We start from the raw sequence: 56,333 nt of genomic DNA, 5'->3' as shown, positions 1-56,333 counted from the left end.
CCTAGGTCCGGGCTCCCCACGGGGGACGGGCGGACCGCTGGAGACGGGCGGGCTACTGGAGACCGGCGGACTCCTCCAGATACGCCAGCGCGCCCACCCCGTCCTTGGCGAAGAAGACCAGGTCGGTCAGGGGCACCGGGAGGAACCCCTCGTCCTCCATCCGCTGGAACTGCAGGCGCAGCCCGTCGTAGAAGCCCGCCGTGTTGAGCAGGACGACCGGCTTGGTGTGCTTGCCGTGCTTCTTCAGCTCCAGGATCTCGGTGGCCTCGTCCAGCGTGCCCGTGCCACCGACCATGATCACCACGGCGTCGGCCTTCTCCAGGAGGAGGGCCTTGCGCTCGGCCAGATCGCGGGCGATGACCATCTCGTCGGCGTTCTCGCGGGCCTTCGCGGCCAGGAAGTCGACCGAGACCCCCACGAGCCGCCCGCCCGCCTCCTGCACCCCGTCCGCGACGACCTTCATCAGGCCGCTCTCCGAACCGCCCCAGACCAGGGTGTGCCCGCCTCTGCCGAGCAGCTCGGCGAACTCGCGGGCGGGCACGGTGTAGCGGTCGTCGAGGTCGGCGGCGGAGAGGAAGACGCAGATGTTCATGGAGCCACCGTACGGCCCGCCTCCGGCACTCCCCCGTCCGCGTCACGCTCCCCGGAGGAGGGAAGATTCCGGAGCCGTACGCCGCTGAGAGAGGCATGACTTCCACCCGAGTCACCCGAGGACACCACATCACCGTCGAGCCGGGCACCGTGCACGTACGGGCGGTGCACGACGGGCAGGTCCTGGCCGACAGCCGCCGCCCCCTCGTCCTGCGCGAGACCGGCTGCCCGGACCGCTACTACCTGCCGCCCGAGGACGTCCGTACGGAGCTGCTCACCCCGTCGGAGACCACCACCCACTGTCCGTTCAAGGGCGACGCCTCCTACTGGTCGGTGCCCGGCGCCGCCGATCTCGTCTGGGCCTACCCGGACCCGAAGCCCGGAGTCGCCGCGATCCAGGACCACTTCTGCTTCTACGGGACAGCGGTCGTCCCCGACTGACCTGCGGCGGAACACCTTTCCGGAAGTTCTCCGCCGCCGGGCGATGAGTTTCCGGGCCCGCCCCGGTCTGCCCTCCCATGGACAGGATTCTCTCCGCCGACTCCACGCCGATCGCCTGCCACCGCCGGGGCGAGGGCCCGCCCCTCGTTCTGGTCGGCGGGGCGCTGGGCACGGCGGCGGCCGACGCGCCCCTGGCCGCCCTGCTGGCGGCGCGCTTCACCGTGGTCACCTACGACCGCCGGGGCCGGGGTGCCAGCAGTGCCGCCGGGGACGGGGACGGGGGCGGGGTGGCGGGCGTGCGCCGGGAGATCGAGGACCTGGCGGCCGTCGTCACCGCGGCGGGCCCCGGCGCCTCGGTCTTCGGGATGTCCTCCGGCGGGGCGCTGGCCCTGGAGGCGGCCGCCGCCGGGCTCCCCGTGGAGCTGCTCGCCGTCTACGAACCGCCCTACACTCCCGGCGCCTCCGGCCTCCTCCTCAAGGCCCGCGCCTCCGACCGGCTGCACCGGCTGCTGGCCGCCGGGGACCGGGCCGGGGCGGTGGAGCTGTTCCTGACCGCGAAGGGCGTGGACCCGGCGACGGTGGACCGGATGCGGCGCGCGCCCCTGTGGCCGGGGCTGGAGGCGATGGCGCCCACGCTGGCGTACGACGACGCGGTGCTGGGCGACGGGGCGGTCCCGGCCGAGCGGTTCGCCGCCGTGACCGCCCGCACGCTGGTGGTCTGCGGCGGCTTCAGCTCGGCCCGGTCCCGGGCCGCCACCCGGACCCTCGCCGAGGCCCTCCCCCGCGCCCGGCACCGTACGCTCACCGGCCAGACGCACGAGGTGGCCCCGCAGGTGCTCGCCCCGGTGCTGACGGAGTTCTTCGCCCGGGACGTCTACGTGCGCCGGGCGTCGTGAGCCGGGGGTCAGGCCCCTGAGGCCACCCGCTCGCGGCGGACCGTCGTGGCGATGGTGGCCGAGCCGACCACGCGGGTGCCGTCGTAGAGGACGACCGCCTGGCCGGGGGCCACGCCCCGGACCGGCTCGGTGAAGGTGACGTGCAGCTCGGAGCCGTCCACCAGCTCGGCCGTCACCTCGCACTCGCCGCCGTGGGCGCGGAGCTGGGCGGTGTACGTTCCCGGACCGGACGGGGGCGTTCCGCACCAGCGGGGCTTGATGGCGGTCAGCGCGGTCACGTCCAGCGCCTCGGCCGGGCCGACGGTGACCGTGTTGTTCACCGGGGAGATGTCGAGCACATAGCGCGGCTTGCCGTCGGGGGCGGGGTGGCCGATCTTCAGGCCCTTGCGCTGGCCGATGGTGAAGCCGAACGCGCCGTCGTGGGTGCCCAGCTTCGTACCGGACTCGTCCAGGATGTCGCCCTCGGCCGGGCCGCCGAGCCGGTTCGCCAGGAAGCCCTGGGTGTCGCCGTCGGCGATGAAGCAGATGTCATGGCTGTCGGGCTTCTTGGCGACGGCCAGGCCCCGGCGCTCGGCCTCGGCGCGGATCTCGTCCTTGGTGGTGAGGGTGTCGCCGAGCGGGAACATGGCGTGGGCGAGCTGCCGCTCGTCCAGGACGCCGAGCACATAGCTCTGGTCCTTGGCCATGTCGGAGGCGCGGTGCAGCTCGCGGCCGCCGTCCTCGGTGAGCTGGACCGTGGCGTAGTGGCCCGTGCAGACGGCGTCGAAGCCGAGGGCGAGCGCCTTGTCGAGCAGCGCGGCGAACTTGATCTTCTCGTTGCAGCGCAGGCAGGGGTTGGGCGTGCGCCCGGCCTCGTACTCCGCGACGAAGTCCTCCACCACATCCTCGCGGAAGCGTTCCGCCAGGTCCCAGACGTAGAACGGGATACCGATGACGTCGGCCGCGCGGCGGGCGTCCCGGGAGTCCTCGATGGTGCAACAGCCGCGCGCGCCGGTCCGGAAGGACTGGGGGTTGGCCGAGAGGGCGAGGTGGACACCGGTCACGTCGTGGCCCGCCTCGACGGCGCGGGCGGCGGCGACGGCGGAGTCCACGCCGCCCGACATCGCGGCGAGGACACGCAGGGGGCGCTGGGGAGTCTGAGTCATAGCCCCTCCAGGGTACGGGGCGCCGGGAACCGAATGCTCGCGGATATGCGTTGACGATCACATGGGGAACAACGGGAGCACCCGTGCGTCGCGGAAGAAGTCCGGCGGCGGCGTCAGCCGGCGTGCGCTGCTCATCGGCGGCGGTGCGGTGGTGGCGGCCGGGACCGCCGCCGTCCTCGCGCGCGAGGAGATGAAGCGGGCGTGGTGGCGGATACCGGGCGTGGAGAAGCCCCGCAAGCCCGGTGAGCTGGACTACGCGGGCGCCACCTGGGTCGCCGCCTCCGAGGCGAACTGGCGGCGGGCGGACCGGCCGGACGACTTCCGGATCGACCGCGTGATCATCCATGTCACCCAGGGCAGCTTCGACAGCGCGGTGCGCGTCTTCCAGGACCCCTCCCACCGGGCCGCGACGCACTACATCGTGGGCCAGGACGGCCGGGTGGTGCAGATGATCCGTGAGCTGGACGTGGCGTACCAGGCGGGCAACCGGTCGTTCAACGAGCGGGCGGTCGGCATCGAGCACGAGGGGTTCGTGGACCGGCCCAAGGACCTCACGAAGGAGATGTACGAGGCGTCGGCGCGGCTCACGGCGTCGGTCTGCGCGCGGTACGACATCCCCATCGACCGGGAGCACATCATCGGCCATGTGGAGGTGCCCGGCACCGACCACACGGACCCCGGTCCGCACTGGGACTGGGACCGGTATCTGAAGCTGGTGCGGCGGGCGGCGACGGCCCCGCCGGCGCCGGCACCCTCGGCTTCCGCGTCCGCGAAGGCGGAGTAGGCGTCGGCGTCGGCGTCGGCGTCGGCGTCGGCGAGAACGGAGCGGACCGCGCCCGGTTCGCGCCCGGCGGCGCCCCTCAGCTGAGGCCGGCCGTCCGTGCCCGCTCCACCGCCGGGCCGATCGCCTGGGCCAGCGCCTTCACGTCGTCCTCGGTGGAGGTGTGGCCGAGCGAGAAGCGCAGGGTGCCCCGGGCCAGGTCCGGATCGGTGCCGGTGGCCAGGAGTACGTGGCTGGGCTGGGCGATCCCGGCGGTGCAGGCGGAGCCGGTGGAGCACTCGATGCCCTGGGCGTCCAGCAGGAGCAGCAGGGAGTCACCCTCGCAGCCGGGGAAGCTGAAGTGCGCGTTGGCCGGGAGCCGCCCGGCCGGGTCCGGGTCACCGCCGAGGACGGCGTCGGGGACGGCGTGGCGCACGGCGGCCACCAGGTCGTCGCGGAGCGCGCCGACGCGCCGGGCGAAGTGCTCGCGCCCCTCGGCGGCCAGCCGCCCGGCCACCGCGAAGGAGGCGATGGCGGGCACATCGAGGGTCCCGGAGCGCACGTGCCGCTCCTGGCCGCCGCCGTGCAGCACGGGTACGGGGGTGTGGTCGCGGCCCAGCAGCAGCGCGCCGATGCCGAACGGGCCGCCGATCTTGTGGCCGCTGACCGTCATCGCGGCCAGTCCGGAGGCGGCGAAGCCGACCTCCAGCTGGCCGAAGGCCTGCACGGCGTCGGCGTGCATCGGGATCCCGAACTCGGCGGCCACCGAAGCCAGTTCCCGTACCGGCATGATCGTGCCGATCTCGTTGTTGGCCCACATCACGGTGATCATCGCGATGTCGTCGGGGTTGCGGAGGATCGCCGCGCGCAGGTCCTCGGGGTGGACCCGGCCGTGGCGGTCGACCGGGAGGTAGTCGACGGTGGCGCCCTCGTGCTCGGCGAGCCAGTCGACGGCGTCCAGGACGGCGTGGTGCTCGACGGGGCCCGCGAGGACCCGGGTGCGGCGGGGGTCGGCGTCGCGGCGGGACCAGTAGAGGCCCTTGACCGCGAGGTTGTCGGCCTCGGTGCCGCCGGAGGTGAAGACCACCTCGCTGGGGCGTGCGCCGAGGGCGTCGGCCAGGGTCTCTCTGGACTCCTCGACGGTACGGCGGGCTCTGCGGCCGGCCGCGTGCAGCGAGGACGCGTTGCCGGTGACGGAGAGCTGGGCGGTCATCGCCTCGATCGCTTCGGGAAGCATCGGCGTGGTCGCGGCGTGGTCGAGGTAGGCCATGGTGGGGCCGATTCTACGAGCCCGGGGCGGGGCGCATGGCGGGGCGTCTCACGGTGCGGCGGCCGCGCACGGGCGCACGGGGGTGCGGTGGACCCGCCCGGAGCCCGGTCCGGAGCCCGATCCGGAGCGGGGTGAGCGGTTCGGGGGCGCCCCTGTCAGCCCGCCAGGTCCCAGGCGACCGTGCCGTTGACGGTGACCAGGACGGCCAGGACCACGAGGTCCGCGACGCCCAGCGCGAGGCCGAGCCGGGCGCGGCCGGGGCAGCGGGTGCGGCGGGCCAGGGCCAGCAGCGCCATCACGATCGCGGCGGGGCCGAGCAGCAGGTTGAAGACCAGCAGCCCGACGAGGCCGAGGACGAAGGAGGCGACGGCGAGCCCGTCCGCCTCCCGTCCGGCGGCCCGGCGCGGAGCGGAGCAGGGGGCGGCGTCGGGGGTCCGCTCCGGCGCTGCGCCGGTGTCGGCAGGGCCCCTGTCGGGGGCGTCCTCGACGTCCCTGTCGGTGACATGGCCCGTACGGCGGGCGCGGTCGATGAGGGTGAGGGTCATGGTGCGAGCTCCTTCGGGTCGGTCCGGGCAGGACGGGCTCGGCGGGTGCGGGTGCGGATCGGCCGGTACGGCTGCGCGTGCGGGCACGGACACGGGTCAGCCGTCCGGCTCAGCGGGTCCGGCGTTCCCGTACGGCGAAGATCAGCAGCCAGCAGCCGATCACGCTCGCGGCGGCCAGGGAGACCGGAACCGGAAGCTGGGCGACCGCCCCGAGGACGATGCCCAGGAGCAACAGCGCGGCGACGAGGACGAGCACGGCGGAACCTCTCTCTGCGAAGTCCGCGCGGGGGGCGCGAAGACGAATGCCGTTCGGAGTACGAGTGTTCACTGACTGCCCAGCCTAAACCTCCGACCCCTTCCTCGACTCGGAGAACGGTTGTTTACTGAATGGCATGAGTCACACCGTCGGAATCCGCCAGACCCAGAAGCTCAGGACGCGCCAGGCCCTGCTCGACGCCGCGCTCGGACTGCTGGAGCACCAGAGCCTGAGCAGCCTGGGGCTCCGCGAGGTCACCCGGGCCGCCGGGGTCACGCCCACCGCCTTCTACCGGCACTTCGAGGACACCGCCGCCCTCGGGGTGGCCCTGGTGGAGGAGACGCTGGGCAGCCTGCACGGGCTGATCGCCGCGGTGCTCATGGAGACGGGCGACAGCGAGGAGCGGGTGGACCGCAGCGTGGAGGTGATAGCGCGTCATGTCGCGGCGCAGCCCGCCCACTTCCGGTTCATCGCCCGGGAGCAGCACGGCGGGGTGGGCCCGGTGCGCGAGGCCATCGCGGCGCAGCTGCTCCGGTTCGCGGAGGAGGTGGCGGCGGCGCTCGGCGAGGAGCCGGGGGCGGCGGGGTGGAGCGGGGAGGATCTGCTGATGCTCGGCGGGTTCTACGTGGACCACATGGTCATGACCGCCTCGGCCCTGCTGGAGGCCGGCCCGGAGCGCGAGCGGGAGGTGGTCCGGCGGACCAGGCGGCGGCTGCGGCTGGTGACGATCGGCCGCGCCCACTGGCTCGACGAGGCGCCCGCCCTGGACTGAGGCCCGACGAAGCGTCCGCCCCGGACCAGGGGCGGGACACCCGCGCCCCGGCCGGGGGGGGCGGGACACCCCCTTCCCGGGGCCGGGAGACGGCGCGGCACCGGGGACGGCGCGGCACCGGGGGCGGCCGCCCCGAGCCTCCCCGGGCCTCCGCGGCGGCGCGCGAACGCCCGGGACCGCCGACGGCCGGACCCGCCCGGCCGCCCACGGCGACGCGCCCGCCCGGGGCGCCCCCGGACGGGCGCGGAAGCCGCACTCGTACCCGTACGCCCTACTTCACGCGCGGCGCCTTCGCCAGCTGGCGGGACTGGGCGACGAGGCGGTCGGCGCTGTCCCAGACCTCCGCGTCCTCCTCCAGGAAGCCGCCCGCGAGGTTGCGGGTGGTGATGGCGACGCGGAGCGGGCCCGGGGCGGGGCGGCAGCGGACGTGGGTGGTCAGCTCGACGGTGGGGGTCCAGCCGGTGAGGCCCAGCTCGAACGAGGTCGGCGGCAGGGCGTCCACGGTGAGCAGCAGGGAGAGCGGGTCGGGGTCGCGGCCGTCCGCGAGGCCGAACCAGCCGCGCATCTCGCCCTTGCCGGACGGGGCGCCGACCGCCCAGCCGACGGTCGCCGGGTCGAGCTTGATGTCGAGGCGGTCGGTGATGGCCGAGCTGCCGGGGATCTTCGGCGCGCCGTCGCTCGGACCGAGGCAGTGCTCGCGGGCGGGCATGGCCGGCGGCAGGGCGGTGGTGCGTACGTCGTCGGGGAGGGTGTCCAGGTCGCCGTAGGTGGCGAGGACGCGGATGCGCTCGATCTCGCTGCCGTCCTCGGCGTACTGGAAGAGGGAGGCCTGTCCGGTGGAGAGGGTGCGGCCGGTGCGGACGGTCTGGGTCCGGATCACGGCGGGGCCGGGGACCGAGGCGGTGAGGTAGTGGGCGGAGACCGAGAACGGGTCGGGGTGCGGCAGCGCCTCGCCCAGCGCACGGCCGACGAGGGCCAGCAGATAGCCGCCGTTGACGGCGTGGATGATGGTCCAGCCCGCGGAGAGGGTCGCGTCGTAGACGCCCCCCTCGCGACGGGTGACCGCGGTGTCCCGGTCGAACTCGCTGTCGCCGATGGATGCCGGGGTTGCCGGGGCGGTCTGCGCCGCCGCCTCTGTCGCTGCCTGTGCCATGGCATGCACCGTACACGGATGGCGTTACTAAGCGGTAGCTTTTGATGGCCCCTTCCTCGGGGAGGCTCCCGCGCTTCTCCCCTACGTCGCCTCTCCCCTACGCCTCCTCCGCCCGTGCCGAGGACCGGTTGTAGGCACGCGGGGCCCGCCAGTGGAAGCGCAGGGCCAGCAGCCGCAGGGTGAAGGCCGCGATCACCGCCAGGCCGCTGGTCAGGGCGTTGAGGGTGTCGAAGCGGATGCAGAGGACGACCATGGTCGCGCCGACGATCGCGGGCACCGCGTACAGGTCGCGGTCCCAGCGCAGCAGCGACGGGACCTCGTTGGCCAGCACGTCCCGCAGCACACCGCCGCCCACCGCGGTCGCCAGCCCGAGCGCCGCCGAGGCGGTGAGCCCGAGGCCGTACTCGTACGCCTTGACCGTGCCGGTCACGCAGAACAGGCCGAGCCCCGCCGCGTCGAACACGTTGACGCCGACCTGGATGCGCTCCACGTGCGGGTGGAGGAAGAAGACGAGACCGGCGGCGAAGAGCGGGGTGATGAAGTACCCGAGGTCGGTGAAGGCGGCGGGCGGGATCGCGCCGATCATCACGTCGCGGAACAGCCCTCCGCCCAGCGCCGTCACCTCGGCGAGAACGGCGATGCCGAAGACATCGAAGTTCTTGCGTACGGCGAGCAGCGCGCCCGAGATCGCGAAGACGAAGATCCCGACGAGGTCGAGCGCATGCTGGACGGAGGGCGTGAACAGTTCGGTGAGCACCGGACAATTGTGCCGGTCCTACTCGGCGGCTCCGTCCTTCGCGGGCACGGCGACGGGTGCGTCGGCCTGGCCCGGCACCTGGGCGGCCCCCTCCGGTGCGTCGCCCTCGGAGACCTCGACCGCCTCGGCCGCGACCGCCTCCGTGGCGACGACCGCCTCGATGCCGGTGGCCAGGGTCTGCTTGACCGTCCCGGCCTCGATCTCGGCCGTGAAGTGGCAGGCGACCCGGTGGCCGTCGCCGGTGTCGAGCAGCGGCGGGCGCTCGGTGGCGCACTTGGTCTCCTGCACCCACGGGCAGCGGGTGTGGAAGCGGCAGCCGGCCGGCGGGTTGGCCGGGGAGGGCAGGTCGCCGTGGAGCAGGATGCGCTCGCGGCGGTCCTCCACCTCCGGGTCGGGCACCGGGACGGCCGACATCAGCGCCTTGGTGTACGGGTGCCGGGGCCCCGCGTACAGCGCGTCGCTCGGCGCCTCCTCGACCAGGCCCCCCAGGTACATCACCCCGATGACGTCCGAGATGTGCCGGACCACCGCGAGGTCGTGGGCGATCACCAGATAGGTGAGGCCCAGCGACTCCTGGAGCTCCTCCAGCAGGTTGATGACCTGCGCCTGGACCGAGACGTCGAGCGCCGAGACGGGCTCGTCGCAGATGATGACGTCCGGTTCCAGGACCAGCGCGCGGGCGATGCCGATGCGCTGGCGCTGGCCGCCGGAGAACTCGTGCGGGTAGCGGGAGAGCGCGTTGGCCGGCAGCCCGACCCTGGCGAGGATCTCCTTGATCTTCTCCCGGCGCTCGGTCTGGTCCTTGCCGATGTTGTGGGCGGCCATGCCCTCGGACAGGATCGACTCGATGTTCTGCCGGGGGTTGAGGCTGCCCAGCGGGTCCTGGAAGACCATCTGGAGGCGGCGGCGGAAGGTCCGCATCTCCTCGGCGGGCAGTTGCGCGAGGTCGGTGCCGTCGAAGACGACCGCGCCCTCGGTGATGTCGTTCAGCCGCAGCACCGCACGGCCGAGCGTCGTCTTGCCGCACCCGGACTCACCGACCAGGCCGTAGGTCTGGCCCGCCTCCACGCTGAGCGAGACACCGTCGACGGCGTAGACGTGGCCCACCGTACGGTCGAAGAAGAGGCCCTTCTTCACCGGGAAGTGGACTTTGACGCCGTCCAGTTCGAGCAGACTCATGCCGGGACCTCCGCGGTGGGCAGGACCGGGTTGACGCAGCGGACCTGGTGTCCGGCCGCGCGTGGTTCGGTCAGTTCGGGGGTGCCGGTGAGGCACTCCATCGTGTAGTGGTCGCACCGGGGTGCGAAGGCGCAGCCGTCGGCCCAGGCGATCTTGTCGTTGATGGAGCCGCGGATCGGGTTGAGCGGCTCGCCGCGGGGCGCGTCGAGCCGCGGGATGGAGCCGAGCAGCCCGTGCGCGTACGGGTGGGTGGGGTGGGCGAACAGCTCGCGGCGGTCCGCCGACTCCACGGCCCGGCCCGCGTAGAGGACGTTGACCTCGTCGCAGAGGCCGGCGACGACGCCCAGGTCGTGGGTGATCATCAGCAGGGCGGTGCCCTCCTGGTCGACCAGTTCCTTGAGCAGCTCCAGGATCTGGGCCTGGATGGTCACGTCGAGCGCCGTGGTCGGCTCGTCCGCGATCAGCAGGCGGGGCGCGCAGGCCACCGCCATGGCGATCAGCGCACGCTGGCGCATCCCGCCGGAGAGCTGGTGCGGGTACTCCTTGAGCCGCCGGTCCGGGTCGGGGATGCCGACCCGGTCGAGCAGGTGGGCCGCTTCCTTGCGGGCCTTCTCGCCCTTGAGGCCGCGGTGGCGCTGGAGGATCTCGGTGACCTGGATGCCGATGGGGACGACCGGGTTCAGCGAGGAGAGCGGGTCCTGGAAGATCATCGCGAGCTGGCTGCCGCGCATGTCGCGGAGCTTGCGCTCGCCGAGGGTCAGCAGGTTCCGTCCGTCGAACTCGGCCCGCCCCCCGATCCGTACGCCCTTGCGGGGCAGCAGCCCCATCAGGGCGAGCGAGGTGACGGACTTGCCGCACCCGGACTCGCCCACCAGGCCCACGACCTGGCCCTGGTCGACGTCGAAGGAGACGCCGTCCACGGCCGTGGCGTCCTTGCGGCCGCGCGCGGTGAAGGTGACGCTGAGTTCTTCAACTGAGAGCAGTGGCATGGGATGTCAGCCTCGCAGCTTCGGGTCGAGGGCTTCGCGCATGGCCTCGCCGAGCAGGGTGAAGCCGAGTGCGGTGATGATGATCCCGATGGCCGGATAGGCGGCCATCATCGGCTCGTTGTCGAAGAAGCGCTGTGCCTGGGAGAGCATCACGCCCCACTCGGGAACGGCCGGGTCGGGGTTGCCGAGCCCCAGGTAGGAGAGGGCCGCCGCCTCGATGATCGCGGTGGCGAGGCTCAGCGTGGCCTGGACGATCACCGGGCTGAGCGAGTTCGGCAGGATCTGGGTCAGCACGATCCGCTTGCGCCGGATGCCGACCGCCTTCGCGGCGAGCACGTAGTCCGCGCCGCCCTGCACGAGCATGGAACCGCGCAGCAGGCGGGCGAAGATGGGGATCTGGACGACACCGACGGCGATCATCACGGTGGTCAGCGACTGTCCGAGCACGGCGGCGATGGAGACGGCCAGCAGCAGGGACGGCAGCGACAGCATGATGTCGGTGATGCGCATGATGACGGTGTCGACGCGCTTGCCGATCTTGCCGCCGAGGGTGGCGGCGGCACCGGAGAGGACGCCGACCGTGGCGCCGACGATCAGGCCGATGAGCATGGAGACCACACCGACCAGGAGGGTCTGCCGGGCGCCGACGAGCCAGCGGGAGAACATGTCGCGGCCCAGGTGGTCCAGGCCGAACCAGTTCTCACCGCGCATGCCGACGAACTTGCCCTGGTTGGGGAAGACTTCGGCGCGCCAGTTCTGGGCGGTGGGGCCGTGCGGGGCGAGCATCGGCCCGACGACGGCGACGACCACGAACGCGGCGATGATGGCCGCGCCGATGATGGCCATCTTGCTGGAGCGCATCCGGCGGAACGCCTCGCGCCACAGGCTGCTGCCCGAGACGGACTCGGAGCTCTGGGTCAGCTCGGCGAGACGGTCGATCTTGTCTGCCTTGTTGGTCAGAATCGTCACGTCAGTGCACCCGCACTCTCGGGTCGATGATGCTGTACGCGAGGTCGACCAGCAGGTTGATCAGCACGTACACCATCGCGATGAAGAGAATGAACCCGACGAGGACCGGGTAGTCGCGGCCGTCGATCGCGGTACGGATGAACGAGCCGATGCCGCCGAAGTCGAAGACGGACTCGGTGAGCACCGCGCCGGAGAGCAGGCTGCCGGTCAGCAGGCCGACCGCGGTGATCACCGGCAGCAGCGCGTTGCGCAGCACGTGCCGGCCGCGCACGACGCGCTTGTCCAGGCCCTTGGACTCGGCGGTGCGGATGTAGTCCTCGCCGAGCACCTCCAGGACGCTGGCGCGGGTCATCCGGACGATGACGGCGAGCGGGATCGAGGCGAGCGCGAGGGCGGGCAGCACCAGATGCATGATCGCGTCCCAGCTCGCGTCGAACTCACCGGTCAGCAGCCCGTCCAGGACGGCGAATCCGGTGATGTCGGTGGCGTTGAGGCCGGTGGTGAGCCGCCCCTGGCTCGGGAACCAGCCCAGCTGGACGGAGAAGATCCCGCGCAGCAGCATGGCGAGGAAGAAGACCGGGATGCAGATGCCGAGCAGCGATCCGGAGACGGACGCGACGTCCAGCCAGCCGCCGCGCCGCTTCGCCGCCAGGTAGCCCATCGGGATGCCGACGGCCACGGCGATGAGGATCGCGGCGATGGACAGCTCCACGGTGGCCGGGAAGCGCAGGGCGAATTCGTCCCACACCGGCTGCCCGGTCTGGGTGGAGGTTCCGAGATCGAGCTCGAAGATGCGCTTCAGGAAGCGCCAGTACTGGACGTGCACCGGCTCGTCGAGCCCGAGTGCACGGTTGATCCTCGCCACTTCGGCTTCGGTGGCCCGCTCGCCCAGGATCGCCGATGCGGGTCCGCCGGGCAGTCGGTTCAGCCAGAGGAACAGCAGGACCGACAGGCCGAGCAGGGTGGGAATGAGCTGGAGAAGTCTTCTGACGACGAGTCGCAGCACCCCGCATGCCCCTTTCTCACGTGCGTTGATGCGGGTCCGCCCGGCCACCTGGTAGCTGTGGCCGGGCGGACCCGCTGGTGTGCGATTACTTGAAGGAGACCTCGGCGAAGTTCTCCTGCGTCAGCGGGGAGACCTTCGGCGGGTTGACGTTCTTGGCGAACGCGATCGCCGGCGGGGACGACGAGATCGGCACGCCCGGGACGTACTCCATGATCGCCTCGTTGGCCTTCTTGTACGCCTCGGTGCGGCCCGCGGCGTCGGCGACCTTGGAGGCCGCGTTCACGGCGTCGAAGATCTTCTCGTCCTTGAAGCCCCACTGCTTGTCGGGCTTGGCGAACCAGGTGCCGATGAAGTTGAAGCCGTCGTTGAAGTCACCGGTCCAGCCCAGCAGGTGCAGGGCGCAGGAGCCGGACTCGGTGGCGTCCAGGTAGTCCGGGGCCCACTTCATGGCCTTCGGCTTGACGGTGATGCCGGCCTTCTCCAGGTCGGCCTTCATCAGCTCGAAGAGGTCCTGCGGGGCGGGCATGTACGGGCGGGTGACCTCGGTCGGGTAGCAGAACTCGACGCTGAGCTTCTCCTCGCCGGCCTGCTTGAGGAGGTCCTTCGCCTTGGCGGTGTCGAAGGGGTACGTCTTCACCTTGTCGGAGAAGCCGGCGACCGTGTCGGGCATGAACTGGGTCGCCACCTTGCCGCCCTCGGGCAGCTGGGTCTTGACCAGGTTCTCGCGGTCGATGGCGTGCGTGATGGCCTGCCGGACCTCGGGCTTCTTCAGCGCCGGGTTGGCCGACTGGGTCATGCCGACGTAGAAGATGTTGAAGACGTCGCGGGTCGGGACCTCGAAGCCCTGCTTCTCCAGCGTCGTCACATCGGCGGGCGAGACCAGGTCGTAGCCGTCGATGTCACCGGCCTGGAGCGCCTGGCGGCGGGTCTCCTCGGTGGAGATGGTGCGGAAGACCAGGTTCTTCACCTTGGCCTTGTCGCCCCAGTAGTCGTCGAAGCGCTCCAGGGAGACTTCCTTGTTGCCCTTGTTCCACTTGACGATCTTGTACGGGCCGGTACCGGCGACCGTGCCGGCCTCCTGGCTGTACTTGGGGTACGTGATGGCGTCGCCCTTGGCCGTCGCCTCCTGCTTCTCGTACTCCTTGATCGCCTTCGGCGAGTGGATCGCGAGCGCCTGGAGGGAGAAGCCGCCCGGCAGGTTGGCCGAGGTCTCGTTGACCTCGATCACCGCGGTGTTCTCGTCCTTGGCGGTGCAGGACTTGTAGTTCGGCTTGGGCGCCTCGGCGTCCTCGTTCTTCGCGAACCCGCCCATGATGGTCTGCCAGTAGTAGGAGACCGCGCTGGACTGGTACGTGCCCTTCCAGTTGAACCAGTGGTCGTAGTTCGCGCAGACCGCGGCGGCGTTGAGCACCTCGCCGTCGTGGAACTTCACGCCCTGGCGCAGGTTGAACGTCCAGACCTTGCCCGACGGGTCGCTCGACCACTTCTCCGCGAGGCCGCCGACCAGCTCGCTGCCGCCGGACTCGTGCTCCAGCAGGGCCTCGAACGCCTGACGGGTGACGCGGAACGTCTCGCCGTCGGTCGCGAGGGCCGGGTCGAGGGAGCCGGGGTCACCGGAGCCGGCGAAGACGAAGGTGTCCTTGTCGCCCCCCTTGGAGCCGCCCTCGTCCCGCTCGCTGGAACAGCCCGTGGCGATCAGACCGACAGCGACCGCTGTCGTGATCGCCCGGACAGCCCGGGACTTGAATATGCGCATGGGTCCACCCCTGGTTCGCCATGTGGTGAGGTTGATGGCCGCACACTACAGACGGGGTATGCCGCAAGAGAACAGTCCGGATAGCGGTGAGACCTAGTCGAGACCCGGACAGTTGACAAAACATCCAGTTCCGGGACATCCCCGCGAGGGCAGTTAACAGGCCGGACATCTGGGGATGTTCGGCGGCGCGGGGCTGCCGGGCAGGTCAGGGGCTCCGCGGGGACCCGCGGTCCGGCGGGGCCTGCGGGCGACGCGGCGGGGCCCGGCCGAGCGGGTCAGCGGTGGTGCTGGGGCGGGTAGCCGTATCCCGGGGCGGGGGCCGGCGGCGGGCCCGCCGGGGCGTGCGGCTCGCGGTCGTAGAACGGCCGGGCGTTGGCCCGCAGCCACATCGCGACCGGGTCGTACTCGTCGGACAGGGCGACGGTCGAGACGGGCAGCCCGTCGGGGACCGCGCCGATCGACTGCCGCATCATCGTGCGCACCGCGTCGACGGAGGCGCGCCCGGAATCGTAGAGATCGAGCCCGATCGCGAGGTACGGGACACCCACCGCGGGGTGCACCCAGGCGCGGCGCAGCGAGCGGACGGCGGGGGTGCGGTGGGCGTTCTGGGTGAGCTGGGCGTAGAACTGCGGCAGCTCCACGGCGGGTTCGGTGAGCCGGAGCGGTCCGGCGGGGAGCCGGTCCAGACCGGTGGAGATCCGGCGCAGGTCGAGCCAGGGGATGCCGACACCGCCGCCGGGGGCGTGCGGATTGAGCCAGATGCCCCAGCGGTCGGGGAAGAGGGTGCGGGCGATGTCCCGGCCGGAGACCAGCTCGTGGGCGCGGGTCCAGCCGCTGGCGGACAGCTCCTGGGCCGAGGTGACACAGGGGGCGTACCCCAGGCCGTCGACCTCCATGGAGCCGTACTGCGCGTCCGGGGAGCCGGCCGTGCCGTGCCAGAGCAGCATCCAGATCCGGCCGTCGGCGAGGGCCGCGAGCAGTTCCTCGTAGGCGTCGTAACGCCCGGGACCGACCTGGCGCAGCATGTGCTCGACCTTGCCGGCCGCCGCGGTGCCTGACGCACTCACCCTGGTCCCGCCCCTCATCGTTCCGTCCGACTCGCGCCGACGCTCCCGGGCACACGGGAGCGACCCCGCCATCAAACCAGCTTATGCGCCAGTTCTGACACCGGCTTGACGCCACGGTCCGCGGGTGCCCGCCCCGGGAGCCCTGCGAACGCGGCCGGTGCCCGCCGGGCCGCCGCTCCGTACGCGCCCGCCGGCGGCCCGTGCCGCCGGTCCGTTCAGTGGCCCTCGCGGCGGTAGAAGGGCCGCACCTTCTCCCGCATCCAGTCGCCGACCAGGTCGTCGGCCACGTCCAGCAGGACCAGGTTCACCGGCCACGGCACCTCGACGCGGCCGAGCGCCCGCCCCAGGGCGTCCATCGGGGCGTTGCCCGTACCGTCCCAGGAGGCGCACTCGACGCCGACGAAGAGGACGGGGTCGCCGCCCTCGATGCTGGCGAGGGCGCGGCGGGCGGTGGAGACCACGCCGGTGGCCTCGAACTCGGCGGAGACGGCGGTGAGGAGGTCGACCGGGTCGTGCTGCCAGTCCGGCTCGAACAGCCGTACGCGGCCGCCGGTGGCGGGTCCGTCCAGGGCGGTGCGCCCGGCCCGGCAGAGGTCGGCGACGGCGGGCGGGGGGACCGGTATGCCGACCGCGCCGCCCGGGTTCACCGCGATGCCGACCTGCGGGGGCAGCCCCCGGGCGAAGTCACGGGCGGGGGCCACGGCGAAGGACATGTGGCCGCCGACGCAGCTGAGGAACTGGCCCTCGGAGCTGAAGACCGGGACGTACGCGGCGCCCTCGATGTCCATCATCGGCAGGTCCAGGTCGGCGCTGGCGGGCGAGCCCCCGTTGGGCAGCGGCACCCAGACCGAGCTGCGGCCGAGCACCTCGACGAGGCGGGCGCCCGCGTCGGGGACGCCGAGGGAGGCGGCCAGCACCTCTTCCAGCTCGTTGGCGGGCCATATGTGCTGGGGGTTCGCCTGGGCCGGTGCCGGAATGTCCACGTCCTCGGTGCCTCTCTCCGCTGTCGTCGCTCGGCGCTGTCGCCTGTCGTCGCTCGGCGCTGTCGTCGCCCGGCCAGAACCTTAACCGGCGCGCGCGGCCGGGACCTCGCCGTCGGTGAAGGAGATCCGGCTCAGCGCGCTCGCCGCCGCGCGGTCCAGCAGGACCGCCGAACCGCAGCCGGCGAAGAGCACGCCCTGTTCGGTCGCGTGGAGCAGCCGGGCCACCGCGTGCCGGTGGCGGGCGAAGGCGTATCCGGAGACGCCCCGGCCGCGCTGCCGCTGGCCCTGCCGGGCGGTGGCGGGGTCCACGTCGAGGAGGATCAGATGGAGGAGGCGGCCCCGGCGGGCGGCGTGCCGGGCGAGCCAGCTCCGTACCCAGGTCTGCGTACCGCAGTCGTGGACGACGACGGACTCGCCGGAGCGCAGGGCGGCCCGGAGCCCGAGGTAGTGGGCGGCGCGGACCAGGGGGCGGTAGAGGGCGTAGGGGAGTAAGGGGGGCAGGGCGGCGGCCCAGCGGTCGCGGGCGTCCTGGGAGTCGATCGCCCGGCCGGTGACGGCCTGCCGGATCAGGGTGGACTTGCCGCCGCCGGGGAGCCCGGAGACGACGACGATGTCCCCGGCGGCGAAATCGAGGCTGTACGGAGCGTGGCCGGTGCGCCCGCGCAGATCCCGTACCACCGGCGCGGGCGAGGTGATCACCTCGCCCGGGGAGGCACCGTGCGGTGCGGCCCCTTCCGGTACGGCTGCGCCGGGCTGTGCGGGCATCGCGCCGTGCGCGACCCCGGCCGGTACCGACCGCTGCAACGCCATCGCCCATCCCCCTGCTGTCGGGCCGCCCACGCCTGCTCCTGAAGTGTAAAGAAACGGCAAGGCTCCACAACCGTTCCCGGCGTTCACCGACCCGTTGTGGACCGGCCTCCCCACTCCGGCGCAATGCGTGCGATGATGACCGCGCCAACTGCATACCGGCCGTTCGAATCCGCGCGGGAGAGTTCCGGCCACAGTGTGAGCCGGGCGCCGAAGGAGCAAGATCCTCCCTTGAATCTCTCAGGCCCCGTACCGCGTGGATGAGGCAGATCTGAAAAGCGGGCCGCCCCGGCGGCTCCACCCAAGGTGCAAGCCGACCCCCGCGACCGGGGGCATACCCCCCTGCGGGGCTATCGGCGAACCTCTCAGGTTCCGATGACAGATGGGGAGGATCTCCGTCCCGACGTCGTCATGCCCTGGAGCCATGCCCATGAGCACTGCCCCCCGTCTCACCGCCCTCGACGCGACTCACCGCTCGCTCGGCGCCACCATGACCGACTTCGCGGGCTGGGACATGCCCCTGCGGTACGCGAGCGAGCGCGACGAGCACAACGCCGTACGGACCCGGGCCGGGCTCTTCGACCTCTCGCACATGGGCGAGATCACCGTCACCGGCCCCGAGGCCGCGGCCTTCCTGAGCTACGCGCTGGTGGGCAACATCGCCACCGTCGGCAACGGCCGGGCCCGCTACACGATGATCGTCCAGGAGGACGGCGGGATCGTCGACGACCTGATCGTCTACCGGCTGGGCGAGACCGAGTACATGGTGGTCGCCAACGCGGGCAACGCCCAGATCGTGCTGGACGCGCTGACCGGGCGCGTCGGCGGCTTCGACGCCGAGGTGCGCGACGACCGGGACGCGTACGCGCTGCTCGCGGTCCAGGGCCCCGAGTCCCCCGCCATCATGAAGGCCGTCACCGACGCGGACCTGGACGGGCTGAAGTACTACGCGGGCCTGCCGGGCACGGTCGCCGGGGTCCCGGCGCTCATCGCCCGTACCGGCTACACCGGCGAGGACGGCTTCGAGCTGTTCGTCGCGCCCGAGCACGCCGAGGCCCTGTGGCAGGCGCTGACGGAGGCCGGTGCCCCGCACGGCCTGATCCCCTGCGGCCTCTCCTGCCGGGACACGCTGCGCCTGGAGGCGGGCATGCCGCTGTACGGGCACGAGCTGACGACGGCGCTCACCCCGTTCGACGCGGGTCTGGGCCGGGTGGTGAAGTTCGAGAAGGAGGGCGACTTCGTCGGGCGCGAGGCGCTGACGGCCGCCGCCGAGCGCGCCGAGACCGCCCCGCCGCGCAAGCTGGTCGGCCTGGTCGCCGAGGGCCGCCGGGTCCCGCGCGCGGGCTTCTCGGTGGTGGCGGACGGCAAGGTGATCGGCGAGGTCACCTCCGGCGCCCCCTCCCCCACCCTGGGCAAGCCGATCGCCATGGCGTACGTGGACGCGGCCTTCGCCGCCCCGGGCACCGAGGGCGTGGGCGTGGACATCCGGGGCACGCACGAGCCGTACGAGGTCGTCGCGCTGCCGTTCTACAAGCGCCAGAAGTGATATCCCGGAGGGAACGGGGCATTCCGATCCCTCCGCACCGGCGCGCAGGCGTCACGGAAGTGACGTACCTCCGTCTCACACCGTAAGACCACCGTTCATCAGCACTCCCCCGCGTACAGGAGAATTCAGGTCATGAGCAACCCCCAGCAGCTGCGGTACAGCAAGGAGCACGAGTGGCTGTCGGCCGTCGAGGACGGCGTGGCCACGATCGGCATCACGGAGTACGCGGCCAACGCGCTCGGTGACGTCGTCTACGCCCAGCTCCCGGAGGTCGGTGACACGGTGACCGCGGGCGAGACCTGCGGTGAGCTGGAGTCGACCAAGTCCGTCAGCGACCTGTACTCGCCGGTGACCGGTGAGGTGACGGCGTTCAACCAGGACGTCGTGGACGACCCCTCGCTGGTGAACTCCGCTCCCTTCGAGGGCGGCTGGCTGTTCAAGGTGCGCGTCACGGAGGAGCCGGCCGACCTGCTCTCCGCCGACGAGTACACCGCGTTCTCCGGCAACTGAGACCTTAAGGGACCCCCTGATGTCGCTTCTGAACTCCTCCCTCCACGAGCTGGACCCGGACGTCGCCGCCGCCGTCGACGCCGAGCTCCACCGTCAGCAGTCCACCCTCGAAATGATCGCCTCGGAGAACTTCGCTCCGGTCGCGGTCATGGAGGCGCAGGGCTCCGTCCTCACCAACAAGTACGCCGAGGGCTACCCGGGCCGCCGCTACTACGGTGGCTGTGAGCACGTCGACGTGGTCGAGCAGATCGCGATCGACCGGATCAAGGCCCTGTTCGGCGCCGAGGCCGCCAACGTCCAGCCGCACTCCGGTGCGCAGGCGAACGCCGCCGCGATGTTCGCGCTGCTGAAGCCGGGCGACACGATCATGGGCCTGAACCTGGCCCACGGCGGTCACCTGACCCACGGCATGAAGATCAACTTCTCCGGCAAGCTCTACAACGTGGTCCCGTACCACGTCGACGAGAGCGGCCTGGTGGACATGGAGGAGGTCGAGCGGCTCGCCAAGGAGTCCCAGCCGAAGCTGATCGTCGCCGGCTGGTCCGCCTACCCGCGCCAGCTGGACTTCGCCGCCTTCCGCCGGATCGCGGACGAGGTCGGCGCGTACCTCATGGTCGACATGGCCCACTTCGCGGGCCTGGTCGCGGCCGGGCTGCACCCCAACCCGGTGCCGCACGCCCACGTCGTCACCACCACCACGCACAAGACCCTCGGCGGTCCGCGCGGCGGCGTGATCCTCTCCACGCAGGAGCTGGCCAAGAAGATCAACTCGGCGGTCTTCCCGGGTCAGCAGGGCGGCCCGCTGGAGCACGTGATCGCGGCCAAGGCGGTCTCGTTCAAGATCGCGGCGGGCGAGGAGTTCAAGGAGCGCCAGCAGCGCACCCTGGACGGCGCCCGCATCCTGGCCGAGCGCCTGGTCCAGCCGGACGTCACCGAGGTGGGCGTCTCCGTCCTCTCCGGCGGCACCGACGTGCACCTGGTCCTGGTCGACCTGCGCAACTCCGAGCTGGACGGCCAGCAGGCCGAGGACCGGCTCCACGAGCTGGGCATCACGGTCAACCGGAACGCCATCCCGAACGACCCGCGCCCCCCGATGGTCACCTCGGGCCTGCGGATCGGCACCCCCGCGCTCGCCACCCGCGGCTTCGGCGCCGAGGACTTCGCGGAGGTCGCGGAGATCATCGCCGCCGCCCTCAAGCCGTCGTACGACGCGGACGACCTCAAGGCCCGCGTGGTGGCGCTGGCCGAGAAGTTCCCGCTGTACCCCGGCCTGAAGTAGCACCTGGCCTGCGGTTCCGCGCACCGAGACGGGGCACCGCGCACACTGAGGAGAGTGAGCGCGGTGCCCCGTTCCACGCCCCCGGTTCGAAGTTTTCACCCCGCTTGCCCCGCTTGTCCCCGCACCGCCCAGGCAGACAACGGCGTCTTCCAACCCCCCAAGGAGTCCTCCCGTGGCCATCTCGGTCTTCGACCTCTTCTCGGTCGGCATCGGCCCGTCCAGCTCCCACACGGTGGGCCCGATGCGGGCCGCCCGGATGTTCGCGCGCCGCCTGAAGAACGAGGGACTGCTCGCGCACACGACCTCGATACGCGCCGAGCTGTACGGCTCGCTCGGCGCGACCGGCCACGGCCACGGCACGCCGAAGGCGGTCCTGCTCGGCCTGGAGGGCGAGTCCCCGCAGACGGTCGACGTCGAGTCCGCCGACGCCCGGGTCGACGAGATCCGTTCCTCGGGCCGGATCAACCTGCTCGGCATGCACGAGATCGCCTTCGACTTCGACGAGGACCTGATCCTGCACCGCCGCAAGGCGCTCCCGTACCACGCCAACGGGATGACGATCTTCGCGTACGACACCGAGGGCGCCCCGGTCCTGGAGAAGACGTACTACTCGGTCGGCGGCGGCTTCGTGGTGGACGAGGACGCGGTGGCGGGCGAGAACCCGATCGTCCCGGACGACACGGCCCTGCGCCACCCGTTCCGCACGGGCGACGAGCTGCTCCGCCTGGCCCGCGAGACCGGCCTCTCCATCTCGCAGATGATGCTGGAGAACGAGCTGGCCTGGCGCACCGAGGCGGAGATCCGCGCGGGCCTGCTGGACATCTGGCGGGTCATGCAGGCCTGCGTCTCGCGCGGCATGACCCGCGAGGGGATCCTCCCCGGCGGCCTCAAGGTCCGCCGCCGCGCCGCCAACTCGGCCCGCCAGCTGCGCGCCGAGGGCGACCCGCAGGCCCACGCGATGGAGTGGATCACGCTCTACGCGATGGCGGTCAACGAGGAGAACGCGGCGGGCGGCCGCGTGGTCACCGCCCCCACCAACGGCGCGGCGGGCATCATCCCGGCCGTCCTGCACTACTACATGAACTTCGCCTCCCACGGCTGCACCGAGGCGGAGAAGGAGGACAGCGTCGTCCGCTTCCTCCTCGCCGCCGGCGCGATCGGCCTCCTCTTCAAGGAGAACGCCTCCATCTCCGGCGCCGAGGTCGGCTGCCAGGGCGAGGTCGGCTCGGCCTGCTCCATGGCCGCCGGCGCCCTCGCCGAGGTCCTGGGCGGCTCCCCCGAGCAGGTGGAGAACGCCGCCGAGATCGGCATGGAGCACAACCTCGGCCTGACCTGCGACCCGGTCGGCGGCCTCGTCCAGATCCCGTGCATCGAGCGCAACGGCATGGCGGCGGTGAAGGCCGTGACGGCGGCGAAGATGGCGCTGCGGGGCGACGGCAGCCACAAGGTCTCGCTGGACAAGGTCATCAAGACGATGAAGGAGACGGGCGCGGACATGTCCGTCAAATACAAGGAGACGGCCCGGGGCGGGCTGGCGGTGAACATCATCGAGTGCTAGGCGGAAGGGCCCTGACCAGCGCGTTCGTATCGTTCAGCGCCGGCGGGGCCCTCCCGCCCGGGCGTTCGCCCGAGGCACGCCGCACCGCGCCCGCCGGTTCCGCCCGTCAGGCGGGGGCGGGCACCGGGGCGGGCCGCAGGTGTCCGCTCCGTTCCAGACCGAGGACCGATGCGGCGCACAGCAGTCCGGTCACGGCCAGGCAGGCCCAGGGAAGCCACCCGACACCGGTGTCGAACACCTTGCCCACCAGCAGGTTTCCGCAGGAGATCACCAGGCCCGACACGGTGTTGTAGGCGCCGTAGTAGGTGGCCACCAGCCCGTCGCCGGACAGGCGTACCACGGTGTCCATCTCGAACGGATACAGCAGGGCCCCGCCCCACGCGAGCAGCGCCGCGCACCCGGCGAGCGCCACGGCGCCCGCCACCCGGCCCGTCGGTCCGGCCGTGGGGGCCGGGACCAGGGGGACGAAGGCCATGCCCATGAGGGCCAGACCGCCGGCGATGGCCCGCGGCCCCGACAGGGTCCGCTTCGCCCAGGCCGTCAGCCGCAGCTGTCCCGACAGCGCGGCCAGGGCCGAGACCGAGAACACCAGGGCCGTGACCGCGCCGGCCTGTTCACCGAACACCTCCCGGGCCCTGAGCGGCAGGGCGAGGTACACCTGGAAGGCCAGCACGTAGGAACCGGACATGGCCAGGGCGAAGAGCAGGAACGGCCGGTCGGCCGCGATGGACCGCCAGTCCGCCAGCACCGACCGCGGTGCTGCCCCCTCCGGCCGTTCGGCCGGTGGCCGCGCCGGCAGCGCCCGGCCCTGGAGCACCGCCAGGACCCCGAAGATCGCCGCCGAGACGAAGCAGACCAGCGTGAAGTCGAAGGCCAGCAGGGCGAGTCCGGCGAGCGGCCCCACGAGGATGCCCGCCTGGTAGAACACGTTGAAGACGGCGAACGCCTCCACCCGCTGCTCCTCCCCCGCGTCGGCGGCGAGGTAGGCGCGTACGGCGGGGTTGAACAGAGCACCCGCCAGCCCGGTCAGCGCGGAGGCCACCACCAGGCTCGGCAGGGTCTGTCCCACGGCCAGCAGGACGAACGCCACGGTCCGCAGCGCGCAGCCGGCCAGGATCATCGGCTTGCACCCGTAGCGGTCGGCCAGCGTCCCGCCGATGAGGAACATGCCCTGCTGGGACAGGTTCCGTACCCCCAGGACCAGGCCGACCGCCCACGCGGCCAGGCCGAGCCCGTCGGCGAGATGATCCGCCAGGTAGGGCATGAGCATGTAGAAGGCGAGGTTGATGGCGAACTGGTTGACCATCAGCAGCCGTGCGGGGGTGTCGAACGTGGCCCATCGGGCGTACAGCCGCTTCACCGGGCCACCACCGCGTCAGGTGACCGCCGCAGCGGGTCGACGACCTCCGTGCACCGCGTCCAACTGGTCGCCAGGCACTCGCCGTACGACGCGACCGTACGGGGTTCCTGCGGGGGCCGGTCCCCCAGCAGACCGTGCTGCTCGCACCAGGCGTCGTCGTAGACCGTGCCCAGGTACCGGTAGGGCCCGTCGGGGAACACGGCGACGATGCGCGTGCCCGGGGACATCGTGCGCGCCGCCCAGCCCGCGACCAGCGCCACGGCGCCCACGCTCCACCCGCCCGACGCATGGTGCCGGCGGGCGAGCTGACGGCACGCCCACACCGCCTCGGCGGGGGCGACCCAGTGCACCTCGTCGAAGGCCGCGTAGTCCACGTTCGCCGGATGGATGCTCGACCCCAGTCCGCGCATCAGCCGGGTGCCGGGCGGCTGGCCGAAGATCGCCGAGCCGACCGAGTCCACACCGATCACCCGCAGGCCGGGGGACGACTCGCGGAGCCCGGCCGCGATCCCGGCGGAGTGCCCCCCGGTCCCCACGGCCGCGACGAGCACGTCGACCCGGCCCACCTGGGCGGTCAACTCACCGGCCAGCGGCCGGTAGGCCGCCACGTTGTCCGGATTGGCGTACTGGTCGGGGCAGTACGCCCCCGGCCGGGCGGCCAGCAGCTCCGCGACCCGCTCCCGCCGGGCCTCCTGCCATCCACCGCGCGGGTGCGGGGCGTCGACCCGGTCGACCTGCGCGCCGAGGGAGCCCAGCAGGCGCACGACGGCGGGCTCCATCCCCGGGTCGGTCACGACCGTCACGGGGTGACCGTAGGTGAGTCCCGCCAGAGCCAGACCGAGCCCGAGCGTTCCGCTGGAGGACTCCACGATCGGAGCACCGCGGCGGAGCTCCCCGCGACCGCGTGCCCGGCGGATCATGTGCAGGGCGGGACGGTCCTTGATCCCGCCGGGGTTGCGGCCCTCCAGCTTGGCGAAGAACCCCTTGCCGGGCTGCGCGAACGGCTGGTCGATCCAGAGCAGAGGGGTGTTGCCGACGAGTTGGGCGGGACGCCGTGCCACGAGCGGGGGCGGGGCGAACGCGACCGGGGCCAGGGCCCCGGAGTCGTCGAGCAGGGAGACGTGGTGCATGAGGTGGCTCCTCCGCGCCGCTGAGGCGCGGCGCAGGCAGATGGCGGTGTGCGGGCGGTGGCGGGCACGCCTGCGGCGCGCCCGCCCTCCGGGGCGGGCGCGGGCGTGCGGGGGCACCGCTCCTACAGCCGCCAGACGCAGAGCAGGGAGGAGTCGAAGGGACGGGCCGGTACGGAAGGACGCGGTCCGGCCCCGCACGGCGTCCGCGACGGGCCCGTGACGGGTTCCGCCACCCGGACCCCGTCGGCCGACGGGCCGGTCGGAGCGTCGTCCGCCGCCCGTGGGCGGTCGACGGAGTGGTCCATGTGACCGTGGTGGTCGTGCTCGTGGAACGGGACGACCCGTTCGGCCGGGGAGTGCGGAGCGTGCCCGCCGGAAGCCGCCGCTGCCGGCCACACCTCGTGCGGAACGGCCCCCGGTGAGGCGTGTGCCGCTCCGGCGAGGTGAGCGGTGACGAGGATGGCCAGCAACGGCAGCAGCACGGACCGGAACGGCCGGAACCGCTGGAGCCGACACCGCCACCTCAAGACCATTCACGAAGAGTATCCGGACCGCTACACCTGGCGATGTCACCGTCCGGTGGATCACCCGTACGAGGGCCCGGCCTCCCGGGGCAGACCGGCATGGCCGCCCGGCCCCGCCCGCTGCCCCGGCGCCTCTGGTGCGGGGGGCTCCGGACGGTCGGCAGGAGGGTGCCGTACTCCACCGTCGGACGAGGGACACATGCGCGACCGCGACAGGGCGAGGACGACCGGAGCCGACAAGGACCGGGCGGCGGGCCGGCAGGCGGCCGCCGGGCCGCCGGTGGTCCGGGCGCGCCGAGGTGGGGGCGCGGCGCGTCCGGGATCATGATGAGCCCCTGGCTGGAGATCGGCCTGCCCTGATCCGGGACGCGGTGGTGCTCCGACGGTCCGGTCCGCTCGGGGTGCCGGACCGTTTCGGGCCCGGACGCGGTGAGGCGCCGACCGCCGCCGGGGCTACGGGCCCTGCGTCAGGCGGTGCAGTCTCAGCGCCAGTTGGATCTCCAGCGTGCGCGGCGGCTCGTTCCAGTCCGGGCCCAGGAGGCGGCCGATGCGCTCCAGCCGCTGCACCACCGTGTTCACGTGGACGTGGAGCAGCGTCTTGGTGCGGGTGAGGCTCGCGCCCTGGGCGAAGTACGCGTCCAGGGTGGTGACCAGGTCCGTGGAGCGTGCCGCGTCGTAGTCCAGGACCGGGCCGAGCGTCCGGCGTACGTATCCGCCGAGATCGGCCTGGTCGCCCAGGAGTACGCCGATGAAGCCCAGGTCCGCCGTGGCCCCGCCGCTCCCGGTGTGGCCGAGCGCGCGCAGGGCGGAGAGGCAGCGGGCCGCCTCGTCGTGGGCGCCGGGGAGCTCGGCCGGGCCGGTGGCGGGTCCCGCCGCGCCGACGGTGACCGGGCAGCCGGCCGCCTGGCCCAGTTCGGCGGCGAGCGCCCGGGCGTCGGACCCCGGGGTGTCGGAGGGGACGACCAGGACGACGTGGTCGTGGTGGAGACCGGCCAGGCCGTCGCGGGCCTGGGCGCTGCGGGCGGCGGCGGCCAGCAGGCGGTGGCGCGGGGCGACCTCGCCGTGGGCCGCGAACACGCTGTGCCGGCGGCCCAGGTCGACGCCGAGGCGGCGGGCCCGGGCGGTGAGGGTGCCCGGGTCGCCGGTGCGCGAGAGCAGGTCGCCCAGCAGCTCTCCCCGGACCCGGTCCTCCGTCTCGGCCACCGAGCGGCGCAGCAGCATCAGGAGCGCGGTGACCACGCTGGCCCGCTCGAAGAGCAGCCGGTCGGCGTCCGCGAGGTCCGCCCGGCCGGTGAGCGCGATGGAGCCGAGGAGTTCGGGCCCGGCGAGGACCGCGCAGACCCAGGTGCCGTCGAGGGGAACGGCCCGGCCCCGGGCCCGGGAGGCGGCGACGGCCGGGGTGGGCGGCGGCTGGGGTCCGGTGCGGGCGCGGGCGAGTTCGGCGCCGTCCGCGTCGTGGATGAGGATGCCGCCGTCCAGGATGTCCGCGAGGGCGGCGGCCACGTCGTCGGCCCCGCCGCCGCGCAGGACGAGGTCGGTGAGCTGGTCGTGGGCCTCCTCGGCCCGGCGCATCGCCTCGCTGTGGGTGCGGATGGTCTCGGAGGCGGCGTTGAGGTCGACGAGCGCGGCCCGGGTCTCCTCCAGCAGCCGGGCCCCGTCGATGGCGATGGCCGCGTGGTCGGCCAGTGAGGAGAGCAGCGCCACCTCCCCGGCGGTGAACTCTCGGGGCGCCCGGTCGGCGGCGTACAGGACGCCGATGATGCGGCTGCCGAGCCGCAGCGGTACGCCGAGGATCGCGCGCAGCCCCTCGTCCAGGACGGCGCTGTCGATGGTGGTGGTGTGGTGGAAGCGGGTGTCGGCCGCGTAGTCGCCGGTGGCGTACGGGCGGGCGGTCTGGGCGACGAGCCCGCCGAGCCCCTCGCCCATGCCGAGCCGGACCCGCTGGAAGGCCTCGGCCACCGATCCGTCGGTGACCCGCATGTAGGTGTCGCCCGCCGCGTCGTCGTTGAGGGAGAGGTAGGTGACGTCGGTGCCGAGCAGGAGTTTGGCCCGGTGGACGATGGCCCGCAGCACGGCGTCCAGGTCGCGGAGGGCGGCGAGGTCGCTGGCGGTGTCGAAGAGGGCGGTGAGCTGGGCCTCGCGGACCCGGTGCTGGCCGAGGGTGCGCCGGATGCGCAGCGCCACGGCGGTGGCCTCGGTGATCTCGGCCAGTTCGGCGGCGGGGGCGCCCGCCTCCCGGGCGGTGGCGGCGGGCCGCTCGAACTCCTCGGCCGCCGCGCCGTGGGCCAGCAGGTCGAGCAGCCCGCGCAGGGCGGTGGCGGAATGCCGGGGTCCGGGGGCTGTCACGCCGGTGAGCATACGGTGGTCGCCTCCCGGGAGTCGGCGGACGGAACGGACGGAGCGGACGGGACGGCCGCTCCCCCGCGCCGCCGGAGCGGTACGGGGGAGGGCGCGGGATCAACGGCCGAGCGGGACCGAGTCCTTGCGGGTGGCGGCGGCCGGCGCGACCGGGACCGAACCGTCCAGGCCGTCCTTGGCCAGGTCGCGGCCCCGGGTCTCCTTCGCGATCCACACGGTCACCGCGGTGACCACGGAGGCGAAGCAGAGGTAGAGGGAGATCGGGACGGAGGAACCGTAGTCCTTGAGCAGTTCGACCGCGATGATCGGGGCCAGCGCGCCGCCGATGATCGAGGCGAGCTGGGAGCCCATGGAGGCGCCGGAGTAGCGGACCTTCGTGTCGAACATCTCGGAGATGAACGCCGCCTGCGGCCCGTACATCGCGCCGTGCAGCAGCAGCCCGACGGTGACGGCGAGGACGATCACCGGGAACGACCTGGTGTCCAGCAGGGCGAAGAAGCCGAACGCCCAGAGCGCCATGCCGATCGCGCCGATCTGGGTGACGGGCCGGCGCCCGAGCCGGTCGGAGAGGGCGCCCCAGAGCGGGATGGTGACGAAGTGGATGGCCGAGCCGATCAGTACGGCGTTGAGGGCGGCGCTCTTGGACAGCTCCAGGTGCACGGTCACGTAGACGAGGAGGAACGCGGTGAGGATGTAGTACGAGATGTTCTCCCCGAACCGGGTGCCGATGGCGAGGAGCACCTCGCGCCAGCTCCTGCGGAACACCTCGACGACCGGGGGCTTCTCCTTGATGCCCGCCGCGGCCTCCTCCTGGGTCCGCTTCTGCGCCTCCAGGAAGACCGGGGACTCCTCGACGGAGATCCGGATCCACAGGCCGAGCATCACGAGGACGCCGGAGAGCAGGAACGGGATGCGCCAGCCCCAGGCGAGGAAGGCCTCGTCGGACTGGACCGCGGCGAGCAGCGCGAGGACACCGGTGGCGAGGAGGTTGCCGCCGGGGGCGCCGGCCTGCGGCCAGGAGGCCCAGAAGCCGCGCCGCTGGTCGCCGCCGTGCTCGGAGACGAGGAGGACGGCCCCGCCCCACTCGCCGCCGAGCGCGAAGCCCTGGACCAGGCGGAGGACGGTCAGCAGGATCGGGGCCCAGACGCCGATGCTGGCGTGGGTGGGCAGCAGCCCCATGGCGAAGGTGGCGCCGCCCATCATGAGCAGGCTGATCACCAGGAGCTTCTTGCGGCCGATCTTGTCGCCGTAGTGGCCGAAGACGACCCCGCCGAGCGGCCGGGCGGCGAAGCCGACCGCGTAGGTCAGGAAGGCCAGGAGGGTGCCGACGAGCGGGTCGCTGCTGGGGAAGAACAGCGTGTTGAAGACGAGCGCGGCGGCCGAGCCGTAGAGGAAGAAGTCGTACCACTCGATGGTGGTGCCGACGAGGCTGGCCGCGACGATCCGGCCGATGCGGCTGGTGCCGGGCGGGGCGGAGGGCTGGGCGGAGGCTGGGGAACCCATGGTGAGTCACCGTGTTTCGTTGGCGGGCGGATCAGGGACGGGGGTGCGGGTGGTGCGGGCCGTGCTCGGTGTGCTCCCGGCTCCGGTGGGGGCCGGAGACGGGTGGGGGTCAGCGGGCGCCCCAGCCTCCGTCGACGGGGAGGGAGGCTCCGGTGATGTACGAGGTGTGGGGGCCGCAGAGCCAAAGGCAGACGGCGGCGACCTCCTCGGGCTCGATCAGCCGCTTGATCGCGGACCGGTCCAGCAGCACGTCGGCCACGACCTCCTCCGGCGCGATGCCGTGGGCGGCGGCCTGGGCGGCGATCTGCCCCTCGACCAGCGGAGTGCGTACGTAACCGGGGTCGACGCAGTTGCTGGTCACCCCGTGCGGGGCGCCCTCCAGGGCGGCGACCTTGCTCAGCCCCTCCAGGCCGTGCTTGGCGGCGACGTAGGCGGACTTGAAGGGGCTGGCCCGCAGGCCGTGCATGCTGGAGACGTTGACCAGCCGGCCCCACCCCCCGGCGTACATGTGCGGGAGGCAGTGCCGCATCAGGAGGAACGGGGCGGTCAGCATCACCTGCTGGATCAGCGCGAACCGGTCCGGCGGGAAGTCCTCGATGGGCGCCACGTGCTGCAGCCCCGCGTTGTTGACCAGGATGTCCACCGCCCTCGGCAGCGCCCCGATCGCCTCGGCGTCCGCGAGGTCCACGACATGGGCCACCCCGCCGGTCGCGGCGGCGACGGCCTTGGCGGCGTCGGCGTCCCGGTCCGCGATGTGCACGAGGGCCCCGGCCCCGGCGAGCGCTTCGGCGGTGGCCCGCCCGATGCCGCTGCCGCCACCAGTGACCAGGGCGGTGCGCCCGCTGAGGTCCACGGCGCGGGCGGCCCGCGCCGTAGGACCGGGCGCTGCGTGAAATTGGCTCGTCATGGCCGGAAACGGTAGAGACACCCGGCCGGACATCCCATGGCACCGGTCGCCATAGTGGCGGCGGCCGGTGTGGGGGCCGCCACCACTGCCTAACCGGTCAGCGGGCAGTACGTGAGCAGCTTCGCCGGGTCCGCCCCGGCGGGCAGCTCCAGCGTGCGGCTGGACGGCGGCCGTACGCCGTGGTCCAGCCAGCGTTCCAGGGCGGCGGAGGCCGAGCGGTGGCACGGCACCAGGGGGCGGACCCGGCCGGGGAAGGCGTCGGCCAGCGAGTCCACGTGCGTGCCCGCCTCGACGCGGTAGTACCGGTGGAGATGGCCCCGGCCCTCCCGCCGCACCAGCTGCGCGTAGACGTCCGAGCTGCGGGAGATCGGCAGGAGCACGTCGTAGGTGCCGTGGAAGGTGATGAGCGGCTTGCCGATCCGGCCGGTGAGGGCGATCTTGGCGACGGCCCTGCGGACCTGCTCCGGCCGCTCGGCGTAGACGTAGTCGGCGTCGCAGGCCGGGGTCCCCGGGGCGCAGAACGGCGTCCCGGCCTCGGTCGCCCCGTCGAACTCCGGGTCCAGCTCCTCCCGGTAGATCCGCTGGGTGAGGTCCCAGTAGTACTGGTGGTGGAAGGGCCAGAGGAACTCCGAACCGGCCGGGTATCCCGCCGCCGTCATCGCCCGGTGGGCTTCCCCGGCGCCCGCGCCCCCGGCCGCGTACGCCGGGTAGTGCCGGAGGGCGGGCGGCAGGAAGGTGAGGAGGTTCGGCCCCTCGGTGCGCCAGAGGGTGCCTTCCCAGTCGATGCCGCCGTCGTACAGCTCGGGGTGGTTCTCCAGCTGCCAGCGCACCAGATAGCCGCCGTTGGACATGCCCATGGCCAGGGTGCGGGCGGGCGCGCGCTGGTAGCGGCGGGCGACCACCTGGCGGGCGGCGCGGGTGAGCTGGGTGACCCGGTGGTTGCCCTCGGCCAGCGCGTCGCCGGGGGTCTCGCCGTCGCGGTGGAAGGCGGCGCCGGTCGCGCCCTTGTCGGTGGCGGCGAACGCGTAGCCGTTGGCGACCGCCCAGTCTCCGAAGGCCCGGTCGTTGGCGTACTGCTCGCGGACGCCGGGAGCGCCGGAGACGACCAGGCCGCCGTTCCAGCGGTCGGGGAGGCGGATGACGAACTGGGAGTCGTGGTTCCAGCCGTGGTTGGTGTTGGTGGTGGAGGAGTCGGGGAAGTAGCCGTCGATCTGGATGCCGGGGACGCCTCGCGGGGTGGCCAGCCCCTCCGGGGTGAGCCCGGCCCAGTCGGCGGGGTCGGTGTGGCCGGAGGCGACGGTCCCGGCGGTGGTCAGCTCACGCAGACAGGAGGCTTGCTGGTGTTCGGCGCCCGGGACTCTCAGCGTGCCGGCGCGGGTGCAGTGGCCGGGGCGGGCGGTGTCCTGGGGCGGGGGCGCGGCGGTGGCCGGGGCGGCCGTCCAGGCGGTCAGCGCGGCCGCGGCGAGGGCGGCGGGGCGGAGCCACCGGCGGGGGCGGGGGTGGTGCGGTGGGTGAACTGGCATGAGTCAGACCTCCGTTGGGTGATCGGTTACGGGCAGGAGCCGGTGGCGATGGTGTAGTGGCCCGGCGGGGTCTCCTTGAGGGTGCGGGTCACGAAGGTGTTGTAGAGGCCGAGGTTCTGGCCGGAGCCCTTCGCGTAGGCGTAGCCGCCGGTGGTGGTGGCCCGGCCCGCGCGGACGTGCTCGTAGTTGCTGGCGGTCCAGCAGGCGGCGGGCTCGGTGGGCGGGTCCACCGGCGGCTCGGTGGGCGGCTCGGTCACCGTGCCGTCCAGGCCGAAGAACCGGGTGATCCAGTAGCTGGAGCAGATCGACGCGATGAAGTGCTGGGTGCCGGTGGCGCCGCACTGCTGGGGGCCGGTGCCCGGGGCGACCGGGGTGCCGTGGCCGATGCCGGGCACCCGGTTCACCTCGACCGCCGTCCGCCCGTCGGCCGTGACGTACTCGCTCCTGCGGGTGTTGTCCGGCGCGAGCGCGGAGGTGCGGTCCGGGGTCTGGCCGAGGCCGTGGACGGCCGTCCACTGGTCGCGCAGTTCGTCGGCGTTGCGGGGGACGACGGTGGGGTCGTTGTCGCCGTGCCAGATCGCGACCCGGGGCCAGGGTCCGGCGTACCCGGGGTGGGCGTCGCGGACGGCCTGCGCCCAGGCGGCGGGGGTGCGGTCGGCGCCGGGGCTCATGCAGCCGAACGCGGAGATGACGTCGACCCCGCAGCCGTACGGGATCCCGGCGACGACCGCCCCCGCCGTGAACACCTCCGGGTAGGCGGCGAGCATCACCGAGGTCATCGCCCCGCCCGCCGAGAGCCCGGTGACCTGGACGCGGGCCGGGTCGGTGCCGTACGCGGAGGTGGCGTGGGCGACCATCTGCCGGATCGAGGCGGCCTCGCCCCGGCCGCGCCGGTTGTCGCCGGTCTGGAACCAGTTGAAGCACTTGTTGGCGTTGTTGGCGGTGGTGGTCTCGGCGTAGACGACCAGGAAGCCGTGCCGGTCGGCGAAGGTGTCGAGCCCGGAGTTGTCGGCGTAGAGCTGCGCGTTCTGGGTGCAGCCGTGCAGGGCGACGACGACGGGGGCGTTCGCGGGGAGCGCCGCGGGGCGGTGGACGTACATGGTCAGGGCGCCGGGGTTGGCGCCGAAGTCCGTGACCCGTTCGAGGGCCGCGGCCGCCCGGGGGACCGCCGCCCGGGCCTCGGTGGCCGGGGCGACGGGCGCGGCTCCCGTGGCGAGGGTGACGGCGGCGGCGAGCGCGGCGGCGAGGCGGCCCAGCGGGCGCCCGCCGCGCGGCCGTCCGGTCCGTGCTGCTGGTGCCGGTGGTGCGGGGTGCGATGGCGTGACGTACGGCAACGTGACCTCCCGTGGTCCGGCGGCGGCACCGCAGGACAGTGCCGCCGAGGTCCGTCACCGTAGGAAGCGCGCGGCGGGCCGGGTAATGGCGGTGCGCCCCACAACCCGGCCCGGAAGGCGGCGCCGCCACCCGTTGTGGGAGCGCGCGCCCGCTGCTACGGACGTGCGATGTCCGACGCCGGACGTACGGGTTCCGGGGCCGGGCGTACGGGCTCCGGGGGCAGCCCTACGGATTCCGGCGCCGAGCATGCGGGCTCCGGGGGCAGCCCTACGGGTTCCGGGGCCGAGCATGCGGGCTCCGGCCGCAGCCGTACGGTCAGCTCCGCGCCCGTGGCCGCCCGGACCTCGTCGACGGTCACCCCGGGCGCGACCTCCCGCAGCACGAAGCCGTCGGGGGTGACGTCCAGGACCGCGAGGTCCGTGACGATCCGGTGGACGACGCCCCGGCCGGTGAGGGGGAGGGTGCACTCCCCCACCAGTTTCGGTGAGCCGTCGCGCGCGGTGTGTTCGGTCACCACGATGACGTGCCGGGCGCCGTGGACGAGATCCATGGCCCCGCCCATCCCCTTGACCACCTTGCCCGGGATGACCCAGTTCGCCAGGTCCCCGGTGGCGGAGACCTGCATAGCCCCCAGGACCGCCACGTCGATGTGGCCGCCCCGGATCATCGCGAAGGAGAGCGCGGAGTCGACGCAGGAGGCGCCGGGGAGCAGGCTCACGGTCTCCTTGCCCGCGTTGATGAGATCGGGCAGGACCTCGCTCTCCTCGGGGTAGGGGCCCACGCCCAGCAGGCCGTTCTCCGAGTGGATCACCACCTCCACGCCCCCGGGCAGGAAGCTGGGGATCAGGGTCGGCAGGCCGATGCCGAGGTTGACGTAACTGCCGTCGGCCAGTTCGCGGGCGGCCCGGGCCGCCAACTGCTCACGGGTCAGCGCCATCTCAGGCCTCCACGCGTACGGTCCGGCGCTCGACGCGCTTCTCGGCCCAGGGGTCGCCCGGTTCGACGGGGACGACCCGCTGGACGAAGATCCCGGGGAGGTGGATGTCGTCGGGGGCGAGTTCGCCGGGCTCGACCAGCTCCTCCACCTCCGCGACCGTGACGCGTCCGGCCATCGCGGCCAGGGGGTTGAAGTTGCGGGCGGAGGAGTGGAAGCGGAGGTTGCCGTGCCGGTCCCCCACGGCCGCCCGGACCAGGGCGAAGTCGGTGGTGATGCCCTCCTCCAGGAGGTGTTCCCGGCCGTCGAAGACCCGCCGCTCCCGGGGCGGCGAGGCGACGGCGACCGAGCCGTCGGCCCCGTACCGCCAGGGCAGTCCGCCCTCCTCGATCCAGGTGCCCGCCCCGGCCGGGGTGTAGAACGCCGGGATGCCCGAGCCACCGGCCCGCAGCCGCTCGGCCAGGGTGCCCTGGGGGACCAGCTCCACCTCCAGCTCCCCGTGCAGGTACTGCCGGGCGAACTCCTTGTTCTCCCCCACGTACGAGCTGGTCATCCGGGCGATCAGCCCCGCCCGCAGCAGCAGCCCGAGGCCCCAGTCGTCCACCCCGCAGTTGTTGGACACCACCCGCAGCCCGCCCGCGCCCCGCTCCAGCAGGGCGTGCACCAGCACGCCGGGGATGCCGCAGAGCCCGAAGCCGCCGACCGCCAGGGACGCCCCCGGCCCCACGTCCGCGACCGCTTCCGCCGGGTCGGCGACCACCTTGTCCCTACTCATCCATCGGCCCTCCCGCCGCATCGACTGCGCACGAGACTAGGAACGGGCGACGGGGTACGGCGATAGCGTCCGGCCACACAGCGCCGCCGGTCCGGGTGGTGGCCGCAGCGGGGTCCGGCCCGTGGTCCACGCCCCGTACGGCCGCCGGCTCCTACCGCCCCGCGCGCGCCCGTTCCTTCGCCAGCCAGGGGCCGAACTCGCTCTCCAGCACCAGCCGTCCCAGCTTCCGGTACTCCTGGAGCACCGCCGTGACGAGCTGGTCCATGGTCAGCGGGGACCGGGACTCGGCGGCGAGGTAGGCGGCGGTCACCGCGCAGGCCCGGATCGAGCCGCCCGCCAGCTCGAAGCGGCCCGCGCAGAACTCCAGGTCGAGCGCGGGGTCGCGGGGGATCGCGGTGCCCAGGCAGCGGTCCCAGAGGGCCAGGCGCTGTTCGGCGTCGGGCATGGGGAACTCCGCGATCACGTCCAGGCGGCGGGTGAACGCCTCGTCCAGGTTGGCCCGGAGGTTGGTGGTGAGCACGGCGATCCCGTCGAAGGACTCCATGCGCTGGAGGAGGTACGCGGACTCCATGTTGGCGTGCTTGTCATGGGCGTCCTTGACCTGCGACCGCTTGCCGAAGATCGCGTCGGCCTCGTCGAAGAGCAGGATACCGTTGACGTCGGAGGCCTCGACGAAGATCCGCTCCAGGTTCTTCTCGGTCTCCCCGATGTACTTGTCCACCACCGTGGAGAGGTCGACGACGTACAGCTCCATGCCCAGGTCCCGGGCGACGACCTCGGCCGACATGGTCTTGCCGGTGCCGGACCCGCCCGCGAACATCGCGATGACCCCGCGCCCCCGGCCCCCGCCCGGCCGCATCCCCCACTGCCCGAGCACCTGTTCGCGGTGGCGGGCGCGGAGGGCGAGTTCGGTGAGCTGGGTGCGGGTGGCCGGGGGCAGCACCAGGTCGTCCCAGCCGACGGCGGGTTCGATGCGGCGGGCGAGCCGCTCCAGACCGGCACCGTTCTGGGCCCGGACCGCCGCGCGCAGGTCGTCCGGGTGGACCGGCCGCCGCTCCGCCAGCGCCAGCCGGGAGGCGACGGTGGCGGCCTTGCGCAGCTGGTCGGAGTCGAGCCGGTAGGAGGCGGTGGCCTCGATCAGGCGGTCGTCGGCGGTCGCCTCCGTTTCCGGCAGCCCGACGGTCCGGGCCGCTTCCGCGAGCGCCTGCCGCCACCGGCGGGCCGCGCCGGTCGGGCCCGGGGGCGGCACGGCGACCGGGACGGGGCTGTCCCGGGTCCAGAGCGGGTCCCAGTTCCTCTTCCCGTACGCGATCAGGGGCGTGCCGCTCACCGCCGTACAGAGGGAGGCCAGCAGGCGGGCGCCCTCCGGGCGTTCGGGGTCCAGCGCTTCGAGCGGGCCGAGCACGACACCGCCGTGGGCGAGGCGCGCCTCGGTGGCCAGCGCCCCCGCCAGTTCGGCCGTGCGTTCCCCGGCCGCCGCGAGGGCCGCGATGTCGACGACGAGCGGGCGGCGGCCGACGGCCCCGAGCGCCTCGACGGCCAGCCCTGCGGGGTCGCCGCCCCGGTCGAGCAGATGCACCAGACCGCTGCCGGTGGCGAGGGCGGCGGCGATACGGCGGGCTTCGGGGCGGTCGCCCACGGAGTCGGCGGGGGCGGGCACCTGGACCAGGCCGCGCAGCCTGCTGTCCGGTTCGTCGTCGCCGAGAAGATGGGCGGTGACCCGGTCGGGGACCCTCAACGCGCGGGAGAGCAGCGGCCGTTCGAGGTCCGTGATCTCCAGCAGGCCGCCCGCGACGAGCGGGGCGGAGGGCTGGAAGCGGAAGCGGCCGGAGCCTGCGGCGGGCAGCCCGCAGAGCTCCAGCGCCAGGCCGATGGCGGGCCTGCGGCGGGTCAGGTCGTCGTTGAGGTAGCCGTAGAGGCGCTCGAAGCGGGGGTCGATGTCCGGTGCTACGGCGACCAGCAGGAGTTCGACGTCGAGCGGGAGGAGACCGAAGCTCCGGGCCAGCCGGTCGAGCCGGGAGCCGGGGTGCGGGGCAGGGGTCGACGAGTCAGCCGACTGCCCTGTGGTGCGGGGCAGTTGATCGGCTCCGTACGCCGTCTCCTCCCGGCCGTACGGCGGTACCGGCGCGAACGCGTCCCGTGACTCCAGGACGCGTTCCACCGCCTCGGGCGTGAGGTACTGCCCCCGGTACGGGTCGTCCGGCTCCGGGTCGGTGGCGCGGCGGGCCGCCACCGCGTGGCGGACCCGCTGCTCGACACGGGCCAGCCGCTCCCACAGCACTTCCACGTCCCCGGCCTCCGGGACGGGTGGTGCGCTCTCGGTCACCGTCATCGTGCCGCACTCCCCCGCTTCCGCCGCCCCGGCGGCAGTTGCCTCTCCCGCTCGGCGGCGAAGCCGTCCGCCGGCAGGTCGCCGTCCGCACCCTCGTACCGGAGCCGGCGGCCCGGGTCGTCGCCCGCCGTGCCGTCCACGGCGGGCGCGGCCTTCATCACCAGGCCCTCGGTGACCGGCGGTCCGGCGGGGGCGCGTTCCCCGGCGAGCGGGGCGAGGACGCGCAGGTCGATCGCGGCCTTCAGCTCGCCGCCGAGCGCGGACCAGACGTCGGAGGCGGACGGGCCGTCGGTGCGCGGGCCCGCCGCCTCCAGTTCGACGGTGAGGCCGAGTTCGGCGAGGCTGCCGGTCAGCATGCCCGCGGGCAGCACGTCGTGGCGCATCAGACAGCGCAGCACCTCGGAGAGCAGGCGGTGTTCGTCCTGGGGCCGGTTGGTCCAGGCGGTGACCAGATAGGTCAGTTCGAACCAGCGGGGCGGGGTGCGCCAGCCGATGACCATCCCGTGTTCGTCGTGCTCCTCGGCCGTGCCGGTCCGCCGCCGGCCCGCGTTCTCCCGGATGCCGTGCAGGAAGATGCTGATCGTGGGCGCGTTGCGGCGGGCCGACCACTCCTTGGTGGGAGCGTCGAAGACCAGGTCGACCCCGCTCTCCTGGAGTCCGGCGTCGACCAGCAGCAGCCTGAGCCCTTCGTCGACTTCGTGGATCATCGGCGGATCACCTCGTCCGGCGGGGTGATGGTGCCGAGCACCACGAGGAAGTCGGTGGTGACCGGGGAGAAGCCGGGGCCCTTCGCCGTGATCGTGCGCGGGCCGGTCCGGTCCTTGGGCAGGATCAGCAGCTGGGCGATGAACGTGCCGTCCGGATCGGGGAAGGTCGGCGCGGCGGGCGCCGTGAGGCCCGGGTTCCAGCTGAACCGTACGGGCGCCCCGGGCGGGAAGTCCTTGCCGCGCACCGAGGTGACGAAGCCGGGCTTGCCGACGGCGGGCACCGAGACGATCCGGGGCTGGAGGATGCGCAGCGGGATGCGGGAGACGTTGTCGCCCCGGTCCGCGTCCGTGCCGGTGGTGGTGAGGGTGGCCGTGATGCTGGTGCGCAGGGCGCGGTCCGGGGAGAGGACGACGCGTACGACGGTGGAGGCGCCGGGCGCCAGGTCGCCCAGCGCGCACTGCCCGGCCGCGCAGCCTGCGGGGAGCGGGCCCGCCGGGATGTTCCCGGGGAGGCCGAGGCGGAGCCGGAGGCCGGTGGCGGAGGCGTTCGCGCCGTTGCGCACGGTGTACGTCACGACGACCTTGCCGCCGACGTAGCCGGGGCTGGGCTGGGCCCGCACCACGACGCCGGGACCGGCCGGGGGCGCGGGCGGCAGCGGGGCCGGGGGCCGCGGGGCGGGCGGGCGCGGTGCCGGCGGCGGGGGCGGGGCGGGCGCGGTGGTGGTGGGCGTGGGGGCCGGGGTGGTCGGGGTGGGCGTGGGAGGTGTCGGGGTCGGCGGGGTGGGCGTCGGGGTCGGCGGGGGGACGTCCTGGACCGGTACGAGGGTGCCGGTGGCGTTGTCCGTCGGGTTCGGGTCGAGCACGGCGCCGGTCACGGACCAGCCGACCGGCTGGTCGCCCCGGGTCACACCGGTCAGCCGGGCGGTGACCTCCACGCTCGCGCCGGGCGGGACGGTGCCCAGGTCGCACTGGGGCGACCCGGCCCCGCAGCCGCCGGATGCGGTGGTGAGCTCCTCCAGCCGTACGCCGGGCGGGGCGTCGGCCGTGAACGTGGTGCGGGGCGAGGGCGAGGGGCCCCGGTTGACCACCGTGACGGTCACCTCGACCGAGGAGCCGACCTCCACGGCGGGCCCGGTGGGCGGGGCGGTGACGGCGAGGTCGACGGACTGCTGGTAGCTGGGCTCCTTCTGGCGTCCGGCGTGGTCGTTCTCCAGGGGGGTCAGCTGACCGGAGGCGAGGTCGAGGACGGAGAGCTGCTCCATCGAGTTGACCGGCTGCTCCCGGCGGGAGGTGAGCACGAGCTGGCTGCCGTCCGGGGACCAGGCCACGTCACGGGGCTGGAAGGGGCCGGTGGCCGTGGTGTCGGGGATCTCCTGGTCGCAGCCGTCGGGGTCGTCCCGCTGGGAGGAGGGGAGCACGACCCGGCAGCCGCCGCCGCTCAGCGGCTTGATCAGGACGCCCGCCCGCTCGTTGATCCGGCCGCCGCCGTCCTTGCGGTTGAAGGCCACCCGCGTACCGTCCGGGGAGAACGCCGGGCTGTCGTCGATGACTTCGCAGTCGCCGTAGCAGTTGGTGGAGCTGAGGTCGCGCTGCTGGTCGAGCCGGTCCACCGGGACGGTCCAGATGTGCTTGTTGCCGCCGTTGCCGTTGATCACCTGGGTGCGGGTGAAGGCGAGGTTGAGGCCGTCGGAGGACCAGGTCGGCTGGGCGTCGCCGCCCTGCTGCTGCCCCTCGGGCGGGCGGATCTCGTCGAGGATCGCGCCGGTGGCCACGTCGGCGACGAGGATGCGGCCGGGGCCGGCCGCCCCGCCGACGCCGCCGGGCGAGGTCCGGGTGAACGCCAGTTTCGTCCCGTCGGGCGAGAAGGTGGGGTCGGTGTCCCAGTCGCGCTCACCGCGTCCGGCGAGCGGCAGGGCGGCGGCGTCGGTGCCGTCGGCGTCGACCATCCAGATGCGCTGGATGCGCGCGTCGGCGGGGCCCTCGAAGCGGGTCACGACGATACGGCGGCCGTCGGGCGTGTAGTTCTGCCGCTCGGTCCACGGGTCGAAGCCGTCCGCCGGGTCGAACAGCGGGTCGTTCGCCGGGTCGGTGTTGGTGCGGGCGGCCGGGTCCTCGCGGAGGATGGTGAGGCCGAGGTCGCGGGGGTCGGAGCCGTCCTGCCGTACGTCCTGGAGCGTCACGGTGGTGGCCGCGTCGGCGGTGATCCGGGTGACGACGACGGAGCCGGAGTCCGGCGGACCCAGCCAGGTGGGCGGGCCGACCTCGCGGTCCTCGGTGAGGAGTTGCTCCGGGGGCTCGTCGGTGAAGGCGGTCACCCGGTAGACGTGGTCGAAGTCGTCGCAGCCGCAGACGTGGAAGGGGCTGAGGAAGAGGAGCCGGTCGCCGTCGGGGAGCCAGGAGACCCCGTGGCTGCCCCACTCGGCGTGGCCGCCCGCCAGCAGCGGCCGGTCGGTGCCGATGCCCTCGGTGACGCGGAGCCGGTTGCCCTTCTCCGGGTCGGGGTCGGTGATGTGGGTGTACGCGACCCGGGCGCGGTGGGTGGCGTCGTCGACCGGGTTCCAGGACGGGTCCTTGGCGTCGCCGGGCGGGCCGTCGCTGATCCGGGTCTGCGGGCCGCCCTCGAAGGCCCGCTCGTATATCTGCCAGCCGCGTGCGATGTCCCCGTCGCAGGCGTACGCGATGCGGCTGCCGTCCGGCGAGAAGGTCGGGGACTCCTCGTTGTCGGGGGTCGTGGTGAGCCGCCGCAGGTCCGAGCCGTCGATGCCGACCGCCCACAGGTCGCGCTGGGTGGAGCCGCCGGGGCCGCCGGGTTCGGCGGAGTCGAAGACCACCGTCCGCCCGTCCGGGGAGAGTTCGGGGTTGCCCGCGTCCCGGTCGGTGGTGAGCCTGCGTACGGTGCCGTCCGCGTCCCGCACGTACACCTGGGGGCGGACGCTGTCGCGGAGGCTGGTGAAGACGAGGACGTCACCGCGGGCGGAGGGGTCCTGGTCGTAGTGGGCGGGGCCGTCGCCGAAGAGCGGCGTGGTGGCCTCCGGGTCCGTGACCCGGCCCAGGCTGCGGTGCTCCGTACCGGCGAAGGCGATCCGCCCGGCCTGCGCCGGGTCGTCGGAGGCCTCGGCGGCGACCGCCTGGCGCGCCCCCTGCGGAGCGGCGGCCGAGCCGACCACCAGCAGCGGCGCCAGCAGCACCACCGCGCCCGCCAGTCGGCCCCACCGGGAATGCTTCCACCGGGGTTGCTTCGCCGGGCCAGCAGTGCCGGTCACGGCCCACCTCACAGTCTGTCGATGACGCTCCACGCTCCACACTTCCTGTGGAGCATCGCGCCCCGGCGGGCAGCAGAACAGGCCCCGAGTACCCGGAGCGGGGGAAGGGACCGCTGCCCTTTGCGGCGCTCCCCTGCCCCCGACTCCGGTTCCGGGGTGCTCAGATCAGGCCGTGCCGCATCGCGTACCCCACCGCGTGGGCGCGGTTGCGCAGGTCGAGCCGGGTCGCGACCTCGTGCAGCACGTTCTTGACGGTGCGTTCGGAGTACGAGGTCTTCCGCGCGATCTCCGCCGTGTCGTAGCCCTCCGACACCAGCCGGATCATCTCCGCCTCGCGGGCGGTGAGGGTGGAGAGGGTGAGTCCGCGCGGGTCCAGGACGGTCCGCTGGAGGCTGCTGACATGGTCCAGGAGCTTGCCGAGCAGATCGCCGGGGAGGACGCCCTCGCCGTTGGCCATCGCCTTGACCAGGTGGATCAGCCGGTCCTGGTCGGCCTCGCCGCGCCGCAGCACGGCGGCGACCCCGCACTCGATCATGGTCTGGAGCGCGCCCGACTCGAAGAAGCCGACGACGAGTCCGGTGCGGGTGGAGGTGTTGCGCTGGAGGCGGTGGAGGAGCTGGACGGTCTGGTCGTCCACCATGTCCACCACCACCAGGGAGACCTGGGCCCGGTCGGCCTCGGCCTCCGGTATCAGCTCGATCTCCGGGCGCGTGCGGAGCTGGTGGATCATCCCGGTCTGGAGGATCAGGTCCTCCGCGTAGACCGCGACGGTGACCCGGCCGCCGGTGCCGGTTCCGACGCCGGCCGCCGTTCCCGTACCGGTGGCCGTTCCCGTGCGTGCTCCCATGCCGGTGCGTGCCCCCATGCCCGTGCCGGTTCCTGTGCCGGTGGCGGGGGCGGTCGGCGCGCCCGTACCGGTGCCGGTGTCCGCGCCGGTGGTGTACCGGGCGGCCCGCTGGGCCGCGTCGGGCCTGCGGTGCTGCCCGCGTTCGGTGTTCCTGCTCTTCGTCTCTGCCGTTGTCATCGTTCCGCGCCGTCTTCTTCCTCAGGTACTTCCGCCCGATATGCCTGGTCCACTCCCGCGGTCGCCCGTCTTCGGCAGGGGGCACGGGCCCGGGGCGGGGCCTGCGGGCCCCCGGACCGGTGTGCGCTCGGGGCACCGGCCCTGCCCGCCCGTTGCCCTCGCGACCCTGCTGCGCGGCCGGCCGGGCGGCCTACGGTCGCAGGGTGACCACATCTGCCGAACTCGAAATGCCCACGGTGACGGTGTCGCCCGGCGGTACCGCGACGACGACGCTGACCGTGCGCAACGACGGTGACATCGTCGAGGCCTACACGCTCGAAGTCGTCGGCGACTGCGCCGCGTGGAGCACCGTCGAGCCGGCCCGCGTCTCGCTCTACCCGGGCACCTCCGAGACGGTGACCCTCACCTTCGCCCCGCCCCGCTCGCACGAGGTCCGGGCGGGCGGGACCCCGCTCGCCGTGCGCGTCCTGCCCGCGGAGCACCCGGAGTCGGTGGTGGTCCCGGAGGGCACGGTCACCGTGGAGCCCTTCCACGAGCTGCGCACCGAGCTGGAGCCGCTCCGCCGCCGGGGCTGGCTGGGCGCCCGCTTCCGTACCGCCGTGCAGAACAACGGGAACACCCCGGTCGACGTGGCCCTGACGGGCCGGCAGGACGGAGAGGAGCTGCGGCTCGGCTTCACGCCTGCTCAGAAGCGGCTGGAGCCGGGCGAGTCGGCCGAGATGAAGCTGAAGGTCCGCGCGGCCGAGCTGATCTGGTTCGGTGAGCCGGCCACCTGGCCGTTCGAGGTGCGGGCCGCCGAGGCCGACGCGCCCGTCGAGGCCGCCGAGCCCGCCGTGGTGGGAGCCGCGGGGGCCCCGGGCCCCCCGGGGGCCGCCGGGGCCGAGGAGCCCGCCCGGCCGGAGCCCGTACGGCAGGAGCCGGGCACTCCCGACCTGCTGCGGCCCGAGCCGGTCCCCGGCGAGTTCCTCCAGCTGCCGGTCCTGCCCAAGTGGCTGCTGATCGTGCTGGCCGCACTGCTCGCGCTGCTGCTGGCCTGGTTCGCCCTGGTCCGGCCCGCGGTGAAGAGCACCGCGAAGCAGGCCGCGACCGAAGCCGCGCAGGAGGAGGCCGCCCGCGGCGAACAGCAGCAGGGTTCGGCCACGCCGGGCGGCCCGGACGACCCGGCGGGAGGCCAGGGGCAGGGCACCGGTCCGGACGGCCAGGGCACGCCCGGGGGCAGCGGCGGTTCCGGTACGGGACCGGGGACAGGGACCGGTCCGGGCGGTACGGGCACCGGGGGCGCCCAGCAGAGCTCCGCGACGATCGACGTGGAGAGCCAGGCCGGCGGCCCCGAGGTGGCTCAGACGTACCAGGTTCCGCCGGGCAAGGTGTTCGGGATCACGGACCTCGTGGTGGCGAACTTCCAGGGCGACGAGGGGGTGCTGACCATCTCCTTCGGAGAGCGGAAGATCACCACCATCGCGCTGGAGACCTTCCGCAACCAGGACTATCACTGGGTCACCCCCATCCAGATTCCGGAGAACGCCACGGTCACCGCCGCCGTCACCTGCACCAAGCCCGGCACTCCGGCGACCGGAACGCAGGCTTCGGGCTGTCATCAGGTGGTTAACGTCAGCGGTGTACTCAGCGATCTCGCACGGTAGAACACAGCGGGAAAACAGCGCCGGGCCTCGCGCCGCCACCTTCGGTGGCGGCAACGCCTTTCAGTGACGACAAGAGCAGAAACCGGCCGCCGGGGGAAACCCGGCGTGCCGGGCGGTGGCGGATTCATCCTCCCGAATACGTCAAAGGTCTACACCAGTTCGGTCATCTGGGACGCCCGGCATCCCGAGAAGAATATCCGGTTCCGGCCGAGCGGTTCACGAACGAGCCTGCTCAGAGGGGTTCCTGACGGTTCGAGGAGAGACGGCGGGCGCCCGATCGGAACCTTCGGACGCCCGCTTCCCTCCCCGGAAATCGGCCGGACGACCGCACCTTCTGGGCGCATTCTGGCCGAATACCGCCAGGCCTCGGAGATTGCCGGGCCACCCCCGTACGCAATTGGGCCACTCCGCGTTCATCTACGAAAAGAGATGCCGAACACCCTCCCCCGGCGAACCGGAATCATTCCCTCCGAGGAATCCCCCGGCCATATCCGCCGGCACCGGCCCGACCGGAACTGTTCCGTGATCCGCAGTTCGCCTCCCGTTCGTCCCGGCCCGGTCGGAATATGCCCCTCCCGATGGTGGCGGGCGCGCATCCGGCCAGTGGCGCGGGCGGCCCGCCGAGGGCAGCTTTCGCCGCCGCGAAGGTGCCCGGGAAGGCAGCGCCCTTGCCCCGCGCCCAGGACTTCCGGACCTACTCCCCCTCACCGCCGCCGGGCAAGACTGGCCGGTGAACGAGTGACCACCCCGAAGGAGCGAGCATGCCGTCGTACCTCACCCCCGGTGTATACGTGGAGGAGGTGCAGTCCGGAGCACGCCCCATCGAGGGAGTCGGCACCGCGGTCGCAGCCTTCGTCGGCTTCGCCGAGACGGGCCCCTTCCACCAGCCGACGCTGGTGACCAACTGGGACCAGTACGTTCAGGCGTTCGGCACCTTCACCGCCGACACCTACCTCACCCACGCCGTCTACGGCTTCTTCGCCAACGGCGGCGGCGCGGCCTACATCGTGCGCATCGGCGGCCCCTCCCAGGGCTCCTCCGGCTCCACGGGCCAGGGCGCCGCCGCCCCGGCCCCGGCGGCCGTCGCGCTCGGCGGCTTCCTGGTCTCCGCCAAGTCCGGTACGGGCGACGGCCTCTCGGTCGAGATCGCCGACGCCGAGGGCGAGAACCCCCCGGAGGACCGCTTCAGGCTGCTGGTCCGTCAGGCGGGCAAGGTCGTGGAGACGTACGACGTCTCCACCCGCAAGAACGTCAAGGGCTACCTGGTCACCCAGGCCCGCGACTCCAAGCTGATCCAGGTCGCCGAGCAGCCCGGCACGGCCCAGAGCCGCCCCGAGAAGCAGACGGTCGCCCTCGCCCCGGCCGCACCCGCCCCGGGTTCCGGCGTGGCGCGGCTCGACGCCTCGGAGTACGTCGGTGACGCCGCCGCCCGCACCGGGTTCGCCGGTCTGGAGGCGATCGACGAGATCACCATGGTCGCCGTCCCGGACCTGATGAGCGCCTTCCAGCGCGGCGAGATCGACGCCGAGGGCGTCAAGACCGTGCAGCTGGCCGTCATCTCGCACTGCGAGCAGATGGGCGACCGGGTCGCCGTCCTGGACACCCCGCCCGGCCTCAACGCCCAGCAGGTCCGCACCTGGCGCAACGACGAGGCCGGCTACGACTCGCGCTACGCCACCCTCTACTACCCCTGGGTCAAGGTCTTCGACCCGGCGAGCGGGCGCAACTCCCTGGTCCCGCCGAGCGGTCACGTGGCCGGTGTGTGGGCGCGCAGCGACGGTGAGCGCGGAGTCCACAAGGCCCCCGCCAACGAGGTCATCCGCGGTGCGGTGGATCTGGAGATCCGGCTCAGCAAGGGCGAGCAGGACCTGCTGAACCCGATCGGCGTCAACTGCGTCCGGGCCTTCCCGGGCCGGGGCATCCGCATCTGGGGCGCCCGCACCCTCTCCTCCGACCCGGCCTGGCGCTATCTGAACGTGCGCCGGCTCTTCAACTACCTGGAGGAGTCCATCCTCCTGGGCACCCAGTGGGTGGTGTTCGAGCCGAACGACGACCGTCTCTGGTCGAGCATCCGGCGCAACGTCACCGCGTTCCTCACCGAGGAGTGGCGCCGTGGGGCGCTGTTCGGCCGCACGGCCGAGGAGGCGTTCTACGTCCGGTGCGACCGGAGCAACAACCCGCAGGAGTCGATCGACCTCGGCCAGGTCGTCTGCGAGATCGGGGTCGCCCCGGTGAAGCCGGCGGAGTTCGTGGTCTTCCGGCTCTCGCAGTTCTCCGACAGCACCAGCCTCGTCGACGAGTGACCCTCGCGGCCCCTTTCCTCCACCCACCGCACCACCGCAACCGGAACAGGTGACACACAGCCATGGCAGAGGGCGACGCTCTTTCCACCCACGTCTTCGGCGTGCAGCTCGGCGGCTATCTCGTGGAGTCCATCCAGGAGATCAGCGGGCTGACCGTCGAGGAGGAGGTCGTCGAGGTCCGTCAGGTGACCTCCGACGGCAAGCAGATCATCCGCAAGCAGCCGGGCGCGCGCCAGGCGGGCGAGGTGACGATCACCCGGGGGCTCGACCAGAGCAGCGAGTTCACCACCTGGATCAAGGAGACGCTCAACAACGGGGCCGTCGACACCGCGCGCCAGAACCTCACGATCGAGATCAAGGACTCGACCGGTGAGACCGTCCGGCGCATCCAGCTGATGCAGGGCTGGGCCTCCAAGTGGGAGGGGCCCTCGCTCAAGGCGGGCGAGTCCAGCGCCGCGACGGAGACGGTGACCATCACCTTCGAGGAGATCGTGGTCGAATGAGGCGCCGGACCGTCTCGCCGGGCAGCGGCCTCGAAGAGACCCTCGACAACCTGGCCGCCGCGACCGCCGCACGCCAGGAGGCTCCGGCCGCCGCGGCACCCGCGGCGGCGGCCCCCGCCCGCGCGCCCCAGCGCGAACGTGACTCCCTGCAGACGGAGTTCGCCTTCGAGCTGCCGCGCGGGTACGTGGACGACGAGGGCCAGGTGCACCGGCACGGCACCATGCGGCTCGCCACCGCCCGGGACGAGCTGCGCCCGCAGATCGACCTGCGGGTGAAGGAGAACCCGGCGTACCTGTCGGTGGTGCTGCTGAGCCAGGTGATCACCCAGCTCGGCACGGTCACCGATGTGCACGCCGGGATCGTGGAGCGGATGTACGCCACCGACGTGGCGTTCCTCCAGGACTTCTACCGACGGATCAACAGCGAGGGCCACACGCACGCCGCGGTGACCTGCCCGCTCTGCCACGGCTCGTTCGAGGTGGACCTCTCGGGTGGGCGCCTGGGGGAATCGTGACGTACGCGCTTCCCCGGTTGCGGGAGGAGATCGCGTACGTCGCCTACCACTTCCATTGGCAGCGTGAGGACATTCTCGACCTCACCCACGCGGAGCGTCAGCAGTGGGTGCGGGAGATAGCGCGGATCAACACCCGCGTCAACGAAGGCGGGTGATCGTATGGGGTTCGGGGACTGGCTGCGCCGCCGGACGGACGGACCGGGGGCCGGTGTCGCTCCTGCGGATACCGGTTCCCCGGCCGATGCCGCGGCCGGCGCCGGGGGCGAGGCTGCCGGTACGGGGGTTCCTGGGGGCGGGGTCTCCGGTTCCGGCGGCTCCGGTTCCGGCGGTTCTGGTCCCCGTGGTCCCCGTGGTTCCGGTTCTGAGGGATCCGGCGGTTCCGGCGGTTCCGGCGGTTCCGGCGGTTCCGGCGGTTCCGGCGGTTCCTCTTCCGGTTCCGAGTGGGACGGCGGGTGGCGTCGGGTCGCCCCGCCCGCGGTGACCGTCGCCCGGTCCTCGATCGGGGTGAGCGACGGCCTGCGGTTCCGGTCCCGGCTCGCCTCCTGGCAGAACCCCACCCTCGGCGGAGAGTTGGGGCACGCCGTCATGCCGTCGGCTCCCGTGGGCCTCATCCACGGCGTCGCCCGCCCGGGCGTCCCGCGTGCCGCCTCCCCCGGGGGGCCGCTGCTGCTGCGGGCGGCCCGTCCGGAGGCGGAGGGCGAGCCCGGCGGGGCGGCGGGGGCCGCTGCGGGCGAGCTGCCCGCGGCGAAGACCGTACGGACGGTACGGCAGAAGGCCGCGCCGGCCGTGCAGCGCGCGGCGCAGGCGGCGCGGACCGGGGGTACCGCGGCTCCGGCTGCTCCCGCGCCTGCTGCTCCTGCTGCTGCCCGGGAAGGTGCGGAGGGTGCGGGCCCGGACAAGGGTGGCTCCCCGACTGCGGAGCCCGCACCGCCTTCGGCTTCGGCTTCGGTGCAGCGTGCGCGGCCTGCCGCCGTACGTCCTCGGCGCACCGCACCACCGCTGATCGTGGCCCGGCGTCCGGCGATGCGGCTGCGGCAGATCACAGGGGTGGCGCCGACCGCCCCGGCCGCCTCTTCCACGCCTGCCGCACCCGCCGTGCCCGCCGCCTCCGCATCGCCCGCCGATCCCGCCACTCCTGCCGCTCCCTCCGTACCCGCCGGTGCCGCCCCCGAGGCCGTACGCCCCGCCCTGGGCAAGCCTCTGCGCGAGCTGCCCTCCGGGGCCATCCCCGCCGCACCCGCAGGGCAAGAACGGACCGCGCCGGCTGCCCCGGCAGGGCAGGACTCGGCGGCCATGCCGGTACTCCAGCGCCGGGCGGCGGAGACGACGGCGGCAACCGGGCCGACCGCGTCCCCCACGCCGACACCGGGGCAGCGGGTCGTGACGAGGACGCCCGGCGTCTCGCCCGCCGCACCGGAGCCTGCGCCTGCACCGAAGACTCCGGCCACGGGCTCGGCTCAGGCACGGGGACAGGCGCAGGGGCCGACGCCGGCCGCCGCCGCACCGCGTGAAGTCCAACGCCGTGCCGACGCTTCCGGTTCGGCCCCCGGTGCCCGTGCCCGTACGCGCGGGGGGATCGGTACGCCGCTCCCCTCGCTCCCGTCGACCGCCCGGCTCCGGCCCGACGCCCCCCTCCTCGGCGACCACCGCCGTACAGGGCCGGGCCCCTCGGCCGCACCGGGCACCCCGGCCACGCCGAGCGGCACGCCCCCGCAGACCTCCGCCACGCCCCCGAGCGCACCGACCACCCCGGGCACGCCGCCCTCGATGCCGGTGCGCTCACCCGCCGCGCCCGCCCCGGCCACGCCCGCTCGGCCCGCGGCCGTACAGCGCGCGGCGGACGGCGGGGGCGCTCCCTCCCGTACGCCTACGGGTGTCGGTACGGCCCCGAGTGCGCCCGCACCCGGTGCCACCGCTTCCCCGGCCGCTCCTCCGGCGCCGGTCCGCATCCGGAACATCGGCCCCCGGCCGCGCCCGGGGCAGAGCACCGCAGCGCCGCTCGTCCCCACCGTCCAGCGGGCGCGCACCCTGCTCCCTGGCCGGACCCTGGAGGTGAACACCGGGTCCGCCGAAGGGTTCTCGGCGGTCCCGGCCACCCCGGCCGACGGCACCACGGCCCGTCCGGTCGTCGCGGCCACCTGGCGCCGCGATGTCCAGCAGCGGGCCCACGAGGCCCCCGGCCCGCCCCCGGGTGGACAGGGCTTCGCACCTCCGCCCGCCGCAGGCACGCAGCCCTCCGCCGCCCTCCGGCCCAGCACGGCGTCCACCGCCCCGCCCCACCTGGCCGCCCGCGCCTCCGGCCCGGCCGCCGCACCCGTGTCCCCGGCAGCGACGCCGACGCCCGGCGCCACCGTCCAGCGCGCCGTGCACCCCGCCTCCGCCCCCGCGAACCGGCAGGTCCCCGGCGGCGGAACCGGCCCGCGACAGGCCGCCCCCGCACCCCAGGCCGCACCGGCCCGCAAGACGCCCGGGCGCATAGCGGACCGCACCCGTGGGGCGGACCGGGCCACCGCGAAGCCCGCCCAGGGCACCTCACCCGCCCCCACCCCCGGTGGCGTGCTCCAACGGCTCGCACGGCGGCGATCCGCACCCAACTCCGTACCTCCGGCTGCTGCCACGCCCGCGGGCCCAGGCGGTCCGGCCGCAGTGCAGGCGCCGGTGCCTCCCGCGAAGGGCTCCGGCCACCACGGCCCGCCGCCGCCTGCCGTCCGGCTCGCGCCCTCGGCCTCCGCCGCACCGCTCTCGCCAGCCCTGTCGCCGATGCCCACCGCGTCCTCCCCATCAGCCGCGCCCGCACCGGGACTCGCGCCGACCGGTGTCCCCCGCATGCCCGCCGGCCGCCCCCACCCCGTCCCGGTCGTCCGCCCCCATCCCCCCGCACCGGCCGGGCACGGGGCCGTCGTCGTGCCCGTCCAGCGGATGGCCCTGCCGGTCGTGCCCGACCCGGCCGGTCCGCCGCCCGCCGGTCCGGCCCCCGGCGGCGACGCCCCCGCGTACGGGCCGCAGCCCCTCTCCGTACGGGTTCCGGCGCGCACGCCCTCCCCGGCCCCCGGCGCGAGCGGTTCCGGCACGACGCACCGGCAGCCACCGGCCCGGGCCCAGGCTCTCCAGCGCGCCGCCGCCCGAGCGGGCCTCACCGGTGTCCCGGTGAAGGCGGTCCCGCCGGGGAACGCCCGGCCGGGCACCACTCCGCCGAAGACCGTCCAGCGGACGAACGGCACCGGAGGCGTCGGCGGCACCGCGACAGCCGGAACCCCCGGCATCCCCGGGAACGCCGGCACCCCGGACACCGCCCCCACGGAGACCACCACCCCGGCGAACCGGATCACCGGCGCCGAACTGGACGCGCTGGCACGGCGGTTGATCGATCCCGTCAGCCGGCTGATCCGGGCCGACATGCGGCGCGGACGGGAACGCGCCGGGCGGCCCCACGACGGCCGCCGCTGAGGATCCACGGCCCGCACACACGACACCCCCGCAGGGACAGCTTCAGCACCGCAGAGCAGAGAAGAAGAGAAACGGCATGACGGACAACATCTTCGCGACGAGCGTGTTCTTCAGGCTCGTGATCGGCGGCAGCGACCTGGGTGCCTTCCACACCTGCGCGGGGCTGGGCGCGGAGGTGGAGATGGAGACGTACGCCGAGGGCGGCAACAACGGCTTCACCTGGCACCTGCCGGGGCGCATCACCTGGACCAACATCACGCTGACCCGGCCGGTCACCGCCGACACGATGAAGATCGCGCGCTGGCTGAACGAGACGATCCAGCGGGTCGAGCCGAAGGACGGCGAGATCGTCGCCCTGCGCCCGGACCTCAGCCGGATCATCAGCTGGCAGGTGCAGGGCATCGTCCCGGTGCGCTGGCAGGGCCCCTCGTTCGACCCGGCCAACTCCCAGGCGGCGATCGAGACGTTGGAGATCGCGCACGAGGGGCTGGAAGCCTCCTGATGACCTGTCACCCGCGCATCGCCGCCCCAGCCCCCGGCCCGGAAGGAGGAACGCCATGTCACCCGCTCTGCGTGCGAGCCGTGCGCGCGCCCAACTGACCATCATGGAACCGCCGTCGACGGTCGGCGCCAAGCCGGGCGGCAGACTCGCCCAGCTGACGCTCCAGTTCAACCCGAACAAGCTGTCGCTGAGCAAGAGCACCGAGTGGCGGCGCACCCCGTCCCGGATGGCCGGGCAGTCGGCGCTGCCCGAGTTCGTGGGGAGCGGGCCGCGCTCGCTCTCGCTGGAGGTCTTCCTCGACGCGACGGCGACCCACGACAACTCCGTCGAGAAGGCGGTGGAACAGCTGATGACCGCCTGTGTGCCCACGCCGACCAGCCTCGCGCGCAAGACGCCCGCGAGCCCCTGGGTGCGGTTCGACTGGGGGACGTCACGGACGACGTCGTTCGACGGTGTGCTCTCCAACCTCTCCGTCTCCTACACCCTGTTCGACGTGGACGGGAAGCCGCTCCGCGCCACCTGTTCTCTCTCCATCGAGGAGGCGAGCGTCGACCCGGCGGGCCAGAACCCCACCTCGGGGTCGAAGGAGGCACGGCGGACGCACCGGGTCGTGGCCGGGGACAGCCTGCCGCTGCTGGCCTGGCGGGAGTACGGCGATGCCACCGCCTGGCGGACGATCGCGGAGGCCAACGACATCGACAACCCCATGCAGTTGACCCCGGGGAGCGAACTCCTCGTGCCGGGCCTGGAAGACCATCTCGCGGAGGGCCGCCGATGACCGCGTCCTCCCCGGGGCGTTCCTTCGCCGCCGACCCCGTCGTGGAGATCCCCGCCGAGCTTCCGCTGGGCTGGGCCGCCCAGTTGGTGAGCTGTGTGGTCGACGAGAACATCGGCCTGCCGGACACGGCCGTGCTGACCTACCGGGACCCGGACCACGACCTGCTGAGCGAGAGCGGGATCACGCTCGGCACCCCGCTCAGGATCTCCGTCGTCACGGTCCAGGACCGGGCCCGTGAGCGGCTGTTCACCGGTGAGGTGACGGCGATCGAGCTGGACCACGACACCACCGGCACGTTCACCGTGATCCGGGCGTTCTCCCGGGCGCACCGGCTGCAGCGCGGCCGGAAGGTGGTGGCGTACCGGAACATGAAGACGGCGGACATCGTGCGGAAGGTCGCCGCGGGCGCCGGTCTGACCTGCGGAAAGGTCGAGGCGGCGCCGATCACGTACAAGCAGCTGACCCAACCGAACGTCTCCGACTGGGAGTTCCTCCAGCATCTGGCGGCCGAGAGCGGGGCGCAGGTGCGGGTGGACGACCAGGGCGTGCTCCAGTTCACCAGGCCCAAGCCCGCGTCCTCGGCTCCCTCGCCCGACACCCGGGCCGCCAAGCACCCGATGGTGCTGGAGTACGGGGACAACCTGCTCGCGCTGCGGGCGGTGGTGACCGGGTCGGACGGGGCCGGGGACGTGGAGGTGCGGGGCTGGAACGTCGACACCAAGACCCGGCTGGTGGCGCGGGAGCAGTCCGTGCGCAGCAGGACCGTGACGCCCGGGATGAGCCCGTCGGTGGCGGCCGGGGCGTTCGGCGCGAGCGCCCGGATGACCGTCGCCGACACCCCGTACCGCACCCAGGCGGAGACCACGGCCGTGGCCGGGGCGGTGTCGGCCCAGGTCAGCTCGGGGTTCGGGGAGATCGAGGCGGTGGCCTTCGGCAATCCGCAGCTGCGGGCGGGCGAGCCGGTGGCCCTCGGCAACGTGGGCCCCGCCTTCTCCGGCCGCTACACCGCCACCGCCGCCCACCACGTCCTGGAGCCGGACGGCGGGTACCGCACCACCGTGATCGTCAGCGCCTCCCCCGACCGCTCGCTGGCCGGGCTGACCGGCGGGGGCGCCCCCGCGCGGGGTCCGCGCATCCCCGGGCTGGCGATCGGCGTGGTCACCGACATCCGCGAGGGCAAGGGCCAACGGGGCTGGGTGCGGCTGAAGTTCCCCTGGCTCGACGACACCTACGTCACCGACTGGGTCCGTACGGTGCAGTGGGGCGGCAACGGGGGCGGCGGGGTCTTCAGCCCCGAGGTCAACGACGAGGTGCTGGTCGGCTTCGAACAGGGGCTGCTGGACAGCCCGTACGTCCTGGGCGGCCTCTACAACGGCGTCGACCGGCCCTCCGAGCATGACGTCCCGCTCGTCGACAAGACCAGCGGCAAGGTCAACCGCCGCTCTCTGGTGTCCCGTTCGGGCAACCGGCTGGAGCTGCTGGACACCCCGCGCGGCCCGTCGGGGATCCGGCTGGCGAGCGGGAACAAGCGGCTCGAAGTGGTGCTGGACGAGCGGAGGAACGAGATCGCCCTGACCGTCCTCGCCCCCGGCTCCAAGCGGCCGCAGAGTTCCGTGACGCTCTCCTCGTCGGGCATCACGCTCGACGCCGGTACGGGGAACGTCGAGGTCAAGGGGCGGTCGGTGACCATCAACGGCAAGACGGGGGTCACCGTGGACGGCGGCCTGCTCGCCGTGCTGAAGGCCAAGCTGATCCGCATCAACTGACGCACCGAACAAGTCAATTGACCTTGTATCACTCTCGTAGCTAGGAGAACCCCGGCCATGCCCCCCGCAGCCCGTACGGGCGACAGCACCGCCCACGGCGGCCTCATCGGCACCCCGCCCCCGGGCGCGGTGACCGTCGCCACCGTGCTGATCGGCGGCCGGCCCGCGGCCGTCACCGGGAGCCTGCACGTGTGCGTGGTCCCCCCGCACGCGGCCCTCGGGCCGGGCAACGTGATCATGCCCAACCCCGCGGCGGCCGTCTCCGGCCCGGTGCTGATCGGCGGACTGCCCGCCGCCCGGATGGGCGACAGGACCACCTGCGGCGCGCCCGTCATCAGCGGCGCGCTCAACGTCCTGATCGGGGGCCCGGTGTGAGCGGCGACGGATTCATCGGCCGCGGCTGGGGCTTCCCGCTGCGCACCGGCCCGACCGGCGGGATCGCCCTGGTCGAGCGGGACCGGGAGATCGAGGAGGCCATCGGGCTGATCCTCGGTACGGCTCCGGGCGAGCGGCCGATGCGGCCGGAGTTCGGCTGCGGCATCCACGACTACGTCTTCGCGCCCGGCGACGGCGCGACCGCCGGGCGGATCGCCCAGGAGGTCCGCACCTCGCTGGAGCGGTGGGAGCCGAGGATCGAGGTGACGGACGTGGTGATCGCGTTCGACGCGATCGAGGAGGGCACGCTCTACATCGACGTGCGCTACACCGTGCGGGCCACCAACGACCTGCGCAACCTGGTCTTCCCCTTCTACACGATCCCGTCGGAAGAGGGCTCGTCCGAAGCGGGTGTGCGCTGATGGCCCTGCCCTCCCCCAACCTGGACGACCGGCGCTTCCAGCAGCTCGTCGACGAGGCCAAGCGGTACGTCCAGCAGCGCTCGCCGGAGTGGACCGACCACAACGTGTCGGACCCAGGGGTCACGCTGATCGAGACGTTCGCGTACATGGTCGACCAGCTGCTGTACCGGCTGAACCGGGTGCCGGACAAGAACTACGCGGCCTTCCTGGACCTGTTGGGCGTGACGCTGTTCCCGCCGACCGTCGCCCGTGCCGAGGTCGACTTCTGGCTCTCCGCCCCGCAGCCGGAGACCGTGCACCTGGTCGCCGGGACCGAGGTGGCGACCGCGCGCGGGGAGACGGAGGAGCCGGTGGTGTTCACCACCTCCGACGACCTGCCGATCGTGCCGAGCGAGCTGGTCCGGCTGGTGACCGCGCCGAAGACCGGTGACCAGACCGACCGGACCGGGCCGCTCGGGGCGGGCAAGGACATCCCGTGCTTCTCGCCGCGCCCGGAGCCGGGTGACGCGCTGCTGTTCGGGCTGCCCACCGCCGTACCGCGCTGCATCGTCGCCGTGCGCCTGGACAGCCGGGTGGAGGGCGTGGGCGTCGACCCGCGTCAGCCGCCGCTGGTGTGGGAGGCGTGGGACGGGGCCCGTTGGGTGGAGTGCGCGACCGGTGACGACACCACCGGCGGGCTCAACCGGCCGGGCGAGGTCATCGTGTTCGTCCCGGCCGGGCACACCGCGTCCGTCGTCGCCGGGACCCGGGCGGGGTGGGTGCGCTGCCGGGTGACACCGGCCGAACCGGGCCAGCCGTTCTACTCCGAGTCGCCGACGATCCGCGAGGCCGAGGTGTTCACGGTCGGCGGTACGGCCGCCGTCGAGCACGCGGAGACCGTGTACGACGTGCCCCTCGGGGTCGCGGAAGGGGTGGCCGGGCAGCGGTTCTCGGTGAGCCGGGTGCCGCTGCTGATGGACGGCGACCCGCCGGTGGTCCAGGTGTCGACCGCCGAGGGCTGGCAGATCTGGACACCCGTCGAGCACTTCGGCGCCTCCGCTCCCGGGGACCGGCACGTGCGGATCGACGCGGTCTCCGGGGAGTTCGCGTTCCCCCCGGAGGTGCGCGAGCCGGACGGCACGATGCGTGCGTACGGGGCCGTCCCGGCGAAGGGCGCCCAGCTCCGCGTCCCCCGCTACCGCACGGGCGGCGGGTCGGCCGGGAACGTGGCCCGCGGCGCGGTCTCCGTGCTGCGCAGCTCGGTCCCCTACATCGCGCGGGTCGACAACCGGGAGGCGGCGACCGGGGGCGTGGACGGGGAGACCGTCGAGAACGCCAAGGTGCGCGCCCCCAACATCCTGCGGGTGCAGGAACGCGCGGTCACCGCCCGGGACTACGAGGTCATCGCCCACGAGGCCGCGCCCTCGCTGCGCCGGGTGCGGTGCCTGCCGGCGGTGGCGGGCGAGGGCGGTGCGGTGCGGGTGCTGGTGGTGCCGGACGCGGTGCCCGACGCGGGCGGCCAGCTCCGGTTCGAGCAGTTGATCCCGTCGGACCAGGTGCTCGCGGCCGTGGCCCGGCGGCTGGACGAACGCCGTCTGGTGGGGACCCGGCTGGCCGTGGAGCCGCCCGCCTACCAGGGCGTCACGGTGGTGGCCCGGCTGGTCGCGGCCGCGGGCGAGGTGGACCGGGTGCGCGCGGAGGCGCTGGAAGCCCTGTTCGGGCTGATCGACCCGCTGCGGGGCGGCGCCGACGGTACGGGGTGGCCGTTCGGGCGGCCGGTGCAGTACGGGGAGGTGTTCGCCGTGCTCCAGCGGGTGCGGGGCGCCGGTCTGGTCGAGGAGGTCCGGCTCTTCCCGGCGGACCCGATCACCGGGCGGCGCGGCGGTGCGGTGGACCGGATCGACGTGGCCCCGGGCGCGCTGGTCTTCTCCCACCAGCACCAGGTGATCGTCACGCCGAGCGGGCCGGGTGAGGGCGCGTGAGCCGGGCCGCCGTGCCGGGGCTGCCGAGCCGCTACCCGATCGGTGAGCTGCTGCCCGCCCTGTACGCCGACGACGACCTGGCCCAGCGGTTCACGGCCGGGCTCGACACGGTCCTGGCCCCGGTGCTCTCCACCCTGGACAACCTGCCCGCCTACTTCGACCCGGCCCTGGCCCCGGCCGATTTCCTGCCCTGGCTGGCGGCCTGGGT

The 56,333-nt window shown here is 73.5% G+C and carries 49 protein-coding genes, 1 pseudogene and 1 riboswitch (1 of these 51 running past the window's edge); of the genes and pseudogenes, 21 read left to right on the top strand and 29 right to left on the bottom strand.

All coding sequences use genetic code 11. From position 1 onward, the window contains the following. Positions 1–52: 52 nt before the first annotated feature. Positions 53–592: an LOG family protein gene (locus tag ACQ9ZG_RS24640; protein WP_018492323.1), complete on the bottom strand. Its 540-nt coding sequence runs from the start codon at positions 590–592 to the stop codon at positions 53–55. Positions 593–687: 95 nt separating this feature from the next. On the opposite strand from ACQ9ZG_RS24640, the gene ACQ9ZG_RS24635 reads away from it, so the two are divergent. Beyond that, positions 688–1,032: a DUF427 domain-containing protein gene (locus ACQ9ZG_RS24635; RefSeq protein ID WP_109916234.1), complete on the top strand. Its 345-nt coding sequence runs from the start codon at positions 688–690 to the stop codon at positions 1,030–1,032. 77 nt (positions 1,033–1,109) lie between these two features. Further along, positions 1,110–1,928, top strand: coding sequence for an alpha/beta fold hydrolase (locus ACQ9ZG_RS24630; RefSeq protein ID WP_499281242.1), 819 nt, complete (start codon positions 1,110–1,112; stop codon positions 1,926–1,928). Positions 1,929–1,936: 8 nt separating this feature from the next. On the opposite strand, the gene mnmA is transcribed toward ACQ9ZG_RS24630, so the two are convergent. Further along, positions 1,937–3,073: a tRNA 2-thiouridine(34) synthase MnmA gene (gene mnmA / locus ACQ9ZG_RS24625; protein ID WP_109914084.1), complete on the bottom strand. Its 1,137-nt coding sequence runs from the start codon at positions 3,071–3,073 to the stop codon at positions 1,937–1,939. 61 nt (positions 3,074–3,134) lie between these two features. Between mnmA and ACQ9ZG_RS24620 the strand changes: the two genes are divergently transcribed. After that, on the top strand, positions 3,135–3,857 hold the full coding sequence (locus ACQ9ZG_RS24620) for an N-acetylmuramoyl-L-alanine amidase (protein ID WP_109914085.1): 723 nt from the start codon (positions 3,135–3,137) through the stop codon (positions 3,855–3,857). A gap of 76 nt (positions 3,858–3,933) precedes the next feature. On the opposite strand, the gene ACQ9ZG_RS24615 is transcribed toward ACQ9ZG_RS24620, so the two are convergent. From ACQ9ZG_RS24615 to ACQ9ZG_RS24605, 3 genes are all read right to left on the bottom strand, one after another. Further along, on the bottom strand, positions 3,934–5,103 hold the full coding sequence (locus ACQ9ZG_RS24615) for a cysteine desulfurase family protein (protein WP_084992047.1): 1,170 nt from the start codon (positions 5,101–5,103) through the stop codon (positions 3,934–3,936). Between the two features lie 155 nt (positions 5,104–5,258). Then, positions 5,259–5,648, bottom strand: coding sequence for a hypothetical protein (locus ACQ9ZG_RS24610; RefSeq protein WP_109917644.1), 390 nt, complete (start codon positions 5,646–5,648; stop codon positions 5,259–5,261). 109 nt (positions 5,649–5,757) lie between these two features. After that, positions 5,758–5,904, bottom strand: coding sequence for a hypothetical protein (locus tag ACQ9ZG_RS24605; RefSeq protein ID WP_018492316.1), 147 nt, complete (start codon positions 5,902–5,904; stop codon positions 5,758–5,760). A gap of 136 nt (positions 5,905–6,040) precedes the next feature. Between ACQ9ZG_RS24605 and ACQ9ZG_RS24600 the strand changes: the two genes are divergently transcribed. Beyond that, positions 6,041–6,676, top strand: a complete 636-nt coding sequence (locus ACQ9ZG_RS24600) for a TetR family transcriptional regulator (protein WP_109917643.1) — start codon at positions 6,041–6,043, stop codon at positions 6,674–6,676. 271 nt (positions 6,677–6,947) lie between these two features. On the opposite strand, the gene ACQ9ZG_RS24595 is transcribed toward ACQ9ZG_RS24600, so the two are convergent. From ACQ9ZG_RS24595 to ACQ9ZG_RS24550, 10 genes are all read right to left on the bottom strand, one after another. Next, a complete protein-coding gene (locus ACQ9ZG_RS24595; protein WP_181398225.1) occupies positions 6,948–7,829 on the bottom strand; it encodes a thioesterase family protein in 882 nt (293 codons plus the stop codon). A gap of 97 nt (positions 7,830–7,926) precedes the next feature. Next, a complete protein-coding gene (locus tag ACQ9ZG_RS24590; protein ID WP_028416483.1) occupies positions 7,927–8,586 on the bottom strand; it encodes a trimeric intracellular cation channel family protein in 660 nt (219 codons plus the stop codon). 18 nt (positions 8,587–8,604) lie between these two features. Next, positions 8,605–9,765 carry an ABC transporter ATP-binding protein gene (locus ACQ9ZG_RS24585; RefSeq protein ID WP_028416482.1) on the bottom strand — a complete coding sequence of 387 codons (1,161 nt, stop codon included), beginning with the start codon at positions 9,763–9,765 and terminating at the stop codon, positions 8,605–8,607. Next, positions 9,762–10,754 carry an ABC transporter ATP-binding protein gene (locus tag ACQ9ZG_RS24580; protein ID WP_028416481.1) on the bottom strand — a complete coding sequence of 331 codons (993 nt, stop codon included), beginning with the start codon at positions 10,752–10,754 and terminating at the stop codon, positions 9,762–9,764. The genes ACQ9ZG_RS24585 and ACQ9ZG_RS24580 overlap by 4 nt, the downstream gene beginning before the upstream one ends. Before the next feature lie 6 nt (positions 10,755–10,760). Beyond that, positions 10,761–11,723: an ABC transporter permease gene (locus ACQ9ZG_RS24575; protein WP_028416480.1), complete on the bottom strand. Its 963-nt coding sequence runs from the start codon at positions 11,721–11,723 to the stop codon at positions 10,761–10,763. Position 11,724: 1 nt separating this feature from the next. Further along, a complete protein-coding gene (locus ACQ9ZG_RS24570; RefSeq protein ID WP_018492309.1) occupies positions 11,725–12,729 on the bottom strand; it encodes an ABC transporter permease in 1,005 nt (334 codons plus the stop codon). Positions 12,730–12,814: 85 nt separating this feature from the next. Beyond that, positions 12,815–14,485 (bottom strand): ABC transporter substrate-binding protein, encoded by a 1,671-nt coding sequence (locus ACQ9ZG_RS24565; protein ID WP_028416479.1) that lies wholly within the window; start codon positions 14,483–14,485, stop codon positions 12,815–12,817. A gap of 275 nt (positions 14,486–14,760) precedes the next feature. Beyond that, complete coding sequence (locus ACQ9ZG_RS24560) at positions 14,761–15,510, bottom strand: enhanced serine sensitivity protein SseB C-terminal domain-containing protein (protein ID WP_050451256.1); 750 nt, start codon at positions 15,508–15,510, stop codon at positions 14,761–14,763. 257 nt (positions 15,511–15,767) lie between these two features. Continuing rightward, positions 15,768–16,535 (bottom strand): enhanced serine sensitivity protein SseB, encoded by a 768-nt coding sequence (locus ACQ9ZG_RS24555; RefSeq protein ID WP_499281241.1) that lies wholly within the window; start codon positions 16,533–16,535, stop codon positions 15,768–15,770. An 81-nt stretch (positions 16,536–16,616) separates the two neighbouring features. Next, complete coding sequence (locus ACQ9ZG_RS24550) at positions 16,617–17,345, bottom strand: AAA family ATPase (protein WP_109917460.1); 729 nt, start codon at positions 17,343–17,345, stop codon at positions 16,617–16,619. 164 nt (positions 17,346–17,509) lie between these two features. Then, positions 17,510–17,607: riboswitch (glycine riboswitch) on the top strand. A gap of 165 nt (positions 17,608–17,772) precedes the next feature. On the opposite strand from ACQ9ZG_RS24550, the gene gcvT reads away from it, so the two are divergent. The 4 genes from gcvT (at position 17,773) to ACQ9ZG_RS24530 (ending at position 22,235) form a co-directional block, all read left to right on the top strand. Beyond that, complete coding sequence (gene gcvT / locus ACQ9ZG_RS24545; RefSeq protein ID WP_136016923.1) at positions 17,773–18,888, top strand: glycine cleavage system aminomethyltransferase GcvT; 1,116 nt, start codon at positions 17,773–17,775, stop codon at positions 18,886–18,888. 132 nt (positions 18,889–19,020) lie between these two features. After that, positions 19,021–19,398 (top strand): glycine cleavage system protein GcvH, encoded by a 378-nt coding sequence (gene gcvH, locus ACQ9ZG_RS24540; RefSeq protein ID WP_018492303.1) that lies wholly within the window; start codon positions 19,021–19,023, stop codon positions 19,396–19,398. A gap of 19 nt (positions 19,399–19,417) precedes the next feature. After that, positions 19,418–20,677, top strand: a complete 1,260-nt coding sequence (glyA, locus tag ACQ9ZG_RS24535; RefSeq protein WP_018492302.1) for a serine hydroxymethyltransferase — start codon at positions 19,418–19,420, stop codon at positions 20,675–20,677. A 172-nt stretch (positions 20,678–20,849) separates the two neighbouring features. After that, on the top strand, positions 20,850–22,235 hold the full coding sequence (locus ACQ9ZG_RS24530) for an L-serine ammonia-lyase (RefSeq protein ID WP_028416473.1): 1,386 nt from the start codon (positions 20,850–20,852) through the stop codon (positions 22,233–22,235). 106 nt (positions 22,236–22,341) lie between these two features. Here the strand turns inward: ACQ9ZG_RS24530 and ACQ9ZG_RS24525 are convergent, their stop codons facing one another. The 14 genes and pseudogenes from ACQ9ZG_RS24525 to ACQ9ZG_RS24460 form a co-directional block, all read right to left on the bottom strand. Beyond that, positions 22,342–23,595, bottom strand: a complete 1,254-nt coding sequence (locus ACQ9ZG_RS24525; RefSeq protein ID WP_109915515.1) for an MDR family MFS transporter — start codon at positions 23,593–23,595, stop codon at positions 22,342–22,344. Next, positions 23,592–24,725, bottom strand: a complete 1,134-nt coding sequence (locus ACQ9ZG_RS24520; protein ID WP_109915516.1) for a PLP-dependent cysteine synthase family protein — start codon at positions 24,723–24,725, stop codon at positions 23,592–23,594. The genes ACQ9ZG_RS24525 and ACQ9ZG_RS24520 overlap by 4 nt, the downstream gene beginning before the upstream one ends. Positions 24,726–24,847: 122 nt before the next feature. Continuing rightward, positions 24,848–25,207, bottom strand: a complete 360-nt coding sequence (locus ACQ9ZG_RS24515; RefSeq protein ID WP_109915517.1) for a hypothetical protein — start codon at positions 25,205–25,207, stop codon at positions 24,848–24,850. Positions 25,208–25,702: 495 nt separating this feature from the next. Next, entirely contained in the window at positions 25,703–27,607 is a 1,905-nt protein-coding gene (locus ACQ9ZG_RS24510; protein WP_499281240.1) for a helix-turn-helix domain-containing protein, read from the bottom strand. 99 nt (positions 27,608–27,706) lie between these two features. Then, complete coding sequence (locus ACQ9ZG_RS24505) at positions 27,707–29,110, bottom strand: MFS transporter (protein WP_109917621.1); 1,404 nt, start codon at positions 29,108–29,110, stop codon at positions 27,707–27,709. 109 nt (positions 29,111–29,219) lie between these two features. Beyond that, the gene (locus ACQ9ZG_RS24500) at positions 29,220–30,017 is read right to left on the bottom strand and encodes a 3-hydroxybutyrate dehydrogenase (RefSeq protein WP_032754903.1); all 798 of its coding nucleotides are present in this window, start codon (positions 30,015–30,017) and stop codon (positions 29,220–29,222) included. Between the two features lie 89 nt (positions 30,018–30,106). Then, positions 30,107–31,540 carry a 3-hydroxybutyrate oligomer hydrolase family protein gene (locus ACQ9ZG_RS24495; RefSeq protein ID WP_499281239.1) on the bottom strand — a complete coding sequence of 478 codons (1,434 nt, stop codon included), beginning with the start codon at positions 31,538–31,540 and terminating at the stop codon, positions 30,107–30,109. Between the two features lie 26 nt (positions 31,541–31,566). Then, positions 31,567–32,874, bottom strand: a complete 1,308-nt coding sequence (locus ACQ9ZG_RS24490) for an extracellular catalytic domain type 1 short-chain-length polyhydroxyalkanoate depolymerase (protein WP_499281238.1) — start codon at positions 32,872–32,874, stop codon at positions 31,567–31,569. A gap of 305 nt (positions 32,875–33,179) precedes the next feature. Beyond that, positions 33,180–33,812: pseudogene (locus ACQ9ZG_RS24485) on the bottom strand (3-oxoacid CoA-transferase subunit B); the annotation flags it as partial. Position 33,813: 1 nt separating this feature from the next. After that, positions 33,814–34,584, bottom strand: coding sequence for a CoA transferase subunit A (locus tag ACQ9ZG_RS24480; protein WP_028416463.1), 771 nt, complete (start codon positions 34,582–34,584; stop codon positions 33,814–33,816). Positions 34,585–34,735: 151 nt separating this feature from the next. Beyond that, positions 34,736–36,916, bottom strand: coding sequence for an ATP-binding protein (locus ACQ9ZG_RS24475; protein ID WP_499281237.1), 2,181 nt, complete (start codon positions 36,914–36,916; stop codon positions 34,736–34,738). Further along, complete coding sequence (locus tag ACQ9ZG_RS24470; RefSeq protein ID WP_028416461.1) at positions 36,913–37,623, bottom strand: Pvc16 family protein; 711 nt, start codon at positions 37,621–37,623, stop codon at positions 36,913–36,915. Before ACQ9ZG_RS24470 ends, ACQ9ZG_RS24475 begins: the two co-directional genes overlap by 4 nt. Further along, complete coding sequence (locus ACQ9ZG_RS24465; protein ID WP_499281637.1) at positions 37,620–40,814, bottom strand: hypothetical protein; 3,195 nt, start codon at positions 40,812–40,814, stop codon at positions 37,620–37,622. Before ACQ9ZG_RS24465 ends, ACQ9ZG_RS24470 begins: the two co-directional genes overlap by 4 nt. Before the next feature lie 232 nt (positions 40,815–41,046). Further along, positions 41,047–41,733: a helix-turn-helix transcriptional regulator gene (locus ACQ9ZG_RS24460; RefSeq protein ID WP_375138269.1), complete on the bottom strand. Its 687-nt coding sequence runs from the start codon at positions 41,731–41,733 to the stop codon at positions 41,047–41,049. Positions 41,734–42,137: 404 nt separating this feature from the next. Between ACQ9ZG_RS24460 and ACQ9ZG_RS24455 the strand changes: the two genes are divergently transcribed. The 13 genes from ACQ9ZG_RS24455 to ACQ9ZG_RS24395 form a co-directional block, all read left to right on the top strand. Beyond that, complete coding sequence (locus ACQ9ZG_RS24455; RefSeq protein WP_499281636.1) at positions 42,138–43,553, top strand: COG1470 family protein; 1,416 nt, start codon at positions 42,138–42,140, stop codon at positions 43,551–43,553. 761 nt (positions 43,554–44,314) lie between these two features. Then, positions 44,315–45,856: a phage tail sheath family protein gene (locus ACQ9ZG_RS24450; RefSeq protein WP_109916959.1), complete on the top strand. Its 1,542-nt coding sequence runs from the start codon at positions 44,315–44,317 to the stop codon at positions 45,854–45,856. A gap of 62 nt (positions 45,857–45,918) precedes the next feature. After that, positions 45,919–46,359 carry a phage tail protein gene (locus ACQ9ZG_RS24445; RefSeq protein ID WP_109916960.1) on the top strand — a complete coding sequence of 147 codons (441 nt, stop codon included), beginning with the start codon at positions 45,919–45,921 and terminating at the stop codon, positions 46,357–46,359. Beyond that, positions 46,356–46,874: a hypothetical protein gene (locus ACQ9ZG_RS24440; RefSeq protein WP_028416456.1), complete on the top strand. Its 519-nt coding sequence runs from the start codon at positions 46,356–46,358 to the stop codon at positions 46,872–46,874. The genes ACQ9ZG_RS24445 and ACQ9ZG_RS24440 overlap by 4 nt, the downstream gene beginning before the upstream one ends. Next, positions 46,871–47,029, top strand: a complete 159-nt coding sequence (locus ACQ9ZG_RS24435) for a DUF6760 family protein (protein WP_018492281.1) — start codon at positions 46,871–46,873, stop codon at positions 47,027–47,029. The genes ACQ9ZG_RS24440 and ACQ9ZG_RS24435 overlap by 4 nt, the downstream gene beginning before the upstream one ends. A gap of 322 nt (positions 47,030–47,351) precedes the next feature. Beyond that, positions 47,352–50,321: a hypothetical protein gene (locus ACQ9ZG_RS24430; RefSeq protein WP_499281236.1), complete on the top strand. Its 2,970-nt coding sequence runs from the start codon at positions 47,352–47,354 to the stop codon at positions 50,319–50,321. Between the two features lie 76 nt (positions 50,322–50,397). Further along, positions 50,398–50,823, top strand: a complete 426-nt coding sequence (locus ACQ9ZG_RS24425) for a phage tail protein (protein WP_109915505.1) — start codon at positions 50,398–50,400, stop codon at positions 50,821–50,823. 55 nt (positions 50,824–50,878) lie between these two features. After that, positions 50,879–51,601 carry a CIS tube protein gene (locus ACQ9ZG_RS24420; RefSeq protein WP_028416454.1) on the top strand — a complete coding sequence of 241 codons (723 nt, stop codon included), beginning with the start codon at positions 50,879–50,881 and terminating at the stop codon, positions 51,599–51,601. Further along, a complete protein-coding gene (locus tag ACQ9ZG_RS24415) occupies positions 51,598–53,367 on the top strand; it encodes a VgrG-related protein (RefSeq protein ID WP_109915506.1) in 1,770 nt (589 codons plus the stop codon). The genes ACQ9ZG_RS24420 and ACQ9ZG_RS24415 overlap by 4 nt, the downstream gene beginning before the upstream one ends. 57 nt (positions 53,368–53,424) lie before the next feature. Beyond that, positions 53,425–53,742: a PAAR domain-containing protein gene (locus ACQ9ZG_RS24410; RefSeq protein ID WP_028416452.1), complete on the top strand. Its 318-nt coding sequence runs from the start codon at positions 53,425–53,427 to the stop codon at positions 53,740–53,742. After that, on the top strand, positions 53,739–54,164 hold the full coding sequence (locus ACQ9ZG_RS24405) for a GPW/gp25 family protein (protein WP_018492276.1): 426 nt from the start codon (positions 53,739–53,741) through the stop codon (positions 54,162–54,164). Before ACQ9ZG_RS24410 ends, ACQ9ZG_RS24405 begins: the two co-directional genes overlap by 4 nt. Next, positions 54,164–56,125, top strand: a complete 1,962-nt coding sequence (locus tag ACQ9ZG_RS24400) for a putative baseplate assembly protein (RefSeq protein WP_109915507.1) — start codon at positions 54,164–54,166, stop codon at positions 56,123–56,125. Before ACQ9ZG_RS24405 ends, ACQ9ZG_RS24400 begins: the two co-directional genes overlap by 1 nt. Then, positions 56,122–56,333, top strand: the 5' portion of a protein-coding gene (locus ACQ9ZG_RS24395; protein ID WP_028416450.1) for a phage tail protein. It continues 379 nt past the right edge of the window; the window shows 212 of its 591 coding nt (coding positions 1–212); it begins with the start codon at positions 56,122–56,124; the stop codon falls past the right edge of the window. The genes ACQ9ZG_RS24400 and ACQ9ZG_RS24395 overlap by 4 nt, the downstream gene beginning before the upstream one ends.

It is taken from the genome of Streptomyces araujoniae, from assembly GCF_050871195.1.
GTDB lineage: Bacteria > Actinomycetota > Actinomycetes > Streptomycetales > Streptomycetaceae > Streptomyces > Streptomyces bacillaris.
This window is presented reverse-complemented; position numbering and strand designations above follow the sequence as displayed.

Excerpts from the sequence above, each read along its gene's own strand:
- ACQ9ZG_RS24640 (WP_018492323.1), bottom strand. The coding sequence starts at position 592 with ATGAACATCTGCGTCTTCCTCTCCGCCGCCGACCTCGACGACCGCTAC.
- ACQ9ZG_RS24550 (WP_109917460.1), bottom strand. The coding sequence starts at position 17,345 with ATGGCGTTGCAGCGGTCGGTACCGGCCGGGGTCGCGCACGGCGCGATG.
- ACQ9ZG_RS24500 (WP_032754903.1), bottom strand. The coding sequence starts at position 30,017 with ATGACGAGCCAATTTCACGCAGCGCCCGGTCCTACGGCGCGGGCCGCC.
- ACQ9ZG_RS24630 (WP_499281242.1), top strand. The coding sequence starts at position 1,110 with ATGGACAGGATTCTCTCCGCCGACTCCACGCCGATCGCCTGCCACCGC.
- ACQ9ZG_RS24470 (WP_028416461.1), bottom strand. The coding sequence starts at position 37,623 with ATGATCCACGAAGTCGACGAAGGGCTCAGGCTGCTGCTGGTCGACGCC.
- ACQ9ZG_RS24415 (WP_109915506.1), top strand. The coding sequence starts at position 51,598 with ATGACCGCGTCCTCCCCGGGGCGTTCCTTCGCCGCCGACCCCGTCGTG.
- ACQ9ZG_RS24445 (WP_109916960.1), top strand. The coding sequence starts at position 45,919 with ATGGCAGAGGGCGACGCTCTTTCCACCCACGTCTTCGGCGTGCAGCTC.
- mnmA (WP_109914084.1), bottom strand. The coding sequence starts at position 3,073 with ATGACTCAGACTCCCCAGCGCCCCCTGCGTGTCCTCGCCGCGATGTCG.
- ACQ9ZG_RS24595 (WP_181398225.1), bottom strand. The coding sequence starts at position 7,829 with ATGGCACAGGCAGCGACAGAGGCGGCGGCGCAGACCGCCCCGGCAACC.
- ACQ9ZG_RS24440 (WP_028416456.1), top strand. The coding sequence starts at position 46,356 with ATGAGGCGCCGGACCGTCTCGCCGGGCAGCGGCCTCGAAGAGACCCTC.
- ACQ9ZG_RS24510 (WP_499281240.1), bottom strand. The coding sequence starts at position 27,607 with ATGCTCACCGGCGTGACAGCCCCCGGACCCCGGCATTCCGCCACCGCC.
- ACQ9ZG_RS24495 (WP_499281239.1), bottom strand. The coding sequence starts at position 31,540 with ATGCCAGTTCACCCACCGCACCACCCCCGCCCCCGCCGGTGGCTCCGC.
- ACQ9ZG_RS24615 (WP_084992047.1), bottom strand. The coding sequence starts at position 5,103 with ATGGCCTACCTCGACCACGCCGCGACCACGCCGATGCTTCCCGAAGCG.
- ACQ9ZG_RS24635 (WP_109916234.1), top strand. The coding sequence starts at position 688 with ATGACTTCCACCCGAGTCACCCGAGGACACCACATCACCGTCGAGCCG.
- ACQ9ZG_RS24410 (WP_028416452.1), top strand. The coding sequence starts at position 53,425 with ATGCCCCCCGCAGCCCGTACGGGCGACAGCACCGCCCACGGCGGCCTC.
- ACQ9ZG_RS24480 (WP_028416463.1), bottom strand. The coding sequence starts at position 34,584 with ATGAGTAGGGACAAGGTGGTCGCCGACCCGGCGGAAGCGGTCGCGGAC.
- gcvH (WP_018492303.1), top strand. The coding sequence starts at position 19,021 with ATGAGCAACCCCCAGCAGCTGCGGTACAGCAAGGAGCACGAGTGGCTG.
- ACQ9ZG_RS24520 (WP_109915516.1), bottom strand. The coding sequence starts at position 24,725 with ATGCACCACGTCTCCCTGCTCGACGACTCCGGGGCCCTGGCCCCGGTC.
- ACQ9ZG_RS24425 (WP_109915505.1), top strand. The coding sequence starts at position 50,398 with ATGACGGACAACATCTTCGCGACGAGCGTGTTCTTCAGGCTCGTGATC.
- ACQ9ZG_RS24600 (WP_109917643.1), top strand. The coding sequence starts at position 6,041 with ATGAGTCACACCGTCGGAATCCGCCAGACCCAGAAGCTCAGGACGCGC.
- ACQ9ZG_RS24455 (WP_499281636.1), top strand. The coding sequence starts at position 42,138 with ATGCCCACGGTGACGGTGTCGCCCGGCGGTACCGCGACGACGACGCTG.
- ACQ9ZG_RS24450 (WP_109916959.1), top strand. The coding sequence starts at position 44,315 with ATGCCGTCGTACCTCACCCCCGGTGTATACGTGGAGGAGGTGCAGTCC.
- ACQ9ZG_RS24420 (WP_028416454.1), top strand. The coding sequence starts at position 50,879 with ATGTCACCCGCTCTGCGTGCGAGCCGTGCGCGCGCCCAACTGACCATC.
- ACQ9ZG_RS24560 (WP_050451256.1), bottom strand. The coding sequence starts at position 15,510 with ATGCTGCGCCAGGTCGGTCCCGGGCGTTACGACGCCTACGAGGAACTG.
- ACQ9ZG_RS24585 (WP_028416482.1), bottom strand. The coding sequence starts at position 9,765 with ATGAGTCTGCTCGAACTGGACGGCGTCAAAGTCCACTTCCCGGTGAAG.
- glyA (WP_018492302.1), top strand. The coding sequence starts at position 19,418 with ATGTCGCTTCTGAACTCCTCCCTCCACGAGCTGGACCCGGACGTCGCC.
- gcvT (WP_136016923.1), top strand. The coding sequence starts at position 17,773 with ATGAGCACTGCCCCCCGTCTCACCGCCCTCGACGCGACTCACCGCTCG.
- ACQ9ZG_RS24620 (WP_109914085.1), top strand. The coding sequence starts at position 3,135 with ATGGGGAACAACGGGAGCACCCGTGCGTCGCGGAAGAAGTCCGGCGGC.
- ACQ9ZG_RS24475 (WP_499281237.1), bottom strand. The coding sequence starts at position 36,916 with ATGACGGTGACCGAGAGCGCACCACCCGTCCCGGAGGCCGGGGACGTG.
- ACQ9ZG_RS24580 (WP_028416481.1), bottom strand. The coding sequence starts at position 10,754 with ATGCCACTGCTCTCAGTTGAAGAACTCAGCGTCACCTTCACCGCGCGC.
- ACQ9ZG_RS24400 (WP_109915507.1), top strand. The coding sequence starts at position 54,164 with ATGGCCCTGCCCTCCCCCAACCTGGACGACCGGCGCTTCCAGCAGCTC.
- ACQ9ZG_RS24565 (WP_028416479.1), bottom strand. The coding sequence starts at position 14,485 with ATGCGCATATTCAAGTCCCGGGCTGTCCGGGCGATCACGACAGCGGTC.
- ACQ9ZG_RS24460 (WP_375138269.1), bottom strand. The coding sequence starts at position 41,733 with ATGGGAGCACGCACGGGAACGGCCACCGGTACGGGAACGGCGGCCGGC.
- ACQ9ZG_RS24610 (WP_109917644.1), bottom strand. The coding sequence starts at position 5,648 with ATGACCCTCACCCTCATCGACCGCGCCCGCCGTACGGGCCATGTCACC.
- ACQ9ZG_RS24505 (WP_109917621.1), bottom strand. The coding sequence starts at position 29,110 with ATGGGTTCCCCAGCCTCCGCCCAGCCCTCCGCCCCGCCCGGCACCAGC.